The 57,671-nt window shown below is 40.9% G+C and carries 58 protein-coding genes and 1 pseudogene (2 of these 59 running past the window's edge); 28 read left to right on the top strand and 31 right to left on the bottom strand.

The window, feature by feature from the left end; translation table 11 throughout:
• On the top strand, nt 1–255 hold the end of the coding sequence (gene glmS, locus ACMUMK_RS01855) for a glutamine--fructose-6-phosphate transaminase (isomerizing) (RefSeq protein WP_414699425.1). 1,578 nt of this gene lie to the left of the window's left edge; 255 of the gene's 1,833 nt are visible here — the last part of the coding sequence; the start codon falls outside the window, past its left edge; its stop codon occupies nt 253–255.
• 80 nt (nt 256–335) lie between these two features.
• On the opposite strand, the gene ACMUMK_RS01850 is transcribed toward glmS, so the two are convergent.
• Nucleotides 336–968, bottom strand: a complete 633-nt coding sequence (locus ACMUMK_RS01850; protein ID WP_414699424.1) for a hypothetical protein — start codon at nt 966–968, stop codon at nt 336–338.
• Between the two features lie 146 nt (nt 969–1,114).
• Here ACMUMK_RS01850 and ACMUMK_RS01845 point away from each other — a divergent pair.
• Nucleotides 1,115–1,396: pseudogene (locus ACMUMK_RS01845) on the top strand (SIS domain-containing protein); the annotation flags it as partial.
• Between the two features lie 327 nt (nt 1,397–1,723).
• Nucleotides 1,724–3,034, top strand: a complete 1,311-nt coding sequence (locus ACMUMK_RS01840; RefSeq protein ID WP_414699423.1) for a hypothetical protein — start codon at nt 1,724–1,726, stop codon at nt 3,032–3,034.
• A 444-nt stretch (nt 3,035–3,478) separates the two neighbouring features.
• Here the strand turns inward: ACMUMK_RS01840 and ACMUMK_RS01835 are convergent, their stop codons facing one another.
• From ACMUMK_RS01835 to nrtS, 7 genes are all read right to left on the bottom strand, one after another.
• Nucleotides 3,479–4,534 (bottom strand): DUF2891 domain-containing protein, encoded by a 1,056-nt coding sequence (locus tag ACMUMK_RS01835; protein WP_414700311.1) that lies wholly within the window; start codon nt 4,532–4,534, stop codon nt 3,479–3,481.
• A gap of 779 nt (nt 4,535–5,313) precedes the next feature.
• Entirely contained in the window at nt 5,314–5,823 is a 510-nt protein-coding gene (locus ACMUMK_RS01830) for a winged helix DNA-binding protein (RefSeq protein WP_133467783.1), read from the bottom strand.
• A 238-nt stretch (nt 5,824–6,061) separates the two neighbouring features.
• Nucleotides 6,062–7,276 (bottom strand): Nramp family divalent metal transporter, encoded by a 1,215-nt coding sequence (locus ACMUMK_RS01825; RefSeq protein WP_414699422.1) that lies wholly within the window; start codon nt 7,274–7,276, stop codon nt 6,062–6,064.
• Nucleotides 7,277–7,347: 71 nt separating this feature from the next.
• Entirely contained in the window at nt 7,348–10,971 is a 3,624-nt protein-coding gene (locus ACMUMK_RS01820; protein ID WP_414699421.1) for a hydantoinase B/oxoprolinase family protein, read from the bottom strand.
• A 212-nt stretch (nt 10,972–11,183) separates the two neighbouring features.
• Complete coding sequence (locus ACMUMK_RS01815) at nt 11,184–11,378, bottom strand: hypothetical protein (protein ID WP_414699420.1); 195 nt, start codon at nt 11,376–11,378, stop codon at nt 11,184–11,186.
• 272 nt (nt 11,379–11,650) lie between these two features.
• Nucleotides 11,651–13,063, bottom strand: a complete 1,413-nt coding sequence (gene nhaC / locus ACMUMK_RS01810; RefSeq protein WP_414699419.1) for a Na+/H+ antiporter NhaC — start codon at nt 13,061–13,063, stop codon at nt 11,651–11,653.
• A gap of 251 nt (nt 13,064–13,314) precedes the next feature.
• On the bottom strand, nt 13,315–13,518 hold the full coding sequence (gene nrtS, locus ACMUMK_RS01805) for a nitrate/nitrite transporter NrtS (RefSeq protein ID WP_414699418.1): 204 nt from the start codon (nt 13,516–13,518) through the stop codon (nt 13,315–13,317).
• 231 nt (nt 13,519–13,749) lie between these two features.
• Between nrtS and ACMUMK_RS01800 the strand changes: the two genes are divergently transcribed.
• Entirely contained in the window at nt 13,750–14,838 is a 1,089-nt protein-coding gene (locus tag ACMUMK_RS01800) for a CFI-box-CTERM domain-containing protein (RefSeq protein WP_414699417.1), read from the top strand.
• Nucleotides 14,839–15,175: 337 nt separating this feature from the next.
• Nucleotides 15,176–15,862, top strand: coding sequence for a hypothetical protein (locus ACMUMK_RS01795; RefSeq protein ID WP_414699416.1), 687 nt, complete (start codon nt 15,176–15,178; stop codon nt 15,860–15,862).
• Between the two features lie 18 nt (nt 15,863–15,880).
• Here ACMUMK_RS01795 and ACMUMK_RS01790 read toward each other — a convergent pair whose 3' ends face one another.
• Complete coding sequence (locus ACMUMK_RS01790) at nt 15,881–16,624, bottom strand: TrmH family RNA methyltransferase (RefSeq protein ID WP_414699415.1); 744 nt, start codon at nt 16,622–16,624, stop codon at nt 15,881–15,883.
• A gap of 186 nt (nt 16,625–16,810) precedes the next feature.
• Between ACMUMK_RS01790 and rlmE the strand changes: the two genes are divergently transcribed.
• Together rlmE and ACMUMK_RS01780 are read left to right on the top strand one after the other, a co-directional pair.
• A complete protein-coding gene (rlmE, locus tag ACMUMK_RS01785; protein WP_289028282.1) occupies nt 16,811–17,431 on the top strand; it encodes a 23S rRNA (uridine(2552)-2'-O)-methyltransferase RlmE in 621 nt (206 codons plus the stop codon).
• Between the two features lie 119 nt (nt 17,432–17,550).
• A complete protein-coding gene (locus ACMUMK_RS01780; RefSeq protein WP_414699414.1) occupies nt 17,551–19,188 on the top strand; it encodes an NAD(P)/FAD-dependent oxidoreductase in 1,638 nt (545 codons plus the stop codon).
• 14 nt (nt 19,189–19,202) lie between these two features.
• Here ACMUMK_RS01780 and ACMUMK_RS01775 read toward each other — a convergent pair whose 3' ends face one another.
• The 3 genes from ACMUMK_RS01775 to ACMUMK_RS01765 all read right to left on the bottom strand — a co-directional run bounded on the left by ACMUMK_RS01775 (nt 19,203) and on the right by ACMUMK_RS01765 (nt 21,508).
• Entirely contained in the window at nt 19,203–19,724 is a 522-nt protein-coding gene (locus ACMUMK_RS01775) for a hypothetical protein (RefSeq protein ID WP_414699413.1), read from the bottom strand.
• 16 nt (nt 19,725–19,740) lie between these two features.
• On the bottom strand, nt 19,741–20,847 hold the full coding sequence (locus ACMUMK_RS01770; protein WP_414699412.1) for a DUF3500 domain-containing protein: 1,107 nt from the start codon (nt 20,845–20,847) through the stop codon (nt 19,741–19,743).
• A gap of 112 nt (nt 20,848–20,959) precedes the next feature.
• Nucleotides 20,960–21,508: a ricin-type beta-trefoil lectin domain protein gene (locus ACMUMK_RS01765; RefSeq protein ID WP_414699411.1), complete on the bottom strand. Its 549-nt coding sequence runs from the start codon at nt 21,506–21,508 to the stop codon at nt 20,960–20,962.
• Between the two features lie 260 nt (nt 21,509–21,768).
• Here ACMUMK_RS01765 and ACMUMK_RS01760 point away from each other — a divergent pair, with 260 nt between their 5' ends.
• On the top strand, nt 21,769–22,980 hold the full coding sequence (locus ACMUMK_RS01760) for a helix-turn-helix domain-containing protein (RefSeq protein ID WP_414699410.1): 1,212 nt from the start codon (nt 21,769–21,771) through the stop codon (nt 22,978–22,980).
• A gap of 53 nt (nt 22,981–23,033) precedes the next feature.
• On the opposite strand, the gene maoP is transcribed toward ACMUMK_RS01760, so the two are convergent.
• The 3 genes from maoP to ACMUMK_RS01745 all read right to left on the bottom strand — a co-directional run bounded on the left by maoP (nt 23,034) and on the right by ACMUMK_RS01745 (nt 25,578).
• On the bottom strand, nt 23,034–23,402 hold the full coding sequence (gene maoP, locus ACMUMK_RS01755) for a DUF413 domain-containing protein (protein WP_414699409.1): 369 nt from the start codon (nt 23,400–23,402) through the stop codon (nt 23,034–23,036).
• A gap of 203 nt (nt 23,403–23,605) precedes the next feature.
• Nucleotides 23,606–24,841 carry an ABC transporter permease gene (locus ACMUMK_RS01750; RefSeq protein ID WP_414699408.1) on the bottom strand — a complete coding sequence of 412 codons (1,236 nt, stop codon included), beginning with the start codon at nt 24,839–24,841 and terminating at the stop codon, nt 23,606–23,608.
• On the bottom strand, nt 24,841–25,578 hold the full coding sequence (locus tag ACMUMK_RS01745; RefSeq protein WP_414699407.1) for an ABC transporter ATP-binding protein: 738 nt from the start codon (nt 25,576–25,578) through the stop codon (nt 24,841–24,843). The genes ACMUMK_RS01750 and ACMUMK_RS01745 overlap by 1 nt, the downstream gene beginning before the upstream one ends.
• An 81-nt stretch (nt 25,579–25,659) precedes the next feature.
• On the opposite strand from ACMUMK_RS01745, the gene ACMUMK_RS01740 reads away from it, so the two are divergent.
• From ACMUMK_RS01740 to ACMUMK_RS01730, 3 genes are read left to right on the top strand one after another with little or no spacing between them, the layout of a single operon-like run.
• Nucleotides 25,660–26,244 (top strand): DUF3299 domain-containing protein, encoded by a 585-nt coding sequence (locus ACMUMK_RS01740; RefSeq protein WP_414699406.1) that lies wholly within the window; start codon nt 25,660–25,662, stop codon nt 26,242–26,244.
• Between the two features lie 11 nt (nt 26,245–26,255).
• The gene (locus ACMUMK_RS01735) at nt 26,256–26,699 is read left to right on the top strand and encodes a hypothetical protein (protein ID WP_414699405.1); all 444 of its coding nucleotides are present in this window, start codon (nt 26,256–26,258) and stop codon (nt 26,697–26,699) included.
• A 34-nt stretch (nt 26,700–26,733) separates the two neighbouring features.
• Entirely contained in the window at nt 26,734–27,414 is a 681-nt protein-coding gene (locus ACMUMK_RS01730; protein WP_414699404.1) for a DUF3299 domain-containing protein, read from the top strand.
• Nucleotides 27,415–27,442: 28 nt separating this feature from the next.
• Here the strand turns inward: ACMUMK_RS01730 and ACMUMK_RS01725 are convergent, their stop codons facing one another.
• Nucleotides 27,443–27,829, bottom strand: a complete 387-nt coding sequence (locus ACMUMK_RS01725; protein WP_414699403.1) for a MerC domain-containing protein — start codon at nt 27,827–27,829, stop codon at nt 27,443–27,445.
• A 68-nt stretch (nt 27,830–27,897) separates the two neighbouring features.
• Nucleotides 27,898–28,467, bottom strand: coding sequence for a ZrgA family zinc uptake protein (locus ACMUMK_RS01720; protein WP_414699402.1), 570 nt, complete (start codon nt 28,465–28,467; stop codon nt 27,898–27,900).
• A 269-nt stretch (nt 28,468–28,736) separates the two neighbouring features.
• On the opposite strand from ACMUMK_RS01720, the gene ACMUMK_RS01715 reads away from it, so the two are divergent.
• The 4 genes from ACMUMK_RS01715 to ACMUMK_RS01700 all read left to right on the top strand — a co-directional run bounded on the left by ACMUMK_RS01715 (nt 28,737) and on the right by ACMUMK_RS01700 (nt 32,525).
• The gene (locus ACMUMK_RS01715) at nt 28,737–29,507 is read left to right on the top strand and encodes a 5'-nucleotidase, lipoprotein e(P4) family (protein ID WP_414699401.1); all 771 of its coding nucleotides are present in this window, start codon (nt 28,737–28,739) and stop codon (nt 29,505–29,507) included.
• 22 nt (nt 29,508–29,529) lie between these two features.
• Entirely contained in the window at nt 29,530–30,897 is a 1,368-nt protein-coding gene (locus ACMUMK_RS01710; protein ID WP_414699400.1) for an alkaline phosphatase PhoX, read from the top strand.
• Nucleotides 30,890–31,900 (top strand): CobW family GTP-binding protein, encoded by a 1,011-nt coding sequence (locus ACMUMK_RS01705; protein ID WP_414699399.1) that lies wholly within the window; start codon nt 30,890–30,892, stop codon nt 31,898–31,900. The genes ACMUMK_RS01710 and ACMUMK_RS01705 overlap by 8 nt, the downstream gene beginning before the upstream one ends.
• Before the next feature lie 103 nt (nt 31,901–32,003).
• A complete protein-coding gene (locus tag ACMUMK_RS01700) occupies nt 32,004–32,525 on the top strand; it encodes a DUF1993 domain-containing protein (RefSeq protein ID WP_414699398.1) in 522 nt (173 codons plus the stop codon).
• 244 nt (nt 32,526–32,769) lie between these two features.
• Here ACMUMK_RS01700 and ACMUMK_RS01695 read toward each other — a convergent pair whose 3' ends face one another.
• On the bottom strand, nt 32,770–32,949 hold the full coding sequence (locus ACMUMK_RS01695) for a hypothetical protein (protein ID WP_414699397.1): 180 nt from the start codon (nt 32,947–32,949) through the stop codon (nt 32,770–32,772).
• A gap of 165 nt (nt 32,950–33,114) precedes the next feature.
• Here ACMUMK_RS01695 and yjjX point away from each other — a divergent pair, with 165 nt between their 5' ends.
• Nucleotides 33,115–33,639, top strand: coding sequence for an inosine/xanthosine triphosphatase (gene yjjX / locus ACMUMK_RS01690; protein ID WP_414699396.1), 525 nt, complete (start codon nt 33,115–33,117; stop codon nt 33,637–33,639).
• 104 nt (nt 33,640–33,743) lie between these two features.
• Here yjjX and pdsS read toward each other — a convergent pair whose 3' ends face one another.
• Both pdsS and pdsR read right to left on the bottom strand, forming a co-directional pair.
• On the bottom strand, nt 33,744–35,897 hold the full coding sequence (pdsS, locus tag ACMUMK_RS01685) for a proteobacterial dedicated sortase system histidine kinase (protein ID WP_414699395.1): 2,154 nt from the start codon (nt 35,895–35,897) through the stop codon (nt 33,744–33,746).
• Nucleotides 35,898–35,948: 51 nt separating this feature from the next.
• Entirely contained in the window at nt 35,949–36,641 is a 693-nt protein-coding gene (gene pdsR, locus ACMUMK_RS01680) for a proteobacterial dedicated sortase system response regulator (protein ID WP_414700310.1), read from the bottom strand.
• A 191-nt stretch (nt 36,642–36,832) separates the two neighbouring features.
• Here pdsR and pdsO point away from each other — a divergent pair, with 191 nt between their 5' ends.
• From pdsO to ACMUMK_RS01655, 5 genes are all read left to right on the top strand, one after another.
• Nucleotides 36,833–37,552, top strand: a complete 720-nt coding sequence (gene pdsO / locus ACMUMK_RS01675; protein ID WP_414699394.1) for a sortase-associated OmpA-like protein PdsO — start codon at nt 36,833–36,835, stop codon at nt 37,550–37,552.
• A gap of 14 nt (nt 37,553–37,566) precedes the next feature.
• A complete protein-coding gene (locus ACMUMK_RS01670) occupies nt 37,567–39,732 on the top strand; it encodes a marine proteobacterial sortase target protein (RefSeq protein WP_414699393.1) in 2,166 nt (721 codons plus the stop codon).
• Nucleotides 39,693–40,322, top strand: coding sequence for a class GN sortase (locus ACMUMK_RS01665; RefSeq protein ID WP_414699392.1), 630 nt, complete (start codon nt 39,693–39,695; stop codon nt 40,320–40,322). Before ACMUMK_RS01670 ends, ACMUMK_RS01665 begins: the two co-directional genes overlap by 40 nt.
• A 161-nt stretch (nt 40,323–40,483) precedes the next feature.
• On the top strand, nt 40,484–40,903 hold the full coding sequence (locus ACMUMK_RS01660) for a hypothetical protein (RefSeq protein WP_414699391.1): 420 nt from the start codon (nt 40,484–40,486) through the stop codon (nt 40,901–40,903).
• Between the two features lie 162 nt (nt 40,904–41,065).
• Nucleotides 41,066–41,419, top strand: a complete 354-nt coding sequence (locus tag ACMUMK_RS01655; RefSeq protein WP_414699390.1) for a DUF1428 domain-containing protein — start codon at nt 41,066–41,068, stop codon at nt 41,417–41,419.
• 65 nt (nt 41,420–41,484) lie between these two features.
• Here ACMUMK_RS01655 and ACMUMK_RS01650 read toward each other — a convergent pair whose 3' ends face one another.
• Nucleotides 41,485–42,999, bottom strand: a complete 1,515-nt coding sequence (locus ACMUMK_RS01650; RefSeq protein ID WP_414699389.1) for a DUF3360 family protein — start codon at nt 42,997–42,999, stop codon at nt 41,485–41,487.
• 338 nt (nt 43,000–43,337) lie between these two features.
• Here ACMUMK_RS01650 and ACMUMK_RS01645 point away from each other — a divergent pair, with 338 nt between their 5' ends.
• From ACMUMK_RS01645 to trmB, 3 genes are read left to right on the top strand one after another with little or no spacing between them, the layout of a single operon-like run.
• Nucleotides 43,338–44,291, top strand: coding sequence for an ABC transporter ATP-binding protein (locus ACMUMK_RS01645; protein ID WP_414699388.1), 954 nt, complete (start codon nt 43,338–43,340; stop codon nt 44,289–44,291).
• Complete coding sequence (locus ACMUMK_RS01640) at nt 44,288–45,058, top strand: ABC transporter permease (RefSeq protein ID WP_414699387.1); 771 nt, start codon at nt 44,288–44,290, stop codon at nt 45,056–45,058. Before ACMUMK_RS01645 ends, ACMUMK_RS01640 begins: the two co-directional genes overlap by 4 nt.
• Nucleotides 45,059–45,079: 21 nt before the next feature.
• A complete protein-coding gene (gene trmB, locus ACMUMK_RS01635; RefSeq protein WP_414699386.1) occupies nt 45,080–45,745 on the top strand; it encodes a tRNA (guanine(46)-N(7))-methyltransferase TrmB in 666 nt (221 codons plus the stop codon).
• Nucleotides 45,746–45,752: 7 nt separating this feature from the next.
• Here the strand turns inward: trmB and ACMUMK_RS01630 are convergent, their stop codons facing one another.
• Nucleotides 45,753–46,460 (bottom strand): EAL domain-containing protein, encoded by a 708-nt coding sequence (locus ACMUMK_RS01630; protein WP_414699385.1) that lies wholly within the window; start codon nt 46,458–46,460, stop codon nt 45,753–45,755.
• A 160-nt stretch (nt 46,461–46,620) separates the two neighbouring features.
• Between ACMUMK_RS01630 and panP the strand changes: the two genes are divergently transcribed.
• Nucleotides 46,621–48,240, top strand: coding sequence for a pyridoxal-dependent aspartate 1-decarboxylase PanP (gene panP, locus ACMUMK_RS01625; RefSeq protein WP_414699384.1), 1,620 nt, complete (start codon nt 46,621–46,623; stop codon nt 48,238–48,240).
• Nucleotides 48,241–48,269: 29 nt separating this feature from the next.
• Here the strand turns inward: panP and panC are convergent, their stop codons facing one another.
• The 7 genes from panC to sfsA all read right to left on the bottom strand — a co-directional run bounded on the left by panC (nt 48,270) and on the right by sfsA (nt 54,305).
• The gene (panC, locus tag ACMUMK_RS01620) at nt 48,270–49,118 is read right to left on the bottom strand and encodes a pantoate--beta-alanine ligase (protein ID WP_414699383.1); all 849 of its coding nucleotides are present in this window, start codon (nt 49,116–49,118) and stop codon (nt 48,270–48,272) included.
• 23 nt (nt 49,119–49,141) lie between these two features.
• Nucleotides 49,142–49,936, bottom strand: a complete 795-nt coding sequence (panB, locus tag ACMUMK_RS01615; RefSeq protein WP_414699382.1) for a 3-methyl-2-oxobutanoate hydroxymethyltransferase — start codon at nt 49,934–49,936, stop codon at nt 49,142–49,144.
• 97 nt (nt 49,937–50,033) lie between these two features.
• A complete protein-coding gene (folK, locus tag ACMUMK_RS01610) occupies nt 50,034–50,531 on the bottom strand; it encodes a 2-amino-4-hydroxy-6-hydroxymethyldihydropteridine diphosphokinase (RefSeq protein ID WP_414699381.1) in 498 nt (165 codons plus the stop codon).
• Nucleotides 50,528–51,823 (bottom strand): polynucleotide adenylyltransferase PcnB, encoded by a 1,296-nt coding sequence (gene pcnB, locus ACMUMK_RS01605; protein WP_414700309.1) that lies wholly within the window; start codon nt 51,821–51,823, stop codon nt 50,528–50,530. Before pcnB ends, folK begins: the two co-directional genes overlap by 4 nt.
• Before the next feature lie 140 nt (nt 51,824–51,963).
• Nucleotides 51,964–52,860 carry a tRNA glutamyl-Q(34) synthetase GluQRS gene (gene gluQRS, locus ACMUMK_RS01600; protein ID WP_414699380.1) on the bottom strand — a complete coding sequence of 299 codons (897 nt, stop codon included), beginning with the start codon at nt 52,858–52,860 and terminating at the stop codon, nt 51,964–51,966.
• A gap of 128 nt (nt 52,861–52,988) precedes the next feature.
• Nucleotides 52,989–53,438: an RNA polymerase-binding protein DksA gene (gene dksA, locus ACMUMK_RS01595; protein WP_414699379.1), complete on the bottom strand. Its 450-nt coding sequence runs from the start codon at nt 53,436–53,438 to the stop codon at nt 52,989–52,991.
• Between the two features lie 156 nt (nt 53,439–53,594).
• A complete protein-coding gene (gene sfsA, locus ACMUMK_RS01590; RefSeq protein ID WP_414699378.1) occupies nt 53,595–54,305 on the bottom strand; it encodes a DNA/RNA nuclease SfsA in 711 nt (236 codons plus the stop codon).
• Nucleotides 54,306–54,414: 109 nt separating this feature from the next.
• Here sfsA and pepB point away from each other — a divergent pair, with 109 nt between their 5' ends.
• Nucleotides 54,415–55,698: an aminopeptidase PepB gene (pepB, locus tag ACMUMK_RS01585; RefSeq protein ID WP_414699377.1), complete on the top strand. Its 1,284-nt coding sequence runs from the start codon at nt 54,415–54,417 to the stop codon at nt 55,696–55,698.
• A gap of 57 nt (nt 55,699–55,755) precedes the next feature.
• On the opposite strand, the gene ACMUMK_RS01580 is transcribed toward pepB, so the two are convergent.
• Nucleotides 55,756–55,938, bottom strand: a complete 183-nt coding sequence (locus ACMUMK_RS01580) for a helix-turn-helix domain-containing protein (RefSeq protein WP_414699376.1) — start codon at nt 55,936–55,938, stop codon at nt 55,756–55,758.
• A gap of 320 nt (nt 55,939–56,258) precedes the next feature.
• Between ACMUMK_RS01580 and ACMUMK_RS01575 the strand changes: the two genes are divergently transcribed.
• Together ACMUMK_RS01575 and ACMUMK_RS01570 are read left to right on the top strand one after the other, a co-directional pair.
• On the top strand, nt 56,259–56,849 hold the full coding sequence (locus ACMUMK_RS01575; protein WP_414699375.1) for a YhgN family NAAT transporter: 591 nt from the start codon (nt 56,259–56,261) through the stop codon (nt 56,847–56,849).
• Nucleotides 56,850–56,904: 55 nt separating this feature from the next.
• Nucleotides 56,905–57,486 (top strand): YjaG family protein, encoded by a 582-nt coding sequence (locus ACMUMK_RS01570; protein ID WP_414699374.1) that lies wholly within the window; start codon nt 56,905–56,907, stop codon nt 57,484–57,486.
• 26 nt (nt 57,487–57,512) lie between these two features.
• On the opposite strand, the gene rsmD is transcribed toward ACMUMK_RS01570, so the two are convergent.
• Nucleotides 57,513–57,671, bottom strand: the end of a protein-coding gene (gene rsmD / locus ACMUMK_RS01565) for a 16S rRNA (guanine(966)-N(2))-methyltransferase RsmD (protein WP_414699373.1). The gene runs 459 nt beyond the window's last position; the window shows 159 of its 618 coding nt (coding positions 460–618); its start codon lies off the right edge, out of view — the gene reads right to left on this strand; it ends in the stop codon at nt 57,513–57,515.

Here is a 57,671-nt window from a genome sequence, read left to right as displayed (position 1 = left end):
TTACTTGAAAAACTAAAATCAAACGTAGAAGAAGTCCGGGCCCGAGGCGGCATTATGTACGTATTCGCCGACAAAGAAGCCAACTTCAAAAGCGACGAAACCATGCGCGTAATCAACGTCCCCCACTGCGAGTCAGCCATAGCGCCAATCGTCTATACCCTGCCCCTACAACTACTGTCATACTATGTAGCTGTTATTAAAGGCACAGACGTAGATCAACCACGTAATTTAGCCAAAAGTGTAACGGTTGAATAACTGAAAAAGGGCCGCAAGCCCTTTTGGATTTTTAAATAATGTTGGAACTTCTTAAATAAAGTTTAAAAATGACCACGATTTTATCGTGGTTCTTTTCTAGCTTTAGAAACGAAAAATGAAAAGAACGCGCCTATAAACACAAAAATAATAGCGGGAGGGGCCGGTATAGAGGCCGTTGATTCAACATGCTCACTCCAAACAAGATATTGTGCAAATTCCCAATCTCTACTATTACCTGTGTCGTAAAATCGCTCAGCATCTGATAAATCAGGCATCGTATAATAATCAGATGGAATAGAAGTTGATACTGTATAAGTATAAGTACCTTCCCAAAAATCAAAGTAATAACCTAAGTAAAAAGGCGTGTAAAAGTGACAGTAGTAAGTGTCACAATCTGCAATCAAAGTTTTATCGCTACTAAAATCACCTAAAGGTCCATCAACTAACACTTGATCATAGAAGGCCTTGCCGGCAAAAATCGCTGAATAAACATCGTTAAAAAACAAATCTTCAGGGTCATCACAACCACCAAATATCTCGACACATGAACCTCTAGCGAATTCGACGTCATAAACTTCGCCATAACCTAGATCGACACCTGAAGCTCCCGTTAATTTACCATCCGAGTTAAAATTCAGTACTAAATTGGCGTAAGAAAATTTACATAAACATAGAGTTAATAGTAAAACGGAAAAATTAATTAGTTTGCACATTATCCTTCTCCTAATTGATAGACACCTAAATATGGATAATACGTTAATGAAATAACATTCCAAGCTGTACAAAAATCATACTCCTTAATTGCCTATTGACCAACTTTTACTACAAAAACATCGTTTAACAATCGAACGAAATTCTCATCATAGTACTAGCACCAAATAATGAATTACTTGAAAAACTAAAATCAAACGTAGAAGAAGTACGGGCCAGAGGCGGCATCATGTACGTATTCGCCGACAAAGAAGCCAACTTCAAAAGCGACGAAACCATGCGCGTAATCAACGTACCCCACTGCGAGTCAGCCATAGCACCCATCGTCTACACCCTGCCCCTACAACTACTGTCATACTATGTAGCTGTCATTAAAGGCACAGATGTAGATCAACCACGTAATTTAGCCAAAAGTGTAACGGTTGAATAAAAGCATAGGGAAAGGTTTTTATGATGTGCGAGTACATTAAAGTTTGAAACTCGCACAGCCACGTCACTAGGTTTTGGTCGGGTTTGTGCCATTAACTTCACCTCAAGTTTTAAAATTTGAATGGCAGCTGTGTACGTAAAACGGACGCTCGCAAGATAATAATCTCATTTCCCGCTTACACACCATCGCTGAGCATAGCGCAAACGATTCTAAATTCTTCTCAAATTGTGAACAGTACAGTGAGAGATTCCTCTCTGTACGATCACTATGCACATAGAGGTAGACGACTAATAACTAATTTCATTAACTATTTAAGGAATAATATTTATGACCGACATAATTCGTGCCCCTCATTATGCATACTCAGATGAAATGAAGGCCAGATTTAAGAGAGAGCCGGAAGCTACGGTTGAGGCATTTTCCAGACGAGCGTCAGCTTTTAGTTTATTAGAAAGCCTAGCTGCAAACCCTGTCAATCCATCCCTTGTATCAAGCACTTATGGAGGGATAGATGCAATACTAATGACTTTGCCAGGCTACGTATTTTCCTATTCTAGTTACTCTGACCCAATTAGTGACTTAATTGGTAAGCTACCTTCTCAATGCCATTTGTTTATATTAGTTTCGCAAAATCATAGAACGATACTTGATACTTGGTTGCAGAATGCGAATGCCACAAGTAGAACAACGGTTGTTGAAGCTCCGACTACCATGCAATTTACTGTTTGGGCTGAAGATGCTTACGCAGTGGTAAGCGATACTGCTCAAAGCCCTGCGACACGCCACCTAGTGGAGCCCGCAACATTTAGACGAGCACATGATTCGCTTATTGCTGATGAGATGGCCAAAGGTTCATCCCTTAATCAATCTCAAGTGCAACTCTACTTTCAAGGGGGTAACCTGTTAATTGGTGATGATTTTTGGTTGATGGGGATGGACTATGCGATTAACTCTTTAAATCTTGGGTATGTAGTGCCTCAAGCTGGTGAAACTGAGTTACAAGCAATAGAGAGAGCTTACGGCGAAGCTCTGGACCAGCAAAAGAAGCTTATACTAGTTGGCAGTAGCCTCGCAGTTCCAGCACAAAAAGAAATTCCAATCGTGATTAATAACGAACCTTGGACTGAGGAAGTCTATGCTGGTAATTCTCCGGGCACAACACAGCCACTGTTCCATATTGATATGTTTATTACTCTTTTAGGTAGAAGTGAATCTGGCAGGCAGCGAGCTTTAGTCGGTGACCCCAAAATGGCAGCGGATATACTGGGAATCCCTACTTCACCCTATGCTATGCAGTCGGTTTTCGATGATATAGCTGGAAAGCTAGAAGCAAATGGCTTTGAAGTTGAAAGAAATCCACTTCCGCTAACATATCAAGATGATCCATCTAGGAAAAAGAGATACTGGTACTTTGCAACAGCCAATAATGCACTAGTGCAAACGTCTCAAGGAGACGAGCAGGTTTGGATACCTACTTATGGCCATGGTGCATGGCCTGAGCTTTCGGCTACTGATGACGCCAATGCCCAAATCTGGAGGAATCTAGGTTATACCGTAAATAGACTAGGTGATTTTCACCCATTTGCATTTAATCTTGGAGCCGCACACTGCATTACAAAATTCTTGGGACGGTCTTAGCTCCTCGTAATGAGTTTACAGTCAGAGAACCCTAGCAAAGCCCGCCAGTAGGACGCAGTAAATCTGCGAATCTGCTGGCGGGGATGAATGTCCGCTCTTTGTCTGAAGCAGACAAGCGCTTGCCGTATGATGATGTTCTGCTTTTCGCTCAAACCCGTCTGTCAGTTTATTAGGCAGACTGAGTTTCAAATATTAATTAGTCAAATTTTTATAGCGTTTAAGCTTTGGTTTTTCCTAGCCACAAACATTACGTAATTTGGGAAAAATCTAAGTACACAAAATCGGGGGTTCAAGGAGTTTCAGTTTTAAATATTAATATGCTTGCACACATTTAACCACAACCAACAAACTGTGTGATACAGGGTGCATTTAAACCAACACCCTAGTACCACACACTCAAAAGCAATCAGCAGTATATTCCCTTATGCTGTTTGCTTAATTAGGCTATTGCTTGATCCCTCTTTGGGTCTCTAGGTAAGCTGCGAAGCTTCCTAACCAATGGGATCCCATGTAGTGCATATCTCCAAATACTGAGTTAAGGCCTGCCTCTCTGTGGGCTTTTAGGTTCTGAGTTAATAGGGCAACCCGTTTGTCATCCTTATCTAAACCGCCAATAATGCCCTCAAGCATCCAAGAACGGCTTAGGTTTAAGCCATCTAAATGAGCTAGCTTACCATCTGACTTGTCAGCTACTGTTGCTGGAGTTATCCAACTTTGGTCACCTTCATTAAGCTGTGGAAAAAACTCAGACAACCACACACTATACTCAGATTTTGGTAGTACTCTGCGCATTAAATCTGCTTCCGCCAAACAAGGAGACAAAAAGTCCTGACCAGAAGGCTCGTAGGCAATGGGGCAGGTTTTGTCTTTAAGGTAGAACTGCTTCACTTTTTTGGTTAGCAAGGCTTCAAACTCTGCATTCTTATTAGCACGGCTCCAATCTAACATTAACCCAAAGGCAAAAGCGGTTTGGCTATGTTCGCCGGTGCGAATTGGGTAAGCTAATTTATGTAACCATGAAGTGATGTTAGCCACAATTTTTACTTCTAGTGGTTGTAACGTTTCTATCCACTCTTTAGCTTGGGGGAAACTTGCCTGCCTAAGCTCTGTCATTAATTGCAAATACCATGCTAGGCCATATGGACGTTCAAAGGTGCTTGAATCACTGCGAGTGTAGGTTTTCATTTCGCCAGCCAGTTTTTCTGGCGTAAAGCTTTGTGCAAGCTTTTCTAAAATAAGGTCAGTATCAACCTTATCACTGGCTTTATTGAGCATACGCACTAGCAGCCAATGGCCATGTACCGAAGAGTGCCAATCTAAGCACCCGTAAAACGCAGGATAAAGTTTACTCGGCGGCATAACATCCGCTTCACTTTTCATGCTGTGCTTTATCACGTTCGGGTATTCTTGATGAATACAGTGTAGCGCTAAGTCTGCAAAGACTTGCTCGTAATGTTCAGATGCTGGCGCTTCCTTGGCACTCACTACATGACTGAGCATAAACAATAGTGATATGGGTAATGCTGCTTTCTTGTAATGAATTTTCATACTCTGAATTCTTATGTTAATTGTTTTAGAAAGGGAGCCTGCTCGTTAAGAGCAGGCGGGTCTGTCAACCTGTAGATATAAAGCTCTTACTTGATTTTGGTAGCACTCACACCGAAGAATACCCTACTCATAAAAGATACTCTTTCATCGAGTAAATTGCCTCGGTACGGCTAAACAAACAGATGATGCATTGTAGTTGTTGTTTGCATCATTGATTTCTCGTACCTGTTCATATCCAAAATCTTGTTGCACTACAGTGCCTTGAAGATTTGTTTAAATTAATCTTTAAGGTGCATGTATATTAAGCGAACAATTAATAAGCAGTCAAGCCAGCAATACACATGAATAACACTAGCGTTTTATCATTGTTTACATAAAGTAATTTCAAGCCATTGTTTTTTATAGAGTATTTTACAAATTTAAAAAATAAAATTTGGAGTGAAAAAGTTTAGTTACTGAGGTAATCAGCGAATAAAAGCCATCATTGGATTACTTTTTAACAGAACACTACTGGTTTTTTAGATATAAAGCGGCCATATATATTCATAATTAACAGCACTTAAATTCAAAGATTTAGTGGCTAATTGACCTTAGACTCTTACCCTATATATGCTTGGCTTTATGGCAAGAATAAACCCGCGTCTTGAATGGATGGCTACTATTTACAGTAGCCACGGGTAACGCTCGTAAAGGCGGGCTTTAACCTTCAATAAAGACATTAGGCACTTTCACTACAGACTTGCTGCAGCTCTAGCAGCTTGATCATATACCCCAGATAGCGACCGTAATGTAGCAGCTACGTTAGACAAGTCTTCTGCGTCTTTACCTGTTAACCCTAGCGAAGAGACTAAACATTCTTCTCTAATTTTTCGGTACTCTTCACACAGTTTTCGGCCTTTAGCGGTGGCCGAGTAATACATTTCTTTGCCCCGCTTTTCCCCTTCTATCAGCTCCGATTTTAGGAGTTTCTTTAAGGCGTAATTGATAGAATGCGTGTCTTCAATATTAAGCATAAAACAAATATCAATCCGCCTTTGCTGGTTTTCTCTTGATTGAATATTATGCAGAGTCATTATGTCTAAAGGGCTTAGATCACTTACCCCTGCCGCCGAGGCACACCTCACAATCCATTTAGTAAACGCATTATAAAATACGGTTAAACCAAGCTCGACTTCTGACAAAGGCCAAGCTACACCTTCAGCCAAACTTTTTGACGAGACTATTTTTCGTTGTGAGGTCATTTATGGGTACTCCGCAGGGCAATGGGTATAATTAGCAAGCCAATATACACGCTATCATATCCGTTTTTAACCACCTTTTTATATACCCACTATTAAAGGGCATTAATCCTTAGGGTAAGTCGCAAATTCAATGAAATAAGCGTAAAGAGTAATCAGCCAGAGAGATTTAGGCTGCAGTAGTTAAGCTTTTAACAGAAACTGCAGCCCGAAAAGTTCATATAATACGGAGCAACTGGACCTATATACCTAGGGCACTGAATACCATTTTTGCACCTAAACCCGCGGTGATAAGTACAACTATACCGCCAAGAATATTTGCTTTTAAAGAGTTGGCATATTTACCAAGCAATTGCTTGTTGTTCATGGCATAAAGCAAGAAGCAAGCAACAATAGGTAAAAGCAAACCATTAGCAAACTGCGCTAAAAGGATCACAGTAACAGGCTTTACACCCGTTAAAGCCAACAAAGAACCAATTGCTATCACGCTTAAACTGATCCCTCTAAAAGCGGCTCCTTTGTTTTCACTGCTAAGTTTTAATACCTCACAAATGGCGTAGCCGGTTGCTAATGGCGCAGTAATTACACTGCTCAGCCCAGCGGCAAACAAACCTACGCCTAGCAAATACTTAGACCAAGAGCCAAACAAGGGCTCAAATTGATGCGCCATGTCAGCTGCACTATTAACCGATAAACCATGGGCAAACATACTTGCAGCAGATGTAGAGACAACAAGAATAGCAATCAGCCCCCCTAGCCCAATAGATACAATAGTGTCACTTTTAGCATTACTTAATTGCTCTGAACTATGCCAATGGTTTCTGGCGGCGGCGGCGTGCAAAAACAAATTATAAGGGACCACTGTGGTGCCAATTAGCGCGATAACTGTGAGCAAACCACCTTCTGGTATTTCAGGGAAAACTAGCCCTTTAAAAATATCAAGGATACTCGGCTGCACAAAAAAGAAAGTCAGCACAAATGAAAGCCCCATTAAGCTCACTAACCCAATCAATACCTTTTCGATTTGTTTGTAAGATCCAAGCAGCAGTATGCAAGCACCAACAATACTAAGAATTATTATTGAGGCAGTGTAGCTGCCTGTAGTTTCACCTACTATCGCTTGAATACCTATAGCGGCTCCAGCTAAGTTACCAGCTTCATAAGCGGAGTTCCCCCCGTAAAGCGCAATAATAATCAGCAAAACAAGAGGCCATTTAAAAACTGACGCGCTAAACATATTAACAAGCACTTCCCCCAGCCCTTGTTGCGCGACTATTCCCAAACGAACCGCCATTTCTTGCAAAATGATGGTTGATAATGTGGCAAAAAGCAGAGCCCATAGCAAAGCATAGCCAAAATTTGCACCGGCTAACGTGCAAGCGGTAATTGTGCCAGGACCAATAAATGCAGCTGTTACTAATACACCTGGTCCTAAATTTCTTAGTTTTGTTATCACAATCTCAACTCCTGAGTATCCATTCCCCCTTAAAAAAGAGGGAAGGTATTGCCTTTATTATTAGGGGCTGTTTACTTTACTTCGCCATACCCCCCACCAGTTGGAGATTCAATATTAACCGAATCTCCGGGTAAGACCTTGGCATGACCACAACCACCAAGCATCTCCCTATCTCCATTTTTACGTTCAATCCAATTACAGCCAATTTGCCCTGGTTGCCCACCTTTCACGCCAAAGGGAGGGTACTTTCGGTGCTCTGATAAAATCGAACACTCCATCTCATCCTCAAACCTTATTTTGCGATAAATACCATCACCAGCATTCCATTTACCTTTACCACCAGAGCCACGACGAATAGAAAACTCTTCTAAAATAACTGGGTATCTTTGCTCCATAATTTCTGGATCTGTCATACGAGTATTAGTCATATGAGTATGGACCGCAGCCACACCATCAAACCCTGGGCCTGCTGGGCTGCCAGAGCATATTGTTTCGTAATATTGATACTTCTGGTTACCAAAGGTCAGGTTGTTCATGGTGCCCTGACTTGAACCAAGTGCTCCCAAAGCACCGAATAACGCATTAGTGACTGCTTGACTAGTTTCTACATTTCCAGCGACGACAGCGGCAGGATATTCTGGGTTCAATAAGGTGCGACTGGGGACCTTAATTGTGATGGGTTTTAAACACCCAGCATTGAGTGGGATCTGATCATCAACCAAACATCTAAACACATAAAGCACCGCTGCGTGAGTAATCACCTTAGGTGCATTAAAGTTGTTATCTAGTTGGCCAGATGTGCCTTCAAAATCAATTACGGCACTACCCTCTTCTTTGTTTACAGTGATTTTTAATGCAATCACAGCTCCCGAATCAAGCTCATATGTAAACTCACTATCGCTTAACTTTGAGATTGTTTTACGCACTGATGCTTCAGCACTTCGCTGAATGTGTCGCATATATGCATGCACAGTTTCTACACTGCTTTCGTTCACTAGCTTAAGTAACTCATTTGCACCGGTATTATTGGCGGCAACTTGCGCCATTAAGTCCGCCACATTCTGGCTGATATTTCTAGCTGGATAGGGGCCATCTGACAGCCTTTTGGTTATGTCATCAACTAAAAAAGTGCCTCTATCCATTAGCTTCACACAGTCTAAGATAATCCCTTCCTGTTCTATACTAGTAGCCTTAGACGACATAGAGCCTGGTGCTATGCCACCTATGTCTTCGTGGTGTGCCCTACTTGCCAGATAAAAAATAATCTCGTCTTCTGCTTCATTGAAAACAGGCGTTACCACAGTAATATCAGGTAAATGTGAGCCGCCGTTGTATGGGTTATTTTGTACAAACACATCACCTGGATTTATCTCTTGGTCACTCTCAATGATAACTTTTACCGAGGAGTCCATAGAGCCCAAATGCACAGGTACGTGAGGAGCATTAGCCACCAAGTTTCCTTGGTTATCAAATAGAGCACATGAGAAGTCTAAGCGCTCTTTAATATTTACCGATTGCGAAGTATTTTGCAGCACCAGCCCCATCTGCTCTGCCACAGACATAAACAAGTTATTGTAAATTTCTAAGGTAACCGGATCGCATTTATCGCCTTCATCGGTATTTCGCTTGGCACTCTCTTGCAAGTTGCTCAATACCAAATGTCCATATTTATTAACCGCTGCCTGCCAACCGGGCTCAATAACAATTGTCCCCGTATTCTCTATAATCAAAGCGGGCCCTGTAAATTCATGGCCGTACTTAAGTTGATTGGCTAGATAAATAGGAGTGGTGTGCCACTGGCCTTTGCTAAACATCATTTCACTGCGTTGTGGCACCAAGATACTAGGCTCTGAGTCTGTCGCTGCAGTTTCTACGTTTGCATCACCCTTTACAGACGACAATACGCCGATAGTATCGATTAGGATGTTCTTTTCTGGTGAGATAAAGCCAAACTGCCTTTTATGAATTTTCTCAAACTCCCCTTGCATCTTTTGATGATCGCTAAGGGGTACTTGAATAGTAGAATCTGAATTTTGATACTTTAACTGGGCCCAACGTGTATGAATAATGTCGTCTTTATTTAAGCCCTGGTCCATTAAAACATCGCTATTTACAGCGGCCATTGACTCAAAATCGATTACGGCTTCTTGTATTTCATCAGCGCCTAAAGGTTTTCCAAGCACATGTTGCTGTTCAGTAGAGATATCTGCTAACCCCATACCATATGCCGATAACACGCCAGACAAGGGGTGCAAAAATATTTTAGACATACCTAAACGTTCAGCCACTAAGCAAGCATGCTGCCCACCAGCGCCACCAAAACAATTAAGTACATACTCTTGCAGGTTATACCCCCTAGCAACAGAGATTTTTTTAATGGCTTGAGCCATGTGCTCAATCGTAATATCAAGAAACCCTTCCGCAATTTCTTGTGCAGATTTATCTCCGCCTAAGCGCTCAGCAATGGCCGCAAAACCTTTCACAGAAGCTTGTTTGTCTAGTGGTAAGTTTTGCTGTGGTCCAAAAATACTTGGAAAATAATCAGCTTGGATTTTACCTAAACAAAGATTAATGTCGGTGACAGCAAGTTGCTGCCCGCGGCGGTAACAAGCCGGCCCAGGATTTGCGCCCACAGACTCTGGCCCCACTCGAAAACGGTCTCCATCAAAGGTAAGTTTTGAACCACCACCAGCGGCAACAGTATGAATGTACATCATAGGTACTCGCATGCGCACACCGGCTACTTCTGTCTCGTAGACCTTCTCGTACTCGCCAGCAAAATGAGAAACATCTGTCGATGTACCGCCCATATCAAAGCCAATCATTTTGTCAAAACCCGCTAGTTTTGCGGTATGCACAGCACCCACAATACCACCAGCTGGGCCAGACAAAATTGCATCTCGTCCACGGAATAGGTGCGACCCAGTCAGTCCACCTGAAGATTGCATAAACAGTAACTTACCCTGCTCACCCTTAGCCCCTATGGCATTTTCGATACGATCAACATATTTACGAAGAATAGGAGTCAGGTAAGCATCAACAACTGTGGTTTCTCCCCTTGGGACAATCTTAGTTAACGGGCTCACTTCACAACTTGCAGAAACTTGCGTAAAACCTATTTCACGAGCAAGGTCGGCAACTTGTTGCTCATGGGCGGGATAACGATAGGCGTGCATAAAAACAATAGCGATTGAACGAAAGCCTTTTTGATAAGCTTTAGTCAATTGAGCGCGAGTTTGCTCAAGATTTAAGGGAGTAAGCACCTCACCCTCAGCGCCAACGCGCTCTTCAACCTCAACCACATGATTATATAGAAGATCAGGCTTTTTAATATTTAACGCAAAGATATCACTGCGAGCTTGGTGACCTATCTCTAAAGCATCACCCAAGCCCTTACTAATAGCGAGTACAGTTGGCTCACCCTTTTTTTCTAGCAAGGCGTTGGTGGCAACAGTCGTGCCCATTCTTACGACTTCTATCTCTGCCGTGGGGATTTCATCGTCAGAGCCAAGATTCAAAAAACCTCTGATCCCATGCAGCGCCGCATCATCATATGCTTCTGGGTTTTCAGATAACAATTTTTTAGTATGCAATTCGCCAAGAGGATCTTTAGCTACAATATCTGTAAAGGTTCCACCTCTATCAATCCAAAATTGCCACTTTCGAACAGATTGGGTTACTTGATTCAAACTCATAAACACTCCAGGCACAGAAAACGTATTTCAAATGGGTAAAATTGAATACCATCTAACAGCAATGTTAAACTAAATGTCGAAATAAACCCTTATGCACTTGCTCAAAACGTTAAATCAAATAGTAAACATCCACCTATAAACCAGCCCAAACTAGGCAGGCTTGCTACTACAAAATATTCAAAGGCGTATTTAAACCGCCCAGCAATCCAATGCTAATTGTATCCTGGCACGTAGCTACTCAATTCTTCACTCGCCAAGGACACAATAATTCGAGTATTCACATCATCACAGCTAAGCGGCACTTTGTTACGTGAAAAATTGGGCAACACTGGGGCATGCTCAACACAATCCGCTCCTTTGTGTTCGCTATTTTTAACGTTCGCGTTACTAGATTCAACAGTATTCATATCATCTACCCATTCAATAAATTTTATTATCACAATAAATACTATCATAACATTTGTATTTTACTAGCGTTTTACGTGTAATAATTATACAGCGATAAACTGCTTGTTTATGGCAAATAACCTACAGCTAGGTTTTGGATTAAAGGCAATTGGATAATTTATTGGCGGATGAGTAATTTGACTTAATGGCCTCTCTCCTAGATAAAAGTTAACTTCACTCCATTTAAGAAAGTGGTTTATCCATATTCAGGCTAAAAATGTCATTTTTTTCGCTAAGAATGAGTCTTGGAAATTCCTATGCCTGTCATAGCGCAAAGCATCGCAAACACAACGGCCGTGTAATTCTGAACGGCCCAAGGTAAATAATCTAAGGTGGGTATTCCAAGTGCAGCGGTCATGAATACTCCAGCACTGGTCCAAGGAATGAGCGGTTCGATTACCGTACCGGCATCTTCAAGAGTACGAGACAAATTTTTAGCATCAAGCTGCATACGTTTGTAGGTATCTCTAAATAATTCAGAGGGAATTAACAATGCCAGCTTACCGTCTGAGGTGGTACATACAACAGTAAACGTGGTTACTACGGTGGCCCCTATTAAACTTGTGGTACCTTTGATGCTTGTCGCTAAAAACGAAATTAGAATTGTCAGGCCTCCAGTTAACGCTAATGCACCCGCAAATGAAAAGGCACAAAAGACAAGTAGTACCACCCCCATCATTGAAGACATTCCACCTCGATTAATCAAAGATAACACGTCACTCAATACTGTTATTTCACCCAAGCCAACATTTTCAAACATTGAAGCATTGAACCCGTGTAACGTAGAAGTTAATGCTGTAATAAGCTCAAACTCTTGAAAGGTAACCGCATTTACTATCGCGACTAAAATAGCTAAAACCATCAGCGGAATAGTCGGAAATTTGCATACCGCCCCAAATAAAATAACCACTGGGGGCAATAATAGAAATAGGTTTAGAGTGAACAGCTCATCGATATTATCTACAATAGGATCGACGTTTTGCAGTGTATCAGTGGCAACCTCACTATTACTGGCAAACAAAAATACAATAATCGTAACCAAAAATGCTGGGACAGTTGTCCACAACATATGTTGTATATGCTCATAAAGAGAAGTTCCAGCCACCAGCGAGGCCAAGTTCGTAGAATCCGATAGTGGCGACATTTTGTCTCCAAAATATGCGCCCGACACTACCGCTCCGGCTACAGCAGCTAAATTAGCATCCATACTTGTGGCAATCCCCATTAATGCCACGCCAATTGTTCCTGCCGCTCCCCATGAGGTACCTGTGCAGAGTGATATAAAACTAGTGACTAAAAAAGCGGTAACCACTACATATTCGGGGCTAACTATTTTTAGTCCATAGTAAACCAGCATAGGGATAGTTCCGCCAATCATCCAACTGCCAATTAATCCGCCCACTAACACCAATATAAATATCGCCGGCAAAGCTTGAGCTAGACGCTCAACAATGGCGTTTTGAATGTCGTCCCAACTATGCCCTAACTTTTTAGCAACACCAGAAGCCACAATTGCCGATGCAAGCAATAAACTTTCAATGGGTAAACTGTAAACGCCGTAACCTATGACTAAAAAAATCAACATAGCGAAAATAGGTAGTAATGCGAGTGCTGCTGATGGCCGTGTTATGGTTTTATTATTCATTTAGGAGGAAGGTTTGTTATTCAATGCCTACATTCATAAATAACATCTTACCTCACGATGCCTAATAACTTTAAACAGATATCAAATCTTTAAGCGTCTATATATTTAACTCTTGTTTTATAAAAGTACTTTTCGAGGATTTGCTTTAAGAGCTTTATGAGGTAATGCTATAAGTAATGAGTTTACTTATGCAGTAATCGAGTTGGGGCATCGCCAGAGTTTGATATCAACTCGCTGATTATTTAAGTCATTCAGTCCTTAGCGACTTCTTTTGCAGCCATTATGCTTGAATACATAGATACACAAAAAGGCACCATATAGGTGGTGATCACCTTAAACCAGTTTAGTTCGGCGTCACCCCAAAAGGCTTCACCTTGATTTATAAGGGTTAGCAAACTGCCTACAATTATGCTGATGTAAATGGCTGTTTTTAGCTGTTTTTTCGTGATGGCCATATCAAGCGTTCACCTGTTTCTATCTTGTTGCACAATAGACCTTTTTTACTGTAAAAACTTTCATTTTCTCTTGTCTATAGTTTTGGCAATCTAATTAATAGTCATGAATAAAAGTCTAAGGTAGGGTGCTGTCATACACATGTATGACCTGTGATTACGCCCTTTCATTGACAGGTACTAAGCAAGTTGTTTATGGTTTCGAAACATAATCCAAAAACTGTAAGAATTTGTATGTCCAACACACGACGCCGCTTTCTTGGTGCACTTAGCCTAGTCCCATTAACCTTTGCCAAGTCTAGCTTAGTATTTGGGCAAACAAACCTACCCGAGTGTGAAACCGAAAACATAAAAAAAGGGGCGTGGCGTGCTAAGATCACCGCCCGAGATATTACTATTACGCTCATCAATAGCCAAAATCACTTTAAGCCTGCTGAAGCGCTATCAATATATGAAGAGTATAAGGATAGCGAGTCTCCTAGCAAACCTAGTTACTTAGATGTATATGCTGATGACCAATTTGTAACAAGTGCATTTGGTTCAAAAAAAGCACCGCTAAACCCCGAAATAAAAATTACAATAAAAGATGGGCGACCCAATACAGACTTTGTGGTGAATGATATTTTGCAAAATATCGATATACCTGGGAACACCATTAGATATGTGAGTAAAGAGCCAGGGGAGAGAGGGCAGTATATTGTAAACGGTAAGTCAATAACCCAAAGCTCATTGGCTACTTTGCACCTTATGACAGATGGCGCATCACCGAATATCAATAAAGTGGTTGACGCGGACATATCACAAAGCAAAATGAAGGTAAGCTTTGATTTTGATCCCTTGCTTCTTTCACAAAAGCTCATACTTGCTTATACCTTTGAAGATAGGCCTATGTATTATCTAGATATTCCATCCAAAGGATTGCTAGAGCTCATAAAAGAATCCTTATCACTGCATATCCCCTTAACTAAAAAACTGGCCCAAAATATGTGTGAATATGATGATTGTTTTGTCACCAGTGCAACATGTGGCCATATTGGTCTTACGGATGATTGCTGGGAATTAACCCAGTTAAGAGCTTTTAGAGATAATTATCTTTTGACATTGCCTAACGGCAAATCACTGGTCAATAAATATTACGACACTGCACCTAAATTACTGCAGGTTATCAATAACAAGAAATACAAATCCAATATACTCCTAAGTCTATATTTTAAAGATATTCTGCCGTCGGCAATTTTGGCGAAGTTAAAGTTAAATAAGCTCGCTCTTTGGCGCTATAAAGCCATGATGAAACGGTTAGAAAAGCAATATTTGAATGTATAGACAACAGCCTTAAAACCACAAATAAACTGGGGGGTATTAAGTAAAGCTGTTGTTCTGTTTATGGCATTTACTGGATTTTGCCCCCATGGCCTCATTTATTTGCAAAAGAGTAACCCGCCAATGTTTGCTTAAAACAAACTTAGGCAATCACATTATTGGTATAATTTTTACCTAAAAAAATAGGTCCACCTCAACAAATTAACTGGCTGATCCTACCTAACTTATACCTCAAACCCTGTATACTTGTTGCCGGACTCATATTCTTGATATGGGAAAACTTATTCTTATAGTCATGGTCATAGTAAAAAGTATATTGACACTCAGCACGGACACATCAGTGATAATTAGCCACAAACACAAATTTATATTTATCAAAACCTTAAAAACAGCCGGTACCAGTATCGAGCATTACCTCTCGCAATTTTGTGGTGAAGAGGATGTATTAACACCTCTTTTTCCTAGAGTGGAGCCCCACAAAGCGCAGCATCATAAGGGGTTGTGGAACCCATTACCTGAGCTAGGTAAAGTTCCCACTAAAGAGAAAGTGTCTATTATGTGGGATTTGATGAAAGCCAAAAAATTCCGTAATCATTCCTCTGCCATGAATGTTAAACATCGTATTCCAACTCGTATCTGGAATAGCTATTACAAGTTTTGTGTTGACCGTAATCCATGGGACAAATCTTTATCTCAATATCATATGAGACGAAAGCGCCAAGGTAATACTATGACATTCGACCAATATCTAGACTACGGTAAACTTTGCCATAATGCTCCCAAATACCTAGATAACACAGGCGCTTTAATGGTGGACCGCGTTCTAAAATTTGAAGAATTGGAGCAGCACCTAGGTGAAGTATTTAAAGAGCTTGCTATTCCCTTTGAAAATGGCCTAAACGTAAGAGCAAAAGGTGCTTACCGAGCTGACAAGCGGCCATATCAAGAAGTGTATACCCCTGCACAGAGAGATCATATTGCACGGGCGTTTTCGCGAGAAATAGCTATGCACGGATACGAATTTTAGACTCAGAACGCCTCGGAGTTAAACCGACAACTGATACACGCACATGTTAACGGCACTTGCCAGATTCAGTGAATCTATGGTGCCATTGCCGGGTATGGTAAAGGCATCAGCATCACATTGGTTTAGTGCTTCTCTTGGTACACCACGGGCTTCGTTACCGAATAAGTAACAATCGTATTGGGAAAATTCAGCAGTATTGATAGGCTTGCCTTGCATGTCTAGGTAAGCAAATTTTGTAAAGCGCTTTTGTAACGCATCTAGCTCAACATCAAGCTTAATGGGCACATGAAAAATGGCTCCCATACTCGCCCTAACTACCTTAGGGTTGTATGGATCCACACTGTTGGCGCTTAGCAGTAGTTTAAAGTTCCCAAACCAGGCTAGGCTTCGAAGTATTGTTCCTAAATTCCCGGGGTCTTGCACCTCATGTAAATAAATACAAAGCTCTTCCTGTGAGGGACTTTGCTCACTTTCTGCTGCTTTTGGTAAAGGCACACAAGCAATAATCCCTTGGGGTGATTTAGTATTACTTAATTGGGCCATTTGCTTGGTAGTCACTACCACCAGCGTAAAATCAAACTGCAGCGACCCAGTCCAATCTTGGTAGTCCTCAGTAACATATAAGGTGATATTGTTAAGGTCTTTTTGAGATAGTACTGCTTTTTGTAACTCAAGTATTAGGTGTTCACCTTCTACTAGGTAATAACCAAGTTGCGAACGGTATTTCTTTTGGTGCAGCTTTTTTACGTCGTCTAATTTCATATCACCTTGCCTAACTACCCTGATAGGGGTTTCAATTGGCTGAATTATAACTGTTTGCTCAATTCAAGTCAGGCTAAAACCTTAATTGCAAATAAAGGGATGATTTGTCAGTCCAAGGAATTGGAAAATACCCGCAGCGGGCTTACAATATGCATCGTTTTAGCGTGAGCAATAGGTGAATAAAAAATGGCCCAATCAGCAAGTAGTAAAAAATGGATGGACGAACACGTCAGTGATCCTTATGTCAAAAAAGCCCAAGCTGATGGCTATCGCTCTCGCGCAAGTTATAAACTCATTGAAATAAACAACAAAGACAAGCTCTTCAAAAGTGGCGACTCTGTGATGGATTTAGGGGCCGCTCCCGGTGGTTGGTCGCAGGTCATAGCCCCTGTAATTGGAGATTCTGGACAACTAATTTCCTCTGATATTTTGCCAATGGACAGCATTATAGGTGCACACTTTATTCAAGGTGACTTCACCGAAGAGTCTGTATACCACCAAATATTAGAAGCCCTAGATAACAAAAAAGTGGATGTGGTGGTCTCAGACATGGCCCCTAATTTAAGTGGCGTAAAAACCACTGACCAATACTCTTCAATTTATTTAGTTGAGCTTGCTTTAGATATGGCCCGCAATGTTCTTAAACCTAACGGCAGCTTTTGCGCTAAGGTGTTTCAAGGTGTGGGTTACGAAGCTTATGTTAAAGAGGTGCGTGCTTCATTTAACAAGGTGGTTATTCGTAAGCCCGAGGCATCACGCCCCCGCTCTCGCGAGGTTTACGTAGTCGCTAAAGGCTTTAAAGGTTAATACTTTTAGACTTAACGCCCAAACCCTAGGTTAAACATCTATCTATCACAGCGCGGCTGATTTAAAATAACAACGCCCTGACAGAGAGGCTGTCCGGCGTTTTCAAGAGTAAGTCTACTATGCTGCGTTTAACTGATATCAAATTACCCCTAAACCATGACGAACAAGCCATTGAGCTTGCCATTTTAAGCAAACTTAACATTACTCAAAACGAGCTTGTGTCTTTTGATATGTTCAAACGTGGTTACGATGCCCGTAACAACAAAAATATTCAGCTCATCTACACCTTAGACGTTGAAGTAACGAACCAAGACGCCCTACTCGCGCAATTTGAAAAAGACCAGCATGTACGCTTAACCCCAGATATGGCTTACAAATTTGTTACCCAAGCACCTAAAGACTTAGAGGAACGCCCTGTAGTTGTTGGTCTTGGGCCTTGCGGTTTACTTGCGGCTCTTACCCTTGCGCAAATGGGCTTTAAACCTATTATTTTAGAGCGCGGTAAAGTAGTACGGGAGCGCACCAAAGATACCTTTGGTTTTTGGCGTAAAAAAAATGACCTCAACCCAGAGTCTAACGTGCAATTTGGAGAAGGCGGTGCAGGTACATTCTCTGATGGCAAGCTTTACAGCCAAATAAAAGATCCTAAACACTATGGTCGCAAGGTACTAAAAGAGTTTGTGAAAGCCGGCGCCCCAGAAGAAATAATGTATGTTAGCAAACCTCATATCGGTACCTACAAGCTCATCAATATGATGGAGGCCATGCGTAAAACCATTATTGAGCTAGGGGGAGAGTTTCGTTTTAGCACCCGAGTTGAAAAGCTTGATTTTGAAGACCAAGATGACGCTGACAAGGACACGCGTAAAATCAAAGGGTTATTCCTGTCTGAAGACCAGTACCTCAGCTGTAAGCACGTTATTTTGGCCATAGGCCACAGTGCTCGTGATACCTTTGAAACCCTTTATGAACAAGGCGTATACATAGAAGCTAAGCCTTTTTCTGTAGGCTTTAGGGTTGAGCATAGGCAAACCATGATAGACAGCTGCCGCTTTGGTGATAACGTCGGCCACCCAATTTTAGGAACAGCCGACTACAAACTAGTACATCACTGCAAGAATGGACGTTCTGTTTATAGTTTTTGTATGTGCCCAGGAGGAACAGTGGTAGCTGCGGCCTCTGAGCCAAACCGAGTAGTAACCAATGGCATGAGTCAATATACAAGGCACGAGAGCAACGCGAATAGTGCAATTGTTGTGGGCATCACCCCAGAAAAAGACTATCCAGATCACCCCTTAGCTGGCATAGAGTTACAACGTAATTTAGAGTCATTAGCCTTTAAGGTTGGCGGTGAAAACTACCATGCCCCCGCCCAATACATAGGTGACTTTTTAGCGAATCAATCAAGTGCAACTACAGATGAAGGCGAAGTAAAACCTTCGTACACTCCTGGTATAACGCTTACCGATTTAAGCAAAGTGGTACCTGACTTTGTGACTGAGGCTATTCGTGAAGCCATACCCGCCTTTGATAAAAAAATAAAAGGTTTTGCTCGTGCAGACGGGCTATTAACTGGAGTGGAAACCCGCACCTCATCACCTATTTGTATAAAACGAGACAAAGACTTTCAAAGTGTTAACGTACAAGGTTTATATCCAGCAGGTGAAGGTGCAGGTTACGCAGGCGGAATTTGGTCCGCAGGCATAGACGGTATCCGTATAGCTGAGGCCGTGGCTTTAGATATAGTCAAAGACTAATTTTGCTCTCAAAGCTAATAGGTTTCACCTACGGACAACTGAGTGTAGTGGCCTCTTAAGGTTCCTAAAAATTCTGGAACCTCTTTGCTTGTACCTTTAGGCATTAACCAAAATTTTGCTTTGTGGGTGATGATCCTCTCGGTAATGACGCTGTAATCAATATCAAAAACATTTGGACTCTCGCCTTTTGGGGGCATCACCGTGACATCTATTTGCCAGTAATTATGGGAGTCTGGTTCAACTATTTGCGTGATTTTTTGTTGCCAAACCTTGGCTTCAGTGTTTTGTGAGTGAACATTCACATTCTTTAAAACATAAGCAGGAATATTACCAATAGTAGGCGCTGTGCTAAGTGCAGCACCTAAACGGTTATTGGGTAGCCGTAAGGTTAACAGTACTGAGTCTGGTAACACATTCACCTCGACCTGCGAGGATGACATGGGATGCCCATGACTCACTTGGGTAACAAACAGTAGGCAAAACGCCACATAGCACAAGCATGCTATGGGCGTTTTGTTATTAATGTAGCTTTTCATTTAAGGAGTAAACCTATTAAAGATCGAAGTTTCCGCCGTAATCTAGCTCTTTATCACGCCAGATACTATGGTAATGATTGTCACTGAACACCACACCACCTTGAACAGTAAACTCAATCCAAATATTTGGACCGTCAATTCTTGCATAAGAGTCTTGAGTGGTTATATCTGGGTATGAACCATAGGCAATGTAAGTTAAGTCTAACTGCTCATCACTAGTGTAATTAGCAAATTGGCCGGTTCCATTTGCATCGCCAGCGTAGGCTTCTATTACAGCAATCACTAGCTCTCTTTGTGCGTCGCTTAGCTCAGTTACACTTAAACCTTCTTGCTCTTCAGGATAATTTCCATCGTCTTGAGGGCCAACTAATACGTCGTCATATACATCTGGTAATAAAGCTGTCGCTAACTGCCCAGAATCAAGGCTATCAAATAAAGCAACTAGGGCTTCTTGATGCTGTGCCATTGGTGAGTAAGTTTCGCCGCCATCAGTCCAAGTTACTGGCTCTACCGCTACAAAGTTAGGGGTTAAGCTAACGGGCTCTGCATTGTAGCTTGCGAAAAATGTGTAATGGTGGCCAGCAAATTCAACAATCCAAGGTTCGTCTGTTGAAGGTGTACCTAAAAAGGCGACTGCGTAGTTATCTTCACCGTAAACATTGCCATCAAAAGTGCTTAGATATTCATCTGCTAAACGAATTTCTTCCATGGTTTGATTACCTTGGTCACTTAGGGCGGCATCTAATAATGCTTCTGCCGCTTCTTGCGCTTCATCACTCAGGTCGTCAATCAAAATACCATTATAATTGAAAGAGCCCACTGGCAAGTTAGACCAAGACTCAGTGGCATTGGTCTCGGTTAAGTCGTTCAGCATAGTGTCGACTTGTGTAGTAGTCAGAGTCGAAAGTAGGTTTTCGGCCAAACATGTCATTAGCTCAACTTGTACAGTTAGCTCACTACAGTCTGCGTAGGTATAAGCGCTTTCTGTCTCTTCGGTTTCTGAATCTACAAGATCATCTATGGTGTTATTGGAGTCTGAACTACCGCAACTTGTCATCAACACCAGCAGAGAGGTATTAATAAGCAAACTTGTTTTTGTGAATAAAGGTTTTAGTTTAAACATGCCAGAAGGCACTCCTATAGTTTAAATAAAATGTAAAAGTAAACTCCGAGCTCCAATTTTAAGGCATTGAAACTGGTGTATTTTATTGGTTAATTTAAGGCTAATCCTCAGCCTACAAACTCAAGGTCGTCCAAATTTGAAAAGGGGCGGCTAGGTCACTGCAATCTTGCAAAGAAAGAGAGCGCATAACATGAACTGGCCTTCCACCGCGGCCTTCTTTTTTATGGTTCATGTTGGCTGTCACACAAAGTTCAGGGTTGGCAACCAGTAAAAGACGTCCATCTTGCTGTAACGAAAATTCTTGGTTGCTGGCGCCGCTACATATAGCTAGCTCAATTGCTGCATTAGCTTGCAACGATGAAGCCTGCATACACACATCAAAATAAGGAAGTTTGAACGTGTTTTCCTTGATAAGAGCAGGATCGAAACTTTGGTCCTCTAACAAACGCCCTTTGTAGTCATAACAAGTATGGGCTTGTAAACCTTTATTAAGTGGCGCACGGGTACCTTGTCCTCCAGCTACATCAAGGCAATAGCCTCTCGCCTCATCAATATCATCAACAAGCCTTACTTCTACTAACTTCTCACTGCCCTGAACAGCAGTAGATAAACATAGCAAGCATGTTAAAAGGAACATGCCAATGGATTGATGTTTTTTCATAATCATTACCTAGGTTAAAGTTTTTTAAACAGGCCTAGTGTTAGCTTAAAGGTTAATTAGATAAATTACTTAACCATGAATAACTTGCACATTATTTACACTTTATATGGCCGTTTTAGCAGGCACCTGCTGTTAACTAAGAGTGCCTTTAGGGGTAAAATTTATGATGTAAAGGTAGCTAAGTCGTCCAAATGGCGTTATTTGGACGTTTATTGTGTAAATAAAGGTGTTGTATACACAAACTGCAGTGGAGTTTTAGTTTGTTTGAAATAGAAAGTATCACTTGGGAAGTCAGTATTATCGGCCTATCTGTCAGCCTATTTACGATAATAAGCATAACAGCTAAACCTTTTATCCATAAAACCGACTTACTTTTAGGTGCTTGGTTAGTGCTGTTAAATATCCCCCTGATACACACCTTGATGAGTCACTTAGATATGCTGTCGGCTACATTTAATATGCTTACTAACCCCATGCTAAATTTATTACATGGGCCAATTTTGTATTTTTATGTACGCACCTTAATAAGTGAAAAGCCTGCCACCTCTAAGACAGATTTATTACATTTACTACCATTTGCCATTATCTATCCACTTTTTATGTTGATGGCCCACCCTAAGCCTATGATGCCGCTTCCCAATAGGTTAGATAATGACGTAGGCCCGGTTGGCGAACATGGGGTCACTAGTTTTTTTGAGCCCATTTTTATTCATTTTGGACTGATCAATAGCCTTGTTTTTGTGGCCTATGCGATTATTACAATAACCCTTTTGAGAAAACATCAAACTAGGATTGCCGAGCTATTCTCACAAAACGATAGCAAAATTAGCTTGAGCTGGGTGTACGCCCTGCCCGCTACCTTTGCCGTGATGGTTGTGATTAACATCATCAATGAAGAGCTAATACCTAGCTCTTCACAGGTTTCTGCCCACACCTTGCATATGGTTTCGTTTTTAACCATTAGTATTGTGCTGTGTTTTTTTGGCGTAAAACAAAAGCCTGTGTTTTATTTTAAAGGGCTAGCTGCAACTACAGACAAAACAACATCAAAAGAGCCAGTAGACTCGCCACAAGAAAATACCTGTAAAGACGACAACAAGCTTTTAAGTGACGGGGCAATGCAGGACATTATTGAAAAAATGCGAGTCTACATGGAAACTCAAAAGCCTTACTTAGAGCCAGACTTTACAGTTTATGCACTGGCAGATCAGTTAAACATTCCAAGACGACTGTTGTCGTTAGTCCTTAACAATGGCTTATCCAAAAACTTCTACCAGTACGTTAACGAGTTTAGAATTAACGAGGTAAAGACACTGTTAGAAACCCAAAATAATTCGCAGCTGACTATTCTAGATGTAGCGTTTCAGGCAGGCTTTAAATCTAAATCAAGCTTTAATAGCCTATTCAAACAACACTGCGACCTAACGCCTACCCAATACCGTAAAATGCTCGTAACTAAAGCTGCCCGCTAAACCAAGCTAAGGTGATAGGCCACAAGCAAATTTTTAAAATATAAACTTGGATTTTATACTTCAGCTTCTAGATCATTGTTGTCGTATTCTTCTGTTTCCATATCTAATAATTTAGATTTTGAGGCAGAGCTATACAAGGTAAAGAAGTTACGTTTGGTCCGCGATAAGCGTATGTATTTGTTCCAGGTTTTTTCAAGTTTTGACTCGGCTTCGCACTTACCGGTTACCACCTTTACAAAGTGCTGTTCGGCATCTGTCTCAGGAAACATTTCGCCCATTTCAAGAGCTAACAGGCTGTGGCCATAAGTGCTTAATATTTCTGACTCGGCAATGCTAAAGTCACCGGATTTCCTAAAGCCATATTTGAAATTTAGAGGGTCAAGGTAGGTTTTACTGCCAGCTCGAATGTTAAAAGTATCCACGTTACTTACTCCTAGAGATCTACAGTTTGTTTGAAACAGCATCGTTTTAAACAAAAAATCACCAGAAGAAAAACAAATAATTTTTACCATCACGACAAGTTTTTTAACTCATAAATATTGATGGCTATAAAAAGCAAACTTGTATAGATAAAAGCAAGGTATGTCGATGGCTTCGACATACCTCTATAGGCTTATGATGGCTGTCAACGCCCTGACAGCTGAGTATGAATGGCGTTTTTATAGGCTTCTAAGCCCGGAATTAATGCAGTGATAATAGTAGCAATAACAATAATGCCAGATAGGGTTAGTAGCTCCATTGTCAATAGGTTGTTACTTAAAAACAGTCCATATTCAGCCGTTAACCAACCCTCTAAAAATGTGAGCACTAGCGTGACTAAACCTACCGAAAACACCAGCGCCAACACGCTAATGATTAAGGCTTCGAGCACAATTAAGGATACGATCACCAAAGGTGACGCCCCTAAAATACGAAATACAGCTATCTCTCTTTGGCGCTCATTCATGGTGGCTAATAACATGGTGGCTAAACCAAACAAAGATGCTAACAACACTAGGTAACCTATCACTTGTAATAGGTTTTCAACATTCGCCATCAATTGCCACAGCTGAGCCATCGCCACACCGGGCAGTACCGCCATCAGCCTATCTTGTTTGTAGTTGTTGATTTGTCTTTGTAAGGTAAAGGTGGCAAATTTATTGTTTAACCCCAACATCAAGGCGGTAATAGACTTAGGAGGAGCTAATCCTTGTTCTGGGTTATCGAGAAGTTGCTTCAACTGGCTAGGGGGTAAATGAATAGCATCTATGGCGGCTAAACTTACATGCACGGTTTTATCTACTGGGGTGCCTGTAGCTTCTAAAATACCGCTGATAGTAAAGGGAGCTTGGTCGTGATTCACAAAACTAGTGCTACCTATTCCGTGAGCAATGACAATTTTATCACCTTGTTGGTAGCCTAGCTCTTTGGCTACATCCGAACCTATAACAGTTTCAAATGGACCAGAAAACCCTTTGCCAGCGGCCATTGTAAGAGGCTTATCACTGCCATATTTGAAATACTTAAAGTAGTCTGTATTGGTTCCCATGACTCTAAATCCACGATGTGAGTCTCCCAGAGAAATTGGGATTGCCCAAGCCACAGATTGATTACTTTTCAACATCTTAAAACTATCATAATCAATGTTGTTTGTAGGGCTGCCCATTCTGAAAATTGAATACAAAAGCAGGTTTAATTCGCCACTTGGCGCTCCTACAATCAGATCCACACCGGATATGGTTCGGTTAAAACTTTCTTTTGCTTGTAAACGAATGTGTTCAACACTGATTAATACACTAATACTCACCACCAGCGATAGAAAAGTCAGCAATACCGTTTTACGACGGCTTTTTATACTGTGCCATGCAATTGTAGTAAGCATTAACTTACCTCCTTGATTGCTGATGCATTACAAAATGAGGCAATGGGAGTGCGTAATGAGAAAAACGATGCTAAACCAGTATCATGGGTAACAAAAATCATTGTGGTATTATTGATTTTGCACATGTCAATTAACAACTCCATAAATGCATGTTTAGCCGAGTTGTCCAGTGCAGACGTAGGCTCATCAATTAATAGCAGCCTGGGAGAGTTTATAAATGCTCGCATAATTGCCACTCTTTGCTGTTGCCCTACACTCAAACTAGATACAGGTTTGTGTAAGATATAATTTGGCAATTTTAAAGCTGACATCAACTTAGTTATAGTATTGCTTAATTCTTGCTTTGATGACTTAGCCAAGTACACCGCCAATTCAATATTTTTTTCGACATTAAGATAAGGGATCAAATTAAACTGCTGAAACACCACTCCTATATTTTCAGCCCTAAATCGGTCACGTTCACTGCTAGACAAAGCATTCATTTCGGTGCCAAACAATTTAATGCTACCTTGTTGCGGCGCTAAAATACCTGAGAGTAAATTTAATAAAGTGGATTTTCCTGAGCCAGAATCCCCGTGCAGAAAAACCAGCTGACCTACTTCCACATTCCACTGACTAAAGTGTAAAGGTTTATCATCTCCCTGTTTGCCTGGGTAAGCGTGTACAACATTATTTAATTCAATCGCACTAGATTGAAGAGCAGCGTTACTATCTGAGGTGTTTTCTTTTTGGTTCATAAATAAGATGAGGCTAGCACTAATTATTATTGTTATGGTATAACATTATTATAGTATTACTGGTCATGTTAACAATCAATAATGAACTCTAAAAACGTACATGGTTTACTCCACTTTAGCACTGTTCTTTTTACAATGCTTTGGTTTGCTCTCACCAGCACAGCTATCGCTGCTACCCAAGATTACCAAGAGGTAGAGTGGATAGAGCTTATGCCTCAAGATGATTTAGACGCCTTGCTTAATCCACCAGATTATTTATCAGGTATTCAAGATGGCAGCGAGCAAGACTCTGTGGATGCCTTATCAAGTATGACTACCCAAGACAGCACTACCCAGCGTTTTCAACAAGCCTTGACGTCGGTAAGAGTAATAGATGAATTTGATAACAAGTCTATTAAAATCCCTGGCTTTGTCGTGCCGTTAAAATCTGATGAACAACAGCGTGTGACTGAATTTTTTATCGTTCCTTATTTTGGCGCGTGTTTACATATGCCGCCGCCTCCTCCGAATCAAATGATACATGGCAAGGTTGAAGAAGGGTTTGAACTTGCCCAGCTTACAGAGCCCTTTTGGTTTGAGGGGGTACTTCACATTGAGACCATGAGTAATGCTACAGGGACATCTGCATACGGTATGACCTTAGACAATATCCAAGCTTACGAATAGAGTAGAGATCAATGAAAAGAAAACTAGCAACCTTATTGTTAATACTCCCTAGCACACTATCAGCTTTGGCCTGTGAATTTCATGGTGGTTTTGGAATGGGCTCATTTGGTGGGTTTCATCCCCTAGCACAGCAACACATGGAAAATTCTGCTCCAGTGGAGTTGAGGGTCACCCACGACAACCATTTAAGTGTCACCGCAGAATCAGACGCGAACTTGCAATTGAGGTATGTCATTCCTGATGACTACAGCAACGCTGAGATCAATCTCATTCCTAGTGACAACCTTGTGATTGCAGACTCCACGCCACTTAATCTTTCAAAAGATAAGGGCATGATAGATGTTAAGTTTACAGCCACAGGCCCGGGCGAGCACTTTATTATGGTAAGAATTGATGCGACCCAAAGTTACCGTCCTTACTCGAAAATTCAACGTGTGAATGTAACCGCAATTTAGTTGTCTGAATAATGCGTAAACTGTGGGCCAACTATTGAAAAGCACCTTAAAAATTGTTTTAACCTTTGTTTTATGTACAGGTTTAGGAATTTGGCTGAGTCGCCTAGCAATTGATAACTGGCCCACTGTTAAACAAGCTTTCGTGAGTAAACAACACCTTTATTACACCTCAGATGCAGCACTAGAATCAGAATTCAATCAGGCTACACCTATCGATTTAAATTGGGCTCAGTTAATGCCCGAAGAAGATCACCAAGTAATCGCTCGCTATCAGCAAAACTCAGAGCCACAAAATCTTGAACAAATGACTGCCAAGGTGATGCGGTCTATCAATGCAGCCAAAGATCAGCAATATCAAGGTGCGCTGATTTCTACCAATACCACGGCCAAATTTGCAGATAAAATGGTAAATATTTCTGGGTTTATCGTCCCCATAGATTTTTATGAAGACCAAAGTGTACAAAGCTTTTTCTTCGTACCTTATTTTGGTGCTTGTATCCACCTCCCAGCACCGCCGCCCAATCAAATGATATTTGTGCAGTTAGAGCGAGGGTTTAAAGATTTGGATATCACAAACACCTACACCTTAACGGGTAAACTGCAAATAGAACTTTTCGAAGACTTGATGGGAACCTCAGCTTATACCCTTGAGCTTGTCTCGATAGTGCCTTTTTATGGCAAATCAAATGACTTTAGAAGCCACAATATTAATTAGCCTCCAGCATCAATAACAAGCTAGATAATTAAAGTGCTTTGCGGATTTTAAAGTTTTGCACATGACCATAGGTCACTAATATCGCCCCAATCACTGACGCGATAATTTCACCCTGCTCACCAAGCATGTCATGGCCAGCAAGAGCAGCAAACAGTAAGATGACCATACCCGCGCCCGTCACCCCAATAACATATGTATTTTTATGACTAAGATACCCAAAGCCTAATGCAAATATACTGATTGGTAATACTGCATAAAGTAACCACAGGTGAAAATCTTCGTTATTAAAAAATGCTGCTGTTGCCAGGGTGGGGATTAAAAATATGGCGATAGGTAGTAGTAAACAGTGCACGGCACAAAGTGCTGACAACACAACAGCGCAGCGGTCTGCTGCATTGATAACCTTAGTATTCATTTTGGGTCCTGTTTGTAAATGTAATTTGGTAATAACATACGAGCTTTAGTTTAAGTCTTGGTATGCCATTACAGCTCTAGTATGGCGGTATAAGCTGTAAGCACTTCAGCACCCTGTCCACGGTTTGTACTCCACTGCAGTTGCAGCTTTTGAACACTAGGCATTTGCTCAAAGATAGGAAACGCAAATACGCTGACATCTTTTGCGCAGCTTAAGGAGTAAGAAACTTCAATATTTTGGTGATGCTCCTCTTCATGTTCTTCATGTTCATGATTGTCATCATTGGGCGACTCAATGCTACCGCGGTCATGGTGTTCACCATGAGAATCATGCTCATTATTCTGAAATTCATCTAAATTATGACTGAATTCGCTTTGACTACAGTTGGCCTTAAACTGCATAAGATTATTTATATCAGCTAAGATAGTGCCGAGATTATCTAATCTAGTATGTTGTTGTTCGGTCTCAGGGCTGTGCTCGAATCCTAAAGCGTCAAAAGCTGGTAATATAAATTGAACCTGCCACTTCTTGCCGTCTTGAACAATAAAGGCTGATCCAGCACCGTGCACATGCTCTTGTGCGTTAGCTACACCCATGCCACTTAACAGCAAGCATATTAATGTTTTGTTCAATTTCATGTTCACCTCGCCACCAATATTCAAACAAGCACGATAGATTTGACTGCCAAATTCATATTGCACCACGCAGTTGTTATAATATAACATTACTTGCAGATTGCCTAACATTTAAATACACTAATCGGTCCAACTTAAACGATAATATCTAGGTACAACACACTCCCCTTCACATCTATTGATTTCTCCTTAAGTATCAATTAGCTATAGATATGAATGATTAGTATACTTGGATGAATTTAATCCATAATAAAATTACAGGTCTTACAAGAATGAATAAACTGATATCGGCGCTTACCTGCTATCTTGGTGCGAGTCTTTTAGTAGGATGTAGCACAACTACACATACTGACACTGCAACGCTTTCCCTTTCTAACTCAGTCAAATGGCAAACCCAAAGTAAAGAGTATCAACTCATTACCCGTGGGGTATATCAAAAAGCAGAACAACAATTAGTAAATGTAGCCAGCGAATCTGGCCCTTGGGTGGTGGTTATGGACGTAGATGAAACCGTGCTCGACAATAGTGCCTATCAGGTCATGTTAGATACAACTGGTGGACAATATTCTTCTGAAACTTGGGCAAGTTGGATTGAATCTAAACAAGCCACACTGGTTCCTGGCGCAGCAGACTTCATGAAGAAAGTATATGCGATGGGCGGGAAAGTAGCCCTTGTGACTAACCGCGAGAAAAAACAAGATGCTGCGACTTGGGAGAATTTAAGCAAGTTTATTCCTGTAACCTTTGAAAACACCTGTTTAATGGGACGCACCCAGGCAGACAAAGACGCCATAAATGAAACAAGCATAGTTAATGACAAAGACCTACGTCGCCAGCAAATTACTAGCGGTGAAGTTGATTGTTTCTCAGAGCAAGGCGAACAAACAAGTTGGCACTCTGGACATACTATTGTCATGCAAATAGGTGACAATATTGAAGACGTCAATGGTGTTACCCAAGAAAACGCCAATGTAGACGCTCTAGAAACCCGTCTTTACAAAGATATATTTATCTTACCCAATGCTATGTATGGGTCTTGGTAAATTCAACTAAGGAATAAAATACATGTTTACCCGTAGGCAGTTTAATCAAGGTTTAGTGGCAGCAGCCCTAAGTGGTTTAGCCACTCATTTGAATGCATCTGCAGTATTTAAAGACTCTGCTATACCAGCAGGTAAAAATCCATTGCTGCCTGATGCCAATGAAATATTAGACTTACCTGCTGGCTTTAGCTACCAAGTGATCTCTAAGCTAGACGATAAAATGAACGATGGTCTTAGGGTTCCTGACCGAGCTGATGGCATGGGCTGTATTCCCCTTGATGATAAACGTGTAGTTTTAGTGAGAAACCACGAAATCCCTCTGTCTAAAACACCTCAAGCATTACAAGACACTATGCAACCTAGTCGTGTATTAAAAGCCTACGACACCTACAACACTGGCCTGCCTCTAGCTGGGGGAACAAGCAGTATTGTTTACAACTTAGAAACCCGTCAGGTTGAGCATCAATGTATGTCTATATTGGGCACGATTCGGAACTGCTCTGGCGGCGTCACCCCTTGGGGGAGCTGGCTAACCTGCGAAGAGTCCGTCGCTACCGCATCGGATAGAATCGCTAAAGACCATGGTTATGTATTTGAAGTACCAGCCAAAGCCAGAGAGTTAGTCGAGCCGATACCTATCAAGGAAATGGGCCGTTTTAACCACGAAGCAGCCTGCGTTGATCCCAAAACTGGAATTGTGTATCTCACCGAAGACAGACAAGATAGTCTGTTTTATCGCTACGTTCCCAATAAGCCCAACGACTTGCTAGCAGGCGGAAAATTGCAAGCTTTAATGGTTACGGGACAGCCCAAATTTGACACCCGGAACACCCAAGCGCCTTTCATGGAAGAAAGCATTGATTATGCTTGTGAGTGGATTGATTTAGACAATGTGGACAGCCCAGAAGATGATTTACGTCACAGGGGCTATAACAAAGGGGCTGCATTGTTTGCCCGTGGTGAAGGCATACATTTTGGCGATAATGACATGTACTTTTGCTGTACCAGTGGTGGTAAAAAGGCATTAGGGCAGATTATGCGATATGTCCCAACTCCGCTAAATGATGACCAAGAAAGCATTGCTCAAACGGGTACATTAAGCCTATTTGTAGAAAGCCACAACAAAGCCACCTTTAATTTTGGTGACAACATAGCGGTAGCGCCTAACGGACACTTAATGGTGTGTGAAGATCAGTATTCAGCCATAGTTAATAATCATCTAAGGGGAGTGACGCCCAAAGGTGAGGTTTACGATTTTGCTAAAGTGCACTGGCAAACAGAGCCTGCTGGAGCATGCTTCTCCCCAAATGGTGATACTCTATTTGTGAATTTGTATTCTCCTACCCTTACCTTAGCGATTACAGGTCCGTGGCAAAACTTATATGACTGAGATTAAGCACGTCCCAACGAATATTATAACGGGAGCCTTAGGTGTGGGTAAAACCACACTAATACAATCTTTACTAAAGGCTAAACCCAATAATGAACGCTGGGCTGTTTTAGTTAATGAGTTTGGAGAGATTGGTGTAGACGGTGCATTACTAACACCTCCACAAGACAGCGGCATTTTTATACGTGAAGTACCGGGTGGCTGCATGTGCTGCACCTCAGGTTTACCAATGCAAATAGCATTAAACATGTTACTTGCCAAAGCTAAACCACATAGGTTGTTAATTGAACCTACTGGGCTTGGCCATCCTAAAGAAGTATTGCAAACCCTCAGCGCTGAGCATTATCAAGAAGTATTAGACATAGGCAGCACACTGACACTGATTGATACGAGAAAATTAGCAAGCCAGCGCTGGCGCGAGCATCAAACATTTCAAGAACAACTTGAAGTAGCTGACCACATCATAGCCACAAAATCTGATTTATATGAAGAAGACTTGCTGCCTAGTCTCAAGGCTTACTTGGCTAGTTTAAATATCAACAACACCCCAATTAGCTTAGCTAGTCAGGGTGAAATTGATATAAACATATTGTTTGGCCAGTCTAAATTTTGCCAAATCAAAAACGAAAATGTTCATTCTCATACCCATAGTTCCACTAATCACAGCCATACAATTAATGTCCCAGAATCAGGCTCAATCAAAGTAGCAAATAATGGTGAAGGGCACTACTCATACGGATGGATTTGCTCACCAAATGTACTTTTTGAGCAGCAAACCGTTATGGATACTTTGTCATCTTTGGCGGTAGATCGCTTAAAAGCAGTGTTAATAACCCCACAAGGTGTCATTACCTGTAATTTAAGTGATGGCTGTTTATCTATCAACACACTTGAAATAGACGATGCGGCAGACTCTAGAATTGAGTTTATTACACAGGATAAACAACTCGCCATACAAACCTGTGAGAAACTAGAAACCGCTTTTGGGCTAGCCTCAGAATAAAGCTTTGCCTTTAAGCTGAATAGTTTGAAATTAAAATTCGGGTAAACATTTCCTATTACAAAGTCACAATATTCTAGACCTAACCTCAAGACAGGATTAAAACATGATTAGTTTATACCAAATGACAATCACTAACTTTATACGCACCTTAGACGCTACAGTTACAGTAATGAAAAAAGGTGAAGCATATTTTAAAGAAAATAATATCAATACAGATGAAGTTGTTGCCATGCGATTTGCTGAGGATATGTTGCCTTTTAGTGCCCAAGTAAACATTGCAGCTCATAACGCCGCAGGAGCGATCCAAGCTCTATTTGATGGAGAGTTTAAGCCACCACAAGTTTCTTTAGACGGCCTAAGCTACAGTGAGCTTATCGCTTACTTTGAAAAAACAGTAACCACGTTAAAAGCCTTTGATGAAAATGAAGTAAATGAACTTTTCGGCAAACCACTACAATTTAAAGTAGGGGGTAATGAACTTCCGTTTACCACAGAAAACTTCATGATGTCTTTTGCCATTCCTAATGTATATTTTCACACTACCACCATATACGACATGCTACGTATAAAAGGCGTGCCACTAGGTAAAAAGGATTATTTAGGCCAAATGAAAATAGGTGCCTAATTCACTTATATCAAACAAACCACTTTGCTAAGTAAAGCAAGGTGGTTTGCTAAAAGAATAGAAAGATAATGTATAAAATGAGGGGTAAGCCTCTTCGCTAACAAGGCTGAATAGACTGTGTTTAGCTAAATTAAAATCACAAAAATAGCTTTGGCATATAAAGTTTGCAACTACTTACTAACTTTATATTTTTTTGCATGGATACAACAGAACTTAGTCCCTTAAAAAGCCATGTACCTGCTAACTAAGCCCCATTTTTTTCGGTTAAATCTACTTGTTTCTCAATGTATTCAATGGCTTGTTGTAAGCTACCGAATGCATTAATTAAATTCTGACGACCTTTGTTCATTATATCTGGATTATTCGTTTCTGACATCATCCAAACCCAAGTGCGAATCAATGATTCTGGTGGAACATTCTTCATATATTTATAAGTCTTAATAATTAGTGTGTACTTGCTATCTGCACCTCAAAAAGTGAGATAAACTGATTTAAAAAACCGTGACAATATAACAGTTTTTTTAATGACAAAACACAGCTAGATGTGGATTAAATCTAGTTAGAAAGCACATGGGAAAATAGTACACCGATGATAAAAATAGTAGTGGGGTCGACTAACCCTGTAAAAATAAATGCAGTCAAAAAAGCCATGGTAAAAGTATTAGCCACTAATTCTATTGAGTGCGTTGGCATAAGTGCGCCTTCGGGGGTAGCTGAGCAACCCATGAGCTGTGATGAAACTTTAGAAGGTGCAATAAATCGCGTTAAATATTGTCAGCAAGATATCCAAGCTGACTATTATGTGGCTATTGAAGGAGGAGTCCATGAGTTTGAATATGGACCTGCCACGTTTGCCTATGTGGTGATTGCCAATCATGAGCGCCAGTCAGTTGGGCGTAGTAGCAACTTACCCTTACCTCCTAAAGTTTACCAGGCACTAAAAAATGGTGAAGAGTTAGGCCATGTTATGGATAGACTCTTTGCTACCGACAATGTAAAACAAAAAGAAGGGGCGATTGGGTTACTCACAAACAAACTCGCTACCCGAGAAAGCGTATATACATTAGCGACCACTCTGGCAATGGCCCCTTTTATTAATCCAGAATTATACTAACCCCTTACTCATAATCCTTTGCTAGCAACCTGCTTTTACCTTTATGGTTTAAGGCTACCTAAGTATATTTGTTGATTGTTGATTGTTGATTGTTGATTGTTGAGCTAATGCTTAAACACCAAACGAACCACTACACCCGACTTATCGGTAAGATTATTGATTTGTAAATTGCCTTGATGATACTCAGCGATAATTTTGGCTATATATAAGCCTAATCCCAAATGAGGTTGCTCGGTATTTTGTTGTTTACGTACAGACACCATAGAGTCAAGTAATTGGTCTTGCATGTTTTCTGGTAACAGACTTCCTTGATTCGATATGCTCAATACCGAAGTCCGCTCCTGACTTTCTAAGCTAATGCTTATCTCAGAATCGAGCTCACTAAATTCCACTGCGTTGGCAATAATTTTATCTAACATTTGTGCAAATAGTTCAGGAGAGCCATTAACGAATATAGAAGGTCCTGAGGCGCTAAAATCGAAATGGCGATTTCCATAGGCAAGCTCGTAGCCCGCCACACAGCCTTGCAGTAACTCCATTAGTTCAAACACTTCACGCTCGTTACTAGACATTGCTTGTTCAAGGCGGGTCGCTTCACTCATGTTTGATAATATTTTACTTAGCCGACTAATCCCTTGCTTGGCTCTATCAAGGTACTGCTTGTTATCAGCACTTTGCTGTTCTAATAACAGGTTATCTAAGGAGGAATTTACTATAGCAACAGGTGTCCTTAGCTCATGGGACAAACGAGAAGCCATATTCTCTAAATAGGCATTATATTGACTTAACTTACTTAATACACTGGTAAAGGTACGTGACAAATCACCAATTTCATCCCGGGTATATGAAGGCACTATGTCGCCTATGATTTTACCTTGTTGGTCAATAGCGCCCTCGGTTTCATCACGTAGTTTACGGATTCGCCAAGAAAGCCGTGAAGCAATAGAAAATAGCGCAAGTGTGCTTATCAGTATGACCAATAAAATATAGTGAAACTGCCTTTCTAAAGCTTTATTTCTGAGGGTACGAATACCATGGGTTGTTTGCTCAACAACCACAGCTCCCATAACAGCCTCATCAATATAAATAGGATGAGCCGCAGACATAATCACAGCTTTGTTATCTGAGCTTAGTCGCCATAGTGAGCTAGGTTTGCCTTGAAGCGCTTCGATAATATCTTGCCCCTGCAACGAATAGGCGTCGCGCAAGTCATCCACAAAGTCAGCTGGGGGTTTAGTGAGTATTTGATAATACAAAGGTAATAGCCAATTGCTTTCTACATATTGCCACCAGCTTTGCACACCATTAGTCTGCACTGCGCTGTTTACCCCTTGGGCTTTACTGATATCGCCGGATCTCGCTAGCACTCGCATGTGCTTGTCTACCACCCAAACCCTAGCGTTTGAATATTTGAGCCCTTTGAGTATTTTTTCAATCTCTGGAGAAGGCACCAATACTGTTCCTAAGGAGTCTACCTTAGAGGGATTAGCTGTACCTATTATGTGTTCAGTTGCACGGCCAACAGGATCGTCCACATCCACTATGGCAAAGGCTATCTTGCTAGACATCATGGCCAACGGAAAGCGTAGCTCTAACTGATAGCCCTTATTCGTGTTACGCCACTGACCTTGAATCTGGGTTTCTAATCTATCGGGTTGCAATGACTCCAGATCAGGCTTAAGTAAATAGGCGTTGACCCACCCCTGCGTGGTGGGTGCAACGATATAACGCTGAAACACCCCATTTGCATCTGTCATCGCAATTTGTAAATGGTCGTTTTTATCTATGCGTAAACTGCTTTTTGGCCTCAGTAATACAGTGTCATCTGTCACATCAAACATGGCATATAAGTAACGGTCATATTGGCCAACCATATGCCTAAAATGCAAACTAGACGATTCATAGGCAGTAACTTGGGAAATCAAATTTTGTTGCCCATATTCCATGGTGAGCTGTTGATAGTCTTGCCAGTCATCTAGCTTACCGTCGAGTCTAATTGGGTAAGTGATCTTGTAGGCATAAAGGTCTGTACCTGGCTTTACATCTTTTAAATAAGCCGACTGACTGTCAAACAAAGCGGGCCTTTCATGTAAAGCCGTTGCCACTGCACGGGCGGTGCCGACCATAGTTTGCTCTTGACCAATACGCAGGTAAGTTTCCATTTCCCAAACATATTGATAGCCTAACCATGGAATAGTAAGTAAAAATGAAGAAAAGAATAGAAGCTTAGCTCTAAGTCCAAACCTAACCTGGCTCATGAAGCTAACAGCCTTTAAGTTTTTGAAAATTATGATGATTAGTATTCATGACTAATTATTCTTCCACCTGTATCCCATACCATATACGGTTTCTATACAATTAAAGTCAGCGTCAAATTGCACGAACTTTTTACGAATACGTTTTATATGAGAGGTAATAGTGGTGTCATCAACCACCATTTTAGATTCATCCATTAACTGCTGACGACTTTTCACATGACCAGAGTATTTAGCAATTGCATGTAACATCCAAAACTCAGTAACTGTCAACTCTATGCTTTGCCCTTTCCAACTGACTGTCATACGTTTACTGTCTACCGTCAAATGTCCTGTCTGAATAACATCACTTGCAAGTTGTGGTGTAGAAAGTAACTCTGTGCGTCTAAAAAGTGCTGCAATACGAGCCAATAAATGAGGCAAGCTAATATCCTTTGTGAGATAGTCATCAGCCCCCATGCGTAAACCACAGATAGTGTCATAGTCATTATCTCGGGCCGTAAAAAATATAATAGGCAAGGTTTTAGACAGGCTTCGTAATTGTTGGCAAACAGTAAAGCCCCCATCTATCTCATCTTCAAGGCCGATATCAATAATCGCAAGATCAGGTAATCGCTGCAAGAATGCTTGTTCTGCAATACTTCTGTTGCCATAGGCTTGTACTTCATAGCCTTGTTTTGTAAGGGCTGCAATGTAGTTTTCTCTTAGTGCTTGGTCATCTTCCACTAAGGCAATACGTTTAGACATGATTTCACTCTGTAATAATGTGCTAGCACTATATCGTAAAACTTTAACTAGGTGAGACCTTAAAACCCTAGCTAAGCTAATTTCCATTTTTTCGCCACAATTGTCCCCTACTTTGCCATTTTGTCTCCCTGAATTAGCCACACAAGCTTTGTTTACTAGAGAGGAATTAAACAACACTCTTGGAGAGAACAATGCAAGCAATCAAAACTAACCTTACCAAAATCGCCGCCTTTACATGCTTATTATCCGTAAGTGCTCTTGCAGAGGCATCTACAAAACAAGAAAAAACAAATGAGCTTATTGGCATAGGTTCGGGGGTTGTTATAGGCACAGCCATTGCTGGGCCATTAGGTGGCGTCGTCGCTGCAATATTTGGTGGCATGATAGCCGATGACGTTAACACAGAGAATCGCTTAACTCAGGCACAACAAGTGATTTCGGAAAAAGAACAACAACTACTAACCATGGAGAAAAATTTCGAACAAGCCAAAGAGCGAGCCAATATTCAAATTGCCGCTATGGATTACGCCTTAGAACAGCGTTTACCAGAAATAGAAAGCAACATTCAATTCAAAACTGGCTCATACGCACTCGAGCAACACTATCAATCTCAATTAGACCTTATCGCTAATACATTATTGAAAAACCCTAAATTGAAAATCAGTCTATCTGGTTTTGCAGATCAAAGAGGCGACAGCACCTTAAACCAAGCACTGTCAGAACAGCGCACAATCACAGTCAAGAACTACCTAGAAAATAAAGGTGTAAGTAAAGAGCAAGTAATTACTAATGCTTTTGGGGAGTCCTTAGTAGTCAACGCAGAAAGTAACTATGAGGGAGACTTTTTCGACCGTCGAGTCATGCTAAAAATATCAAACAATCAAACCGACATGACAGTTGCAAATCAATAGCCTAGGACATAAAAATGCTATCACTTCCTAAACTTGCCCTTGTTAGTTTGGTGGTTATCGCGATTGGGGCACTGCAGCAAGCAGTGCCCGCCTTTACCAGCGAGCCAAGTTTACCTAGCAACAATCAAGACACCAGCCAACAACCACTCAAAATTGCTGTCGTATCAAATCAAGTTATCCCCTCTGATTACGATGCAAAAAATGGCACTTTATACTTAACATCCACAGAAGAAAATACTGCTACTCCAGTAGACTCTAGCCCCCTTATTAGCCCTCTACTTAATACCAAGGTAGATATAAAGGTTAATGGCATAGTTGCCCGTACTAAACTTACCCAAACCTTTAAAAATGCCAGCAATAATTGGGCTGATGGCATGTATGTATTTCCATTACCTGAAAACGCAGCAGTTGATCATTTAATAATGACCATTGGAGAGCGCAAAATTGAGGGGCAAATTAAAGAAAAATCACAGGCCAAGCAACTATTTAATAAAGCTAAATCAGCCGGTAAAAAAGTCAGCTTGGTGGCACAACACCGTCCTAATGTTTTTAGCAATAAAATTGCCAACATAGGCCCCAATGAAACCATAGTTATCAGCATTGAATATCAGCAAACCTTAAATTTGCAGGCACAAGAATATAGCTTACGCTTCCCGATGACTGTTGCCCCAAGATACTCACCACGAGACACAAATACCCAAGCCCCCCCTGAGTTACCCCAAGGTGATGTAAAAGGCGATCCTAATATTCAATTGGCTGTACATTTACAGGCAGGCTTTGATCTTGAGCATATTAATAGTGAGTTTCATCCAATTACCCAGCAGCGCTTAGCCGATGGTAGTTACAAGATAAACCTTCAAAGTGGTCATCATGCAAACCAAGATTTTGTTTTAACATGGCGGCCCGAGCTTGGAGCAAATCCCCAAGTAGCCCACCTTACGCAACATATTAACGGCAGTGAATATGGGCTAATTATGGTTAATGGGCCTAATAGTAAAGACACCATATTAAACTTACCTAGAGAAGTTATATTTGTATTGGATACCTCAGGCTCGATGGAAGGAGAGTCTATTATTCAAGCAAAGCAAGCACTGCTATTGGCAATACAACAGCTTAGCGCTAAAGATACCTTTAACATTATTGAGTTTAACAGCCGATCTCAAAATTTATGGAGAACTCCTCAAAAGGCAAACGCAGTAAGAAAACAACAAGCGACTGATTTTGTCAGTGACTTAGCAGCAAATGGTGGCACCGAAATGCACAGTGCTCTTGACCTAGCGTTTGCTCAAAGTACCCACTCAAAAAGTAGCGCCGATATGAGCCAAATCATATTCATCACAGATGGCAGTGTTAGCAACGAAGCATCGTTAATGAGCTTAATCGAAAACAAGATTAATAATTCTCGTTTATTTACTGTTGGTATTGGCAGTGCTCCAAATACCTATTTTATGACAGAAGCGGCTCAATTAGGCAGGGGGACTTTCACCTACATTGGCTCCACGCAACAAGTACAATTAAAGATGCAACAGCTATTGAGTAAAATTCAACACCCTACCCTTACCGATATTGAGCTACTACTTACAGGTACAAGTAAAGACTCTAAACCTCAATTAGAGATGTATCCCAAGACAATACCAGACCTTTACTTTAACGAGCCTCTCATTCTTAGCTACAAGCTAACCCAGCAAGCACCTGAGGTTGAAGAGGCGCTCGATACCATGACGTTAACCGCTAAATACCAAGGACAAGATTGGGTGCAGGTTTTACCTCACACAACACCATCTAGGCAATCAGGCTTAGATGTACTTTGGGCGAGAAATAAAATCAGACAACTCACTCAGGACAAACGCAGAGCACAAATGACAGAGCATAACTCAGACGCTCTACAAAAAGAGTACCAAGCACAAATAACAGCAACCGCGCTGACACATCATGTGGTAAGTCAATATACCAGCTTAATTGCTATTGATGTGACACCAACCAAGCCGATTACAGACAAACCTGACTCGCAAAAGGCCGCTGATTTATTGGCAAAAGGTACTAAAGAGCATAGGGCTAAACTTGTTGGCAGCCTACCTCAAACAGCAACTGCAGCTGAGCTCAAGTTAATTTTAGGCTTATTTATATTAGGGTTAGCAATATGTATGCACTTACTTACAAAAAGAAACATCCATTACTAAGGCTTGTCTCGTTTATCTATAAGCATAAATGGGTAGCACTGTTATTAACATTAGGTGCTTATCAGTTTTCTAGCGGACTTTATATTTTTGCTAAGGCTGAACTAGCTCAGCAGCTGATTGCTAGAGCCTGGCATAAAAACCTAACGTCTGAGCAAAAATATAAGCCTTGGCCGTGGGCAGACACCTACCCCATAGCAAAGCTAAGTATAGAGAATAAAAACTGGTTTATTTTAGCAGGAGCAAGTGGACGCAACCTCGCTTTTGCTCCAAGCCATGTAAGCGCCACGCCAAAACCAGGAGAACAGGGCAACAGTGTGATTGTAGGGCACAGAGATACACAGTTTAATCGCTTAAAAGACTTACAAACCGGTGACATTATTAGTGTTAGCACTGGCGATAAAACCCATAATTTTAAAGTCACACAATTACGAATAGCCCATGAGTCACAGCTAGAGTATATGGAAAACCATGAAAGCATTAACGGCATAAACTTAGATGAACCAAGCTTAACCTTAATAACATGCTATCCCTTTGATAGCGTGTTGCCCAACCCTACTCATAGGTATATTGTTAGGGCTGTGGCTGTCTAGGTGTGCTCAATAACAGACATTTTTTCCATATAAAAGTAAAAAGAAAGGTTTCAAAAACTATAAACATCAACAAAATCAAAAGGTTGAAAAAGTGGAATGAAAAACGCTATAGGCTCTATTAGCGTTAAATTTAACTAGCAACTAAAATAGGGATTACATTAATGAATATATCTAAAACTTCACTTGCCATGGCATTAGCTGCACTAAGCATCGGAATGAGCGCATGTACTGAAAGCCAAAAAGAATCAACTGAGGCAGCAAAAGAAGATGCCACTAGCATCATGGAAAAAGCCAAAGAAAAATCTGTCACTTTATATGAAAAAACTAAAGAAGAAACGTCAGAACTAGCTGATGACGCAGCAGATATGGCAGAAGATGCAAAGCAAAGTGCATCTGAAACCTATGACGAAGTAAAAGAAAAAGCGAGTGATGCTTACGATGCAACTGCTGAAAAAACCACAGAGGTGATGGATGCGACTAAAGAAAAAGCATCTGAATTGAAAGCTGACGCTGCTGAAAAACTAAAAGAAGCCTGCATTGCAGCAAATGAAAAAATGGATAAAGACACATCAGATTGTTAATCATATTTTCTTAATGAAAATATAGAAGCGTCTGTTATTAGCAACAAAAAGAGCGGCTTTCTTTTTGTTGCTAATATTTCTATTTAAGTATTTCAAAAATACAAGCTAACATTAAATTACACAAACCTACCCTTTCAGACCTAAATATTAAAGGTGACCTAGATGTCATATGTAGATGGATTTGTAGCAGCCGTGCCCACCGAAAATAAAGATCAATATATTAATCACGCCAAATTAGCAGCCATTATATTTAAAGAGCATGGTGCTCTTAACATAGTTGAAAATTGGGCAGATGATGTACCCGAAGGTGAAATGACATCTTTTCCCTTAGCAGTCAAAAAACAAGCCGATGAAGCTGTGGTTTTTTCTTGGATAACCTGGCCATCAAAAGAGGTACGAGACACTGCTTGGCAAAAAGTAATGGACGACCCAAGAATGCACCCAGATGAAAATCCAATGCCCTTTGATGGCAAAAGGCTTATTTATGGCGGCTTTAACACAATTCTTGACGTATAAGTATTTTCATAAAATTAGCAATATCAAGGCAGAGGTTGCCATTAGAAAGCTCTGCCACTACTGTATTAATGCCTAAAGTCAGATAGTAATGCAGGGATTCCAGGTAACATACCCACCATAGCCATGACTGTAGTTAATATGACAAACATCACCAGTGGTATAATCCAACGACTCATATGACTTAGTTCTGCACTTCTATCTTTACAACCAATAAGCCCTAAATTGTCTAACAACATAGTTAACGACCAGCCAAAAGCCGGATTTACCAATGTCGACGCAAACACCACAATAGCTGCAGATTGGGTGGTTTTGCCTTCTCGAGTCATTTCCATTCCCGCTTCAAGAAGCGGAATAAACACCCCAACAATCAGCGCAACGCATAACACAGGTTGCCACACAGCTAAATCCATTGGGTAACCCCATATGCCAGCTATGATACAAAATAACGCAGTCAAAATAGCGCCCGCCGGTATGGGCCGTTTAGCTATCGCCGCTGGAACTATGTAAGTTCCCCAAGAAGAGGTGAAATTAGCGCCGCCAAAAATAGAGCCAAAGGTTTGTCTAATTGAAGCGCTGAGCATAGTGTCGTCTATATTCATTTGGACCTTTTCAGTACGTTTGGGATAGCTTATTTTTTGAAACACCTGATGCCCTAAAAAATCAGGGGACCACATTGCAACCGCTAAAATTGCAAAGGGAAGCACGACAATAAAGCTCTCTAAAGTTGGTAAACCTAACATCCAGCCGCTACTTTCACCCCACCAATACATAGGATTCATGTTAGGCAAGCCAGGAGCTGTTTTGAAAGTAAAGGGGGCGCCTAGCAGAAATGCAGTACCGCCGCCAATCAAGCAACTTAGTGGCACAGCTAACCATCGCTTTTTAAAGTGCTCTAAAAATGCATACAACAATATAGTGGCAAGGATCACAATAAACGCGATATGGGTTTTATCTATACCATCGGCCCAAACAAAGAGTTTTTTGACTTGAGAAATTGTCCCAATAAACCCTAAGTAAAGTAGTAAGCCTCCACAGACTCCTTTACTGGTGAGCCTAGCAAGCAAACTACCGCCTTTACTAAAAGCCAAAATAAGTCCAAAAGCACCAATCAATAAGCCAAACGCCATGGGGTGCCCACCCGCAGCCACCACTATGGGAATCAAAGGTATTAATGGCCCGTGGGTACCTGCTAAATTAGCAGTGGGCAAGATGAAGCCTGAAAATAAAATGATAAAGACAGAAACAATCAGCAATTCATAGCGTACGTTTTCTAGTACAAACCCATCCCCTAAACCTAAAGCGCTTGCAAATGTGGAAGCAATGGCCGCTACCATAACTACTTTACCAATAGTGGCAGCCATGGCAGGAATAGTATCTTCAAGTTCAAACCTGTAATCTTTAAAAGGCAAATTGGGGCGCCAGCGTCTTGGCTCCATAATCTGTAATTCATGCTCTAGGTATTCATCTCTACTGTTAAATTCAGAGCTAGGCTTATGAAGCTCTTGGTAGCTTCTGTATCCCTGAGCCCCCTTAACATCTGATGGTTCAGTGCCAGCTTCATTTCGACTTATGTTCTTCATGGGAACCTTTAAATATTGTTTTTAGCGGAAGCTATATGACTGTAAGGGGCGCAGGGTAGGTAATTATCGATAAACAGCATATAAGCAATAGGTCGTATACGGTAGAATAGACAAGTGAGACGGAGATTATTACTTGAGTAACAAATCAAGCTAACTATTGGACGAACTAGGGTTTGCACTTAGATAGGAGAAATCTTAACTTGAAATGGCATAAACAGACGCAATATTATTAGCGCTGAGTAAATCAAGCTCTCACTTCAAATAACGTTCTTTTAGCAAGTTTTAGCCGCTAGAGTTCACTTTACAATTTCGATTTAACACATTAGCTGGCAGTTTATATGAACGCACTTAACATTAAAGGTTTGACCAAAACCTATAAAGGCGGCACTAAAGCCTTACAAGGCATCGACCTTGAAGTAAAACAAGGGGACTTTTTTGCATTATTAGGTCCAAATGGCGCAGGAAAATCCACCACAATAGGTGTAATTAGTTCTTTGGTTAACAAAACAGATGGAGAAGTTGATGTATTTGAATATTCTTTATCTAAGCAACCCGTACAAGCTAAATCTTGTATTGGCCTTGTGCCCCAAGAGTTTAATTTCAACCAATTTGAAACGCTTTTACAGATAGTTCTAAATCAAGCGGGCTATTACGGCGTTCCTAGACATATAGCAAAACCAAGGGCTGAAAAATATCTTAAACAGCTCGACTTATGGGACAAGCGAAACTCTCCTTCTAGGCAGTTATCGGGCGGCATGAAAAGACGTCTAATGATAGCCAGAGCCCTAATGCACGAACCAAGAATGCTTATTCTGGATGAACCAACAGCAGGCGTAGACATAGAAATAAGACGCTCTATGTGGTCATTTCTTAAAGAAATCAACGAACAAGGTGTGACAATTATTCTCACTACCCATTACCTTGAAGAAGCCGAAATGCTATGCCGTAACATTGCTATTATCGATAAAGGCAAGATAGTCCAAAACACCAGCATGAAGGCTTTGTTAGCCACCTTAAATGTTGAAACATTTGTTTTAGATTTATCTAAGAATGTTGATTCTCTAGAGATTAATGGCTTTGAAAGTCGCTTAACCGCAGATCGAACCTTAGAAGTCGATGTGCCAAAAGAAACCAGCTTAAATAATGTATTTGAGCAACTCACCCATCAAGGTATTGAAGTGTTAAGTATGCGCAATAAATCCAATCGTTTAGAAGAGCTGTTTGTACGAATGGTTGAATCAGGCCGTGCTGCACAACAAGATGCTGATGCCAAAAAAGGAGCTAACTCATGAATTCTTTAAGTATGGTGGCCCTTAGAACAATTTGGATCAAAGAATGTACTCGCTTTTTGAGAATATGGATCCAAACATTGCTTCCTCCAGCAATCACTATGTCTTTGTATTTTGTGATATTTGGTAACCTAATCGGCAGCCGAATAGGTGATATGGGTGGTTTTAGCTATATGGAGTTTATCGTCCCCGGTCTTATTATGATGTCGGTCATCACTAATGCCTATGCGAACGTGTCCTCATCATTTTACAGTGCCAAGTACCAAAGAAACGTAGAAGAGCTATTAGTTGCACCTGTTTCAGACTGGATTATTATCGCGGGCTTTGTTGGTGGCGGAGTTGCAAGGGGGGTATTAGTAGGGGTGATAGTCACACTTGTATCTCTTATTTTTGTTGATGTGCAAATTCATAATCTAGCACTCATAATAGTCACTCTATTTTTAACTGCCGTACTGTTTTCAACTGCTGGGCTTATCAACGGCATCTATGCCAAAACCTTTGATGATGTCAGCATAATACCTACCTTTGTATTAACCCCTTTAACTTATCTAGGTGGTGTATTCTATTCTCTTTCTTTACTACCAGAGTTCTGGCAGTGGATCAGCAAGATTAATCCAATCGTCTATATGGTTAATGGTTTTAGATATGGCTTTTTAGGTGTTTCTGATATGAGCCATTACACCTCTTTAGGAATTTTAGTGGTATTCAATATTGTTCTTTTAGGTGTTGCGTATCAGTTAATTAAGCGTGGCGTAGGGATCCGTAGCTAATTTAGCTTGGATAAATTGATAATGAAAAACCTTGCACGCTCCATTACGACCAACCAAGTTGGAATCCATCAAAACTTAGAAAAGGTGGTGTTACGCCACCTTAACTCCGAGAGCCAAAAACCTTTATCAGAACATACCAAAGAAGCCTATCAAGCCGCTATGGAATGGTTAGGGGATTGGCAGGGTGATCTTATTTTAGACTCTTGCTGCGGAGTAGGTGAAAGCACCGCTAATATTGCTTTAGCCCATCCCAATGCAAAAGTTATTGGCGTAGACAAATCCGCCATGAGAACAGAAAAGCATCATGTATATTCAGCTCAAACTAACAATTATCTAATCATTAGAGCGGATTTACAGGACTTTTTAAGATTACTTGTTCTTGAAGGAAAGCGCTTACACAAACACTATCTGTTATACCCAAATCCCTACCCTAAATCTGCTCATTTACAGCGCAGATGGTATGCATCATCTACCTTTGCCGACATAGTAAAACTTGGGGGGGACTTTGAAGTTAGAAGTAACTGGAAGCTATATATAGAAGAGTTCGCGGCAGCACTTAACATTGCCAATATTCAAAGCACAGTCACCCAAGTCCAAGGTAATACCCCTATGACCCCTTTTGAACGTAAATACTGGGAAAGTGGACAAGATAGTTGGAAAGTCACCGCTACGCTCTCCAAGGCCTAAATACAGCTTATTGGGTGCTTGCTTTAGGTTGACTAAAATAAAAGCCTTGGGCGTACTTCAGCCCTAAGTTTTTTACTTTGGTAAGTGTGGCTTCTTGCTCGATGTGCTCGGCTATAAGAATGATGTTATTTATTTTTGATGACATTATTAGTTGCTGAACTAGCTCCAGGTGCTCTTTTTCGTCACACTCAAACAATTTACTAGGCACTTTAATAGCAGATACAGGTAGCTCAATCACCTTCTCTAAGCTCTCTGGGGTTAGATCAAAATGATCAATAATGATTTTTACGCCAAAACTTGCACACATTTTTGAGAAACTCCAAAAACTTTGCGTTTCGGTTAATGCATTATGGGCTGTAATTTCAATAGAGATACGATTTGGGTTGGGATAGTCTTGTAGTTGCGAACAAAAAAACTGTTGAATCACGCTGTCCGTCATATCTGATAAGCTAACATTAATATTCCATGCCATATTAATGTCTCTAAAATAGTTCGCGCTACGATTGAAAATAGTTTCAGTTAATTGGGCAACAGAATGCTGCCTTTCAACCAAAAACAAAAACTGACTAGGCAGATAGGTGTTTTCATGCAAGTTAACTAACCTTGCTAAACACTCATAACTCCAAACAGTTTCGTTTTCTAAGTCCATTATGGGTTGAAAAAAAGGGACTACGCTGTCTAGATTAAAACTATCTGTAACTTCCGTGATTTGCATAGTAACCATTCTCTCCTGATTAAAGATTTTCATTAATATAACAATAAGTTAACAAACATAAAATAGCAGGCTTATTAATACTCATGAAATCTGCCTATTGGTCTATTAGCAGAATTAATGTAAAGTTCGCGGCTTATCCGTTTTCATATAAGGTAGCAGCGTGAAAGGAGCTGAGGTTAGTCTAGATCATTTGTTTAAGGTATTTACCATGCCTGAAGGCAAAGATTCTAAGCTTGCACAAATTGAACAACATCTTTCAGACAACTTAGCAGATTTTTTATCTCAACATGTTGTTACTAAAGTAAAATCTCTTGAAGAAATCGAAAAGCATTTTTCTAAAAGTGCTGTTCCAGAGAACCCAGAGTTTGTGTCAAAGCATGCGGAAGACTTGCTAAATAAGCTGGTCGCTAATTCTGTAAATACATATTCACCTACTTTCATCGGCCATATGACTTCGGCCCTGCCTTATTTTCACTTGCCCTTAGCTAAGCTTTTAGTGGGCTTAAACCAAAATTTGGTAAAAATTGAAACCTCAAAAGCCTTCACCCCACTAGAACGTCAAGTCCTAGGCATGATGCATGAATTGGTTTACAAGCAATCAGATGACTTTTACAACACCTACTTACATAGTGCGAACCACGCACTAGGTGCATTTTGTTCTGGTGGTACCTTAGCCAATATCACAGCCTTGTGGGTTGCTCGAAACAAAGCTTTACCCGCTACCACACAGTTTAAAGGCGTTGCTCAAGAAGGCCTAGCTGCTGGAATGGTGCATTATGGTTATAAGAAAATGGGGATTATCTCTTCTAAAAGGGGTCACTACTCCCTATCTAAAGCCGTTGATATACTTGCGTTAGGGCGACAGCAAATGCTTACTATCGACTCCCCTTCACAGCGCCTATCCCCTGAAAAGGCGTTAGAAGTGGGTCTGCAGTATCAAAAAGAAGGTAATAAGGTTTTAGCAATTGTAGGAATAGCCGGCACCACTGAAACTGGACATATTGATCCACTAGATGAACTTGCTGACGTGGCTAAAGAATTAGGCTGTCATTTTCATGTTGATGCGGCTTGGGGTGGTGCCACACTGTTTTCAAATGAGCATGGTCAACTGCTAAAAGGGATTGCAAGGGCCGACTCTGTGACTTTAGATGCCCATAAACAAATGTATGTTCCTATGGGAGCAGGTATGGTTTTGTTTAAAGATCCCAACGATAGCAATACCGTACGTCACCATGCCCAATATATTTTAAGGGCAGGCTCAAAAGATTTAGGAGCAACCACAATTGAGGGCTCCCGCAATGGTATGGCCATGATGGTTTATGCCTCTTTACATATATTTGGGCGACAAGGCTACGAGCTCTTAATCAATCAAAGTATTGAGAAAACTAAAACCTTCGCAAGAATGATCCAGTCTCATCCCGATTTTGAGTTGGTAACTTCACCCACCTTGTCATTACTCACCTATAGGGTCAACCCTGAAGAAGTGCAGCAAAGAACCAAAGCTCAGCCACAAATTAACCATGCGCTTAACATGGAGTTAGATAAATTAACTGTGGCAGTGCAAAAGCAACAAAGGGAAGCTGGCAAGTCTTTTGTCTCTCGTACTCGTTTGCAAACAGAAAAATACCCAGACCAAGCCATTACTGTTTTTAGGGTAGTTTTAGCTAACCCTTTGACAACAGAGACTGATTTACAAAATATTTTGGATGAACAACTGGCTATTGCGAGTGCCACTAAGGCTTGGAAAAAGCTGTGTTATAAACACAAAAAAGCGAGCTAGTAGCTCGCTTTTTGGATTTAATTTTTATCTTAAAGTGTAATCTGTAAATTATCAATCAATCTAGTTTTACCTAAAAACGCCGCTACTAATAACACCAGTTCGGTATCTTCATGCCCCGGTTGTAGTAAGGTATCTCTATTACGAATTTCAATATAATCGGGATTAAACCCCAAAGCTGCTAACTCTTGCTTATATTCATTAGTTAACTTATTGAAGTCTCTCCTACCCTCAGAAATTTCCTTAACTAGCCCTTGCATTTTTGTATACAAAGTAGGCGCTAACTTACGCTCTTCTTCCTTTAAATACTGATTTCTAGAGCTCATGGCTAGGCCATCTTCTTCACGGGTTGTAGCGACTCCGAAGATTTTCAAATTCATTGATAAATCTGTCACCATGGCTTTGATAACCTGTAACTGCTGAAAGTCTTTTTCACCAAAAAATGCTAGGTTAGGCTGGACCATATTAAATAACTTACACACTATGGTGGCTACGCCTCGAAAGTGCCCCGGGCGACTTGCGCCACATATCATGTAAGAAATACCAGGCACCTCTACAAAGGTTTGCTGCTCTAAACCTCTGGCATAAATATCACTCGCTTGAGGTAAAAATAAGGCATCTACAGACAGTTCCTGTAACAAGCGCTTGTCGTTTTCAATGGTTTTTGGGTAAGCGTCTAAATCTTCATCAGGACCAAATTGCATAGGATTAACAAAGATAGAAACCACCACAATGTCTGCGTGCTTCTTGGCTTCTCTAACTAAGTTTAAATGGCCTTGGTGTAAATTCCCCATTGTGGGCACAAAGGCAATAACTTTACTGGCGTTTTGCCAAGTACGTCTTATTTCTCGAAGATCGTTAATGTCGCTAATAACTTGCATAAAACTAGTTTACCTTGTTAGCTTTAATTAAAGCTGTGTTCGTCAGATGGGAAACTGCCATCTTGTACTTCTTGAATATATAATCTTACGGCTTCGCGCATGTCCGTGCTTTCTTTTAGATAATTTTTAGAAAACTTGGGCATATAGTTGGCGCTGATCCCAAACATATCGTGCATCACTAATATTTGACCATCAGTTTGAGCACCAGCTCCTATACCAATAACAGGTATGGTTAAACTCTCTGATATTTTTGCAGCAAGTGCGGTTGGAATACACTCTAAAACCAACATTTGAATACCAGCTTGTTCCAATTGAATAGCTTGCTCAAGAATACGCTCTGCTTGAAGGTCGTTTCTGCCTTGAACCTTAAAGCCACCAAATACATGCACTGATTGAGGGGTTAAACCTAAATGCCCACATACGGGTACACTTCGTTCTTGAAGCCCTTTTATCGTTTCCAGTAGCCATTCACCACCTTCAAGCTTAACCATACTAGCGCCAGCTCGCATTAACTCTGCCGCATTCAAATAACTTTGTTCGGGTGTGGAATAGGACATAAATGGCATATCAGCTACTACAAACGCTCTATCAACGCCGGCGAGTACCGAACGCGTATGATACGCAATATGTTCCAACGTGACGCTTAACGTATCTTCATCACCTTTAAGTACCATTCCTAAAGAGTCACCAATTAATAGAACGTCTACCCCTTGCTCATCAAATAATTTCGCAAAACTGGCGTCATAGGCAGTAAGAGCGGTAATTTTTGTATTGTCTTGCTTCATCTTTAGCAAGGTTGAAGTCGTCACTTTCTTCATTTGAGGTACCTCAATATTTATAGGATCAACACATTTTTGATCTTTGACATTGGCTATCGCCTAGGTATGCGCACTATACGGATTTTTTTATGAATTTCTAGAGTTCGCTATGGAGCGGTATTTTACGAAGTCCATTTTTCGGAACAAGCGCCACAATATCCTTCAATGCTTTGCCATCAGGTAAGACTAAGTCTGGGGAAATTTCAAACATAGGGTATAAAACAAACTCTCTTTGCTGCATGCCATAATGGGGGACCACTAAGCGCTCTGTACTAATGATTTGCTGACCATAAAGCAAAATATCTACATCTAAAGTTCTTGGCCCCCAGCGTTCACCTGTCCTTTGTCTACCTTGATCATTCTCAATAGACTGGGTGTGATCTAGCAAAACTTCAGGTAAAAGCATGGTCTCTATTAGCGCCACACTATTGACATAATCTGGTTGTTCCTGAGGACCCATAGGTTGGCTGCCGTAAAAACTTGAAACCTGTAGTAAACGAGAATCAGGTAAGCCTTTTAAAGCAGTAACTGCAGACTGCAACTGGCGTAATGGCTCAGCTAGATTACTACCTAAGCCAATATAAACGGGTATCATGCTTGAGGTTTAGGCTTTGGCTTACGGCGTTTTCGTGGACGCCTAGCAGCGCCGCCTTCTTTTTCGCGGAGTAGGTTTAGCATATTTTTACGGCCACCTTCATCTGCTTCTTGAAAATCAGTCCACCAATCCGCCAGCTCTAATAACTTGCCTCCCTCTACCTGCCCCCGCATTAACAAGAAATCATAGGCAGCTCTAAATTTAGGGTGCTCAAGCATCTGATACGCCCTACGACCATAACGCTTTGGTAAACGATTTTGTAATTGCCAGATATCACGTACTGGAATACTAAAACGCTTAGGGATCATAATTCGCTGAATTTGACGGTGCATTACATCATTCATTGCTAAATTAAAGGCATCAAAATGATTTAATCCGCCCTCAGCCATCAACTGCTGGCATCGCTCTTCTAGTGGGTACCACATAAAAGCAGCAAAAATAAACGCAGGTGTTACTCTTTGGCCAGTATTAATACGATTATCCGTATTAGTAAGTACCAACTCTACAAACTTAGCTTCTTTACCGTCTTGATGTACAAGTAGTGGAGCAAGCTGTGGAAATAAAGGCTCAAACAAATGGAATTTTGACAATAACTTGTAGGTATCTAACCCCTGCCCCGATAATAAAAGCTTGAGAACTTCTTCGAATAATCTGGCTGGCGGAATATTTGCCATCAACGGAGCCATAGCCTTTATTGGTGCAGCACTCTCTTTACTAATTTTCATGTTGAGCTTAGCGGCGAACCTAACGGCTCTCAACATTCTTACAGGATCTTCTCTATAACGTGTTTCTGGATCACCAATTAGCGCTATCTTCCGCTCTTTGATGGCTTGCATTCCACCAGCAAAGTCTCTAATTGAGTAGTCTGCAATATTGTAATACATAGCATTAATGGTGAAATCTCGACGCTGAGCATCTTCTTCTATGGAGCCAAACACGTTATCTCTTAGTAACTGACCATGGTCGCTTTGTTTGCTTACTTTAGATTCATCATCTTTGTTTTGATGGTGGCCTCTAAAGGTCGCCACTTCAATGATTTCACGGCCAAACACTATGTGCGCTAGCCTAAAACGACGCCCAATCAATCTACAGTTTCGAAACAGATCTTTAATTTGCTCAGGCGTGGCATCTGTGGTGACATCAAAGTCTTTAGGCTCTTTACCTAATAAAATATCCCTAACACAGCCACCAACTAAGTACGCTTGATAACCGCTATTATGAAGGCGATAAAGTACTTTTAACGCGTTATCACTAATCGCATCCCTAGAAACTGGGTGTTCAGTTCTGGGAATAATGGTGGCAACAAGAGGGGCAGGACCTGAACTAGCATTGCCACGCAATGCGCCTTTCACTTTGTCGATTACACGAGAAATAATATTGCTTTACTCCATAAATACGGGGCTGAAAAATGTGACGAAAAATTCGGCGCTAATCATATACTGTCTAGCTCGCCAATTCTATTATCAATACGGGCAGTTTTTGCAGATATCTGCCTTAAATTCCAGTGCTTCGTTGCCCAAGTAACTATACTCTCAGGCGTCTCAAGTCGATAAGCATCTGGTGCCGGCATTCCCAAAAATGCTAATGCGTCACACAAGTTCTTACTTGCCGAGCCTACATCAATTGCCTTGGCATGATTTTGCTTGCTGAGTTTTTTCCCCTCTGGTGTAACCACCACAGGAAAATGTACAAATACAGGGGGCTTAGCTTGAAACGCATTAAATAATGCTAACTGGAATATAGTTGCATCTAATAAATCAGCTCCTCTTGCCACCTCGGTTATGCCTTGCTGGATATCATCAACCACTACTGCTAGCTGATAAGCATACAAGCCATCTCTTCTTTTTAAGGTGAATTGCGCAGGTAATGCCTCTTTCTTAAATGTTTGGAGTCCAAGCAAGTTATCATCAAACTCCAATATTAGCGCTTGATGTTTAAATTTTACCGCAGATTTAGTCATGTCAAGGCTAAGTGCAGGACAAGGACATAGAGAGCCGTTTGGCAATGAAGATAATTGAGCGCGAGTGCATTGGCAAAAGTAGGTAAATCCTTGCTCCATTAGCCAATGTAACTTTTCTTCATAAAGATGAGTACGTGTGCTTTGGTAGGTTACAGTGTCATCCCAATGTAAGTGATGGGCTTCAAGGCAGGATAATATAGCTTGCGATGCTCCTTTTATTTCTCTTGGAGGATCGATATCTTCAATTCTAAGCAACCAGCGACCTTGCTGAGATTTACTCTGTAAGTAACTAGCTAAAGCGGTAACTAAGGAGCCAAAATGCAGTGGGCCAGATGGGGAAGGTGCAAAACGTCCAACATATTGAGACATATTTGAGGAGTAGCTGACTAAAGTATTTTCATTGAATATTAAGCACACTCGCTTTCACAAAAAGAAGCGATGTTTGCTCCTAAGCAGTAATTATTTTAGTAATATTTACTGCTTAGGATAGTGTGATATTAACCTTGAAGCTGCTTTTCTTTAATCTCAGCCATGGTCTTACAATCAATACACATATCAGCTGTAGGCCTTGCTTCTAAGCGCCTTACGCCAATCTCAATCCCACATGCATCGCAAAAACCAAAGTCGTCGTCTTCAATTCTTTTCAGTGTTTTTTCAATCTTCTTGATAAGTTTACGCTCTCTATCACGAGTACGTAACTCCAAGCTAAACTCTTCTTCTTGAGCAGCTCTGTCAACTGGGTCTGGGAAGTTAGCAGCTTCATCTTGCATGTGATGAACGGTGCGGTCTACTTCTTGACGAAGCTGATCACGCCATGCTGAAAGTAACAAGCGAAAATGCTCTAATTGAGCCTCACTCATGTACTCTTCGCCTTTTTTCTCTTCGTACGGCGCTAAACCGGCTAAGGCTAATAATCCAAGTGTTTTATTTGTTTTTGCTGTTGGCATCTGCCAAATCTCCTAAACGACGGCACTAGCTGCTTGTGCAGGCGGCTATGTATACCAGAAAGCCACTAAACAGGCAATTTTTTGCTCGTTTGTAATAAATAAAAAAAGAAAACAATTTTGAGCCAAAGATATTGGGGCAGCTGCTGATAAATCAACTTAATGGTCATCATTAAATATTAGTGCTTGGTTTATATAGATTTTTTCTGAGTTTATGGCGCTTCCATAACACAAAACTTCAACTCCATTCTCCATAGCGACTTTAAGCTCTTTGGCATAGTCAGGATCAATATGCTCGGCAACCTGTACTGTTTCGATGCCGGTGTGCTGCACACAGAACAACAATACTCCCCGGTTCCCATCAGCGACAACTTGTTGTAACTCCCGCAAGTGCTTTAAACCGCGAGTGGTTTTAGCGTCTGGAAAAAAACCACTATTACCATCTAATAAGGTCACAGATTTCACTTCCACAAAGCATTTGCCCTTATCAGGGTCTGTCAATAAAAAGTCTATACGGCTGTTCTCAGCGCCGTATTTAACTTCAGCTTTGATTGCTTCATAGCCTTGCAGCTCTGCGACAACGCCACTCTCAACAGCCTCAAGCACGAGAGCATTAGCCCTGTGAGTATTAATGCCTATCCAATCTTGTTTATCAGTTATTACCAGTTCCCATGTATAAGCTAATTTACGTTTAGGATTAGTACTAGGTGATAACCATACTTCCCACCCTGCTTCTGCACACCCTGTCATTGAACCCGTATTAGGACAGTGAGCAGTCACCAACTCACCATTTTCTAACTCTACATCAGCTAAAAAACGTTTATAACGCTTTAGCAGTTTTCCTTTAGTCAAAGGTAACGAAAATTCCATGCAATACTACTTTTTAGATGCTCAACCAATAGAGCATGGTATTGTATACCTAATCTATTTCATCCCAAAGACTCTAGATTTGAGCTAACTTAAACCATTTGGAATTTATATGTCTATTTTATCTATTTTACTTTCAAACCAAGCTGCTCCTGACTTTTATGCTCCAGGTAGCATACTTTCCATTGCAGCCGACAGTGCAACTATTCATTTATCAGAAGCAAAAAACGACTTACGTACAATTCAAAAGGCAGCACGGAGCATTGAAAATTTAGGCGCGGTAAAGGTTAAGCTAAAAGGAGAATGGGATATTGAACAGCAATGGGCGTTTGCAAAAAGTTTTAGCTCTATTAAAAAGCAACACACTATTACTTGGTGTGACAACAAGGACGCTAAAGAACTAGACAACCGATACCAAGCCATGGTTTTTACTCGTAACCTTGTCAACATCACACCTGAAGATTTATCTCCAACTGATTTAGCCGATAAGTGTAGTGACTGGATTTCATCTTTAGCAAAAGATGCAGTTAGTGTTAAAAGGTGGACAGGTGAGGAGCTAAAAGAACAAAACTGGATGGGTATCTATCATGTAGGCCGAGGCAGCACACGCCCACCGGTTTTACTTGAACTTGATTACAACCCAACAGGCAACCCAGATGCAGAGGTTGTAGCAAGCTTAGTAGGCAAAGGCATTACTTTTGATAGCGGTGGTTACAGCATCAAAAGCAGTGAAGGTATGCTGAGTATGAAATGCGATATGGGCGGCGCCGCGACCGTTACCGGCGGATTAGGCCTTGCCATATTACGAGGGTTAAACAAACGGGTAAAATTATTCCTATGCTGTGCAGAGAACTTAATTAGCGGCCATGCTTACAAACTAGGTGACATTATTACCTATAAAAATGGCACAACTGTAGAAATTGTTAATACAGACGCTGAAGGGCGCCTAGTACTGGCAGATGGCTTAATGGCCGCTTCAGAAACAAAATCACCACTCATTATTGATGCGGCTACCTTAACAGGTGCGGCTCAAGTTGCAGTGGGCACTGACTACAATGCATTTTTTGCATTAGATAAGGCCTTATGCACTCAAGTACTCGCCTACGCAGAACAAGAATGTGAGCCCTCTTGGAGCTTACCTTTAGAGCCTTGGCATAAAGATGCTTGCCCGTCTCCTTTCGCAGATACTGCCAATAGTCGCTCTCAAAAAGGTGGCGGTTCTGGCGGTGCATCAAATGCCGCTGGATTTTTATCTAGGTTTGTAAGTAATGATGGTAAAGGTTGGTTACACATAGATTTAGCTGCTGCATACAACGCCAACAGCACTGCCATGCTACCCGCAGGTGGCACGGCTCAAGGTATAAGAACAATAGCCAGAGCACTTCTAGAACAATAGCACCTAGCCCTACCCCTTTATAACTCAACTTATTTAGGGGTAGATTTTGTATTGCAGTTAAAGCCCGCCTAAGCGCTCAGCTAACACTTTATATTTTTCAACAGCCTCTTTTTCAAATAATGGACTACCGCTTGCGTCTTTATCTGCCGAAGGTAACAAACTTTCTCTTTCAAGCCTTTCAACTCTGACGCTTTGCACCCCTAAAAACTCTGCTACTTGCTCAACTGACATCAAACTCATTGGTTATTCCTCTTAATTTTTGGTTTATTCGATGAGTCATTCACAGCACAGCCTTTAGTTTCTGCGGATGTAAATTTTCATCAACTTTATTTAAAATCACATAAATAGATATAAATTTATTTACCCTATTAAATCATCAAGCCATTGAAGTTAAAACCTTTTTTAGCACTTAAAAAGTAATATTTGTTATATAAAAACATAACTAACTTAGACTCAAGCTAAGAAATTCACAACTAGTATTTGATGTCTAAGCATTGCTCAATAGCCATTTATTGAAGACAATAGCCCACTTTAAAAAACCTTGAGAAAACTAGAACGTTATGGATACATGGTCAGCTGCAGTCACCTTATTTCTCATTATGGATCCCCTTGGCAATTTGCCAATTTTCATGTCGGTTTTAAAAACAATAGAACCTAAAAGAAGAAGATTAATTCTCGCTAGAGAGCTTTTAATCTCCTTAGTGATTATGATGACGTTTTTGTTTAGCGGTCAGGCTGTACTTGATTTCTTAAACGTTAGACAAGAAAGCGTCAGTATTGCTGGCGGTATCATATTGTTCCTAATTGGCTTAAAAATGATTTTTCCACAACCTGGAGGGATTACGGGCTTGGCATCAGGTGAAGAACCTTTTATTGTACCGCTAGCTATACCTTTGATTGCTGGCCCCTCGGTATTGGCTGCCTTGATTCTGTTAGCAAATCAAGATAGCAGTAGAATGCTAGATTGGTCTCTGGCTTTAGGTGCTGCATGGTTCGTTTCTGCTACTATTCTAATGTTATCAGGAACATTTCATCGTTTATTAGGTGAGCGAGGCTTGACTGCCATAGAGCGTTTAATGGGTATGATACTCATCATGATATCCATTCAAATGTTACTTGATGGGATCGGGCATTATTATTCGTTAGGGTAAAAGCTATTTGAGCATGTAACGCTATGCCACTAACATTAAACAAAAAGAGATTAGATTGAACAACAAATTAAATATATTTCAACAGGTTAGAGAGTTAGAAAACTGGTACGCTGTTGCATTTTCTGCCACCTTGCTTGAAAGAATGTTACCTAACTATACTTTATTTTGTGAGGCAACAGAGTTTGCCGACCCAAGCCAATATCGCAATAGTTTGAATACTATCTGGGAGTGGTTATCCACCCCGAAAGCAAAAATAAACTTTTCGGCTCAGCTTGAAAAAATCGAAGAATCAGTCCCAGATGCCAATGACTTCGATAATTATGGAGTCTACCCAGCAATAGATGTAGCTATGTCGATGTCGGCTACTATCTTATTGATTCAAGGGGAAGATCCACAAGGGGCTGTTGTTGTCAGTAAGCTGTCTCAAGGTGGAGTAGAAGCCTTCATTGAAGCAAGTACTGATGAGCCATTAACCACATTAGAAATTAAACAACATCCTTTAATGCAGTGGGAAATTGAAACCCAAAAAGAGTTACTAGCACTCTTAAGTAACTCCCCCAAATCCGCTGAAACCTGTAAAAAGTTAAAAGCCTTAGCTACCAGTGAGGGTATGAGTAATATAGGCCTTGAAATTTAGGCTCGTTACTTATGAATCAAGTGGTCTTAAGGGGCCACTTGCTTATATAACCTAGATAGAATTTGAGTACTTTGTTTTTCTTTTAATAACTGCCATTGTGATGGCACCTTATACGTCCCCGCACTTGGCTCACATTCAATGTAAATAAGACCTTCCTCTTTTAATAAACCTTGCTGAACAATCCT

This window comes from Paraglaciecola sp. 2405UD69-4 (genome assembly GCF_047525415.1).
Lineage (GTDB): Bacteria > Pseudomonadota > Gammaproteobacteria > Enterobacterales > Alteromonadaceae > Paraglaciecola.
The sequence above is the reverse complement of the archived record's forward strand: the minus strand, read 5'-3'. Positions and strand labels throughout refer to the sequence as shown.

Excerpts from the sequence above, each read along its gene's own strand:
- ACMUMK_RS01790 (WP_414699415.1), bottom strand. The coding sequence starts at position 16,624 with ATGAAATTAGACGACGTAAAAAAGCTGCACCAAAAGAAATACCGTTCG.
- ACMUMK_RS01645 (WP_414699388.1), top strand. The coding sequence starts at position 43,338 with ATGAACGCACTTAACATTAAAGGTTTGACCAAAACCTATAAAGGCGGC.
- yjjX (WP_414699396.1), top strand. The coding sequence starts at position 33,115 with ATGATAAAAATAGTAGTGGGGTCGACTAACCCTGTAAAAATAAATGCA.
- ACMUMK_RS01820 (WP_414699421.1), bottom strand. The coding sequence starts at position 10,971 with ATGAGTTTGAATCAAGTAACCCAATCTGTTCGAAAGTGGCAATTTTGG.
- ACMUMK_RS01580 (WP_414699376.1), bottom strand. The coding sequence starts at position 55,938 with ATGAGTTTGATGTCAGTTGAGCAAGTAGCAGAGTTTTTAGGGGTGCAA.
- pdsO (WP_414699394.1), top strand. The coding sequence starts at position 36,833 with ATGCAAGCAATCAAAACTAACCTTACCAAAATCGCCGCCTTTACATGC.
- ACMUMK_RS01695 (WP_414699397.1), bottom strand. The coding sequence starts at position 32,949 with ATGAAGAATGTTCCACCAGAATCATTGATTCGCACTTGGGTTTGGATG.
- ACMUMK_RS01665 (WP_414699392.1), top strand. The coding sequence starts at position 39,693 with ATGTATGCACTTACTTACAAAAAGAAACATCCATTACTAAGGCTTGTC.
- ACMUMK_RS01750 (WP_414699408.1), bottom strand. The coding sequence starts at position 24,841 with ATGCTTACTACAATTGCATGGCACAGTATAAAAAGCCGTCGTAAAACG.
- ACMUMK_RS01655 (WP_414699390.1), top strand. The coding sequence starts at position 41,066 with ATGTCATATGTAGATGGATTTGTAGCAGCCGTGCCCACCGAAAATAAA.
- ACMUMK_RS01725 (WP_414699403.1), bottom strand. The coding sequence starts at position 27,829 with ATGAATACTAAGGTTATCAATGCAGCAGACCGCTGCGCTGTTGTGTTG.
- ACMUMK_RS01705 (WP_414699399.1), top strand. The coding sequence starts at position 30,890 with ATGACTGAGATTAAGCACGTCCCAACGAATATTATAACGGGAGCCTTA.
- ACMUMK_RS01840 (WP_414699423.1), top strand. The coding sequence starts at position 1,724 with ATGACCGACATAATTCGTGCCCCTCATTATGCATACTCAGATGAAATG.
- ACMUMK_RS01640 (WP_414699387.1), top strand. The coding sequence starts at position 44,288 with ATGAATTCTTTAAGTATGGTGGCCCTTAGAACAATTTGGATCAAAGAA.
- nrtS (WP_414699418.1), bottom strand. The coding sequence starts at position 13,518 with ATGGCCATCACGAAAAAACAGCTAAAAACAGCCATTTACATCAGCATA.
- ACMUMK_RS01770 (WP_414699412.1), bottom strand. The coding sequence starts at position 20,847 with ATGTTTAAACTAAAACCTTTATTCACAAAAACAAGTTTGCTTATTAAT.
- folK (WP_414699381.1), bottom strand. The coding sequence starts at position 50,531 with ATGATACCCGTTTATATTGGCTTAGGTAGTAATCTAGCTGAGCCATTA.
- ACMUMK_RS01765 (WP_414699411.1), bottom strand. The coding sequence starts at position 21,508 with ATGAAAAAACATCAATCCATTGGCATGTTCCTTTTAACATGCTTGCTA.
- ACMUMK_RS01780 (WP_414699414.1), top strand. The coding sequence starts at position 17,551 with ATGCTGCGTTTAACTGATATCAAATTACCCCTAAACCATGACGAACAA.
- ACMUMK_RS01670 (WP_414699393.1), top strand. The coding sequence starts at position 37,567 with ATGCTATCACTTCCTAAACTTGCCCTTGTTAGTTTGGTGGTTATCGCG.
- ACMUMK_RS01715 (WP_414699401.1), top strand. The coding sequence starts at position 28,737 with ATGAATAAACTGATATCGGCGCTTACCTGCTATCTTGGTGCGAGTCTT.
- ACMUMK_RS01775 (WP_414699413.1), bottom strand. The coding sequence starts at position 19,724 with ATGAAAAGCTACATTAATAACAAAACGCCCATAGCATGCTTGTGCTAT.
- ACMUMK_RS01800 (WP_414699417.1), top strand. The coding sequence starts at position 13,750 with ATGTCCAACACACGACGCCGCTTTCTTGGTGCACTTAGCCTAGTCCCA.
- nhaC (WP_414699419.1), bottom strand. The coding sequence starts at position 13,063 with ATGAATAATAAAACCATAACACGGCCATCAGCAGCACTCGCATTACTA.
- ACMUMK_RS01720 (WP_414699402.1), bottom strand. The coding sequence starts at position 28,467 with ATGAAATTGAACAAAACATTAATATGCTTGCTGTTAAGTGGCATGGGT.
- pdsR (WP_414700310.1), bottom strand. The coding sequence starts at position 36,641 with ATGTCTAAACGTATTGCCTTAGTGGAAGATGACCAAGCACTAAGAGAA.
- ACMUMK_RS01830 (WP_133467783.1), bottom strand. The coding sequence starts at position 5,823 with ATGACCTCACAACGAAAAATAGTCTCGTCAAAAAGTTTGGCTGAAGGT.
- ACMUMK_RS01815 (WP_414699420.1), bottom strand. The coding sequence starts at position 11,378 with ATGAATACTGTTGAATCTAGTAACGCGAACGTTAAAAATAGCGAACAC.
- ACMUMK_RS01745 (WP_414699407.1), bottom strand. The coding sequence starts at position 25,578 with ATGAACCAAAAAGAAAACACCTCAGATAGTAACGCTGCTCTTCAATCT.
- gluQRS (WP_414699380.1), bottom strand. The coding sequence starts at position 52,860 with ATGTCTCAATATGTTGGACGTTTTGCACCTTCCCCATCTGGCCCACTG.
- ACMUMK_RS01740 (WP_414699406.1), top strand. The coding sequence starts at position 25,660 with ATGAACTCTAAAAACGTACATGGTTTACTCCACTTTAGCACTGTTCTT.
- dksA (WP_414699379.1), bottom strand. The coding sequence starts at position 53,438 with ATGCCAACAGCAAAAACAAATAAAACACTTGGATTATTAGCCTTAGCC.
- ACMUMK_RS01700 (WP_414699398.1), top strand. The coding sequence starts at position 32,004 with ATGATTAGTTTATACCAAATGACAATCACTAACTTTATACGCACCTTA.
- sfsA (WP_414699378.1), bottom strand. The coding sequence starts at position 54,305 with ATGGAATTTTCGTTACCTTTGACTAAAGGAAAACTGCTAAAGCGTTAT.
- ACMUMK_RS01575 (WP_414699375.1), top strand. The coding sequence starts at position 56,259 with ATGGATACATGGTCAGCTGCAGTCACCTTATTTCTCATTATGGATCCC.
- trmB (WP_414699386.1), top strand. The coding sequence starts at position 45,080 with ATGAAAAACCTTGCACGCTCCATTACGACCAACCAAGTTGGAATCCAT.
- ACMUMK_RS01735 (WP_414699405.1), top strand. The coding sequence starts at position 26,256 with ATGAAAAGAAAACTAGCAACCTTATTGTTAATACTCCCTAGCACACTA.
- ACMUMK_RS01650 (WP_414699389.1), bottom strand. The coding sequence starts at position 42,999 with ATGAAGAACATAAGTCGAAATGAAGCTGGCACTGAACCATCAGATGTT.
- pdsS (WP_414699395.1), bottom strand. The coding sequence starts at position 35,897 with ATGAGCCAGGTTAGGTTTGGACTTAGAGCTAAGCTTCTATTCTTTTCT.
- ACMUMK_RS01835 (WP_414700311.1), bottom strand. The coding sequence starts at position 4,534 with ATGCTCAGTCATGTAGTGAGTGCCAAGGAAGCGCCAGCATCTGAACAT.
- panB (WP_414699382.1), bottom strand. The coding sequence starts at position 49,936 with ATGAAGAAAGTGACGACTTCAACCTTGCTAAAGATGAAGCAAGACAAT.
- rlmE (WP_289028282.1), top strand. The coding sequence starts at position 16,811 with ATGGCCCAATCAGCAAGTAGTAAAAAATGGATGGACGAACACGTCAGT.
- ACMUMK_RS01850 (WP_414699424.1), bottom strand. The coding sequence starts at position 968 with ATGTGCAAACTAATTAATTTTTCCGTTTTACTATTAACTCTATGTTTA.
- ACMUMK_RS01710 (WP_414699400.1), top strand. The coding sequence starts at position 29,530 with ATGTTTACCCGTAGGCAGTTTAATCAAGGTTTAGTGGCAGCAGCCCTA.
- ACMUMK_RS01630 (WP_414699385.1), bottom strand. The coding sequence starts at position 46,460 with ATGCAAATCACGGAAGTTACAGATAGTTTTAATCTAGACAGCGTAGTC.
- ACMUMK_RS01660 (WP_414699391.1), top strand. The coding sequence starts at position 40,484 with ATGAATATATCTAAAACTTCACTTGCCATGGCATTAGCTGCACTAAGC.
- panC (WP_414699383.1), bottom strand. The coding sequence starts at position 49,118 with ATGCAAGTTATTAGCGACATTAACGATCTTCGAGAAATAAGACGTACT.
- pepB (WP_414699377.1), top strand. The coding sequence starts at position 54,415 with ATGTCTATTTTATCTATTTTACTTTCAAACCAAGCTGCTCCTGACTTT.